62 protein-coding genes and 3 pseudogenes (2 of these 65 cut by a window edge) are annotated in these 54959 nt (G+C 65.6%); 19 read left to right on the top strand and 46 right to left on the bottom strand.

Going from position 1 to position 54959, the window contains the following annotated elements; translation table 11 throughout:
* Positions 1-223, top strand: partial view of a hypothetical protein gene (locus BLW84_RS20575; RefSeq protein ID WP_093267582.1) — the 3' portion only. Its footprint begins 191 nt before the window's first position; the window shows 223 of its 414 coding nt (coding positions 192-414); the start codon falls outside the window, past its left edge; its stop codon occupies positions 221-223.
* Positions 224-295: 72 nt separating this feature from the next.
* On the opposite strand, the gene BLW84_RS48415 is transcribed toward BLW84_RS20575, so the two are convergent.
* From BLW84_RS48415 to BLW84_RS46345, 13 genes and pseudogenes are all read right to left on the bottom strand, one after another.
* Complete coding sequence (locus tag BLW84_RS48415) at positions 296-1225, bottom strand: coiled-coil domain-containing protein (RefSeq protein ID WP_218157389.1); 930 nt, start codon at positions 1223-1225, stop codon at positions 296-298.
* 54 nt (positions 1226-1279) lie between these two features.
* Positions 1280-1876, bottom strand: coding sequence for a hypothetical protein (locus BLW84_RS20565; protein WP_093267580.1), 597 nt, complete (start codon positions 1874-1876; stop codon positions 1280-1282).
* A gap of 91 nt (positions 1877-1967) precedes the next feature.
* A complete protein-coding gene (locus BLW84_RS20560; RefSeq protein ID WP_143061027.1) occupies positions 1968-2609 on the bottom strand; it encodes a hypothetical protein in 642 nt (213 codons plus the stop codon).
* Positions 2610-3355: 746 nt separating this feature from the next.
* Positions 3356-4258: an IS5 family transposase gene (locus BLW84_RS20555; protein ID WP_093267576.1), complete on the bottom strand. Its 903-nt coding sequence runs from the start codon at positions 4256-4258 to the stop codon at positions 3356-3358.
* Positions 4259-4458: 200 nt separating this feature from the next.
* The gene (locus BLW84_RS20550) at positions 4459-4866 is read right to left on the bottom strand and encodes an SCO4402 family protein (RefSeq protein ID WP_143061026.1); all 408 of its coding nucleotides are present in this window, start codon (positions 4864-4866) and stop codon (positions 4459-4461) included.
* Positions 4833-6053: a putative T7SS-secreted protein gene (locus BLW84_RS48410; protein ID WP_218157388.1), complete on the bottom strand. Its 1221-nt coding sequence runs from the start codon at positions 6051-6053 to the stop codon at positions 4833-4835. Before BLW84_RS48410 ends, BLW84_RS20550 begins: the two co-directional genes overlap by 34 nt.
* Positions 6053-6616, bottom strand: a complete 564-nt coding sequence (locus BLW84_RS49165) for a hypothetical protein (RefSeq protein ID WP_245761263.1) — start codon at positions 6614-6616, stop codon at positions 6053-6055. The genes BLW84_RS48410 and BLW84_RS49165 overlap by 1 nt, the downstream gene beginning before the upstream one ends.
* Positions 6613-7152, bottom strand: a complete 540-nt coding sequence (locus BLW84_RS20530; RefSeq protein ID WP_177226589.1) for a CYTH domain-containing protein — start codon at positions 7150-7152, stop codon at positions 6613-6615. The genes BLW84_RS49165 and BLW84_RS20530 overlap by 4 nt, the downstream gene beginning before the upstream one ends.
* 204 nt (positions 7153-7356) lie before the next feature.
* Complete coding sequence (locus tag BLW84_RS49925) at positions 7357-7488, bottom strand: hypothetical protein (protein WP_281247424.1); 132 nt, start codon at positions 7486-7488, stop codon at positions 7357-7359.
* 81 nt (positions 7489-7569) lie between these two features.
* The gene (locus BLW84_RS20525; RefSeq protein WP_218157387.1) at positions 7570-7983 is read right to left on the bottom strand and encodes a RapZ C-terminal domain-containing protein; all 414 of its coding nucleotides are present in this window, start codon (positions 7981-7983) and stop codon (positions 7570-7572) included.
* 191 nt (positions 7984-8174) lie between these two features.
* Positions 8175-8291: pseudogene (locus tag BLW84_RS48405) on the bottom strand (Crp/Fnr family transcriptional regulator); the annotation flags it as partial.
* 55 nt (positions 8292-8346) lie between these two features.
* Positions 8347-8919, bottom strand: coding sequence for a hypothetical protein (locus tag BLW84_RS20515; RefSeq protein WP_143061025.1), 573 nt, complete (start codon positions 8917-8919; stop codon positions 8347-8349).
* A gap of 165 nt (positions 8920-9084) precedes the next feature.
* On the bottom strand, positions 9085-9504 hold the full coding sequence (locus tag BLW84_RS46345; RefSeq protein WP_143061024.1) for a hypothetical protein: 420 nt from the start codon (positions 9502-9504) through the stop codon (positions 9085-9087).
* 60 nt (positions 9505-9564) lie between these two features.
* Between BLW84_RS46345 and BLW84_RS47570 the strand changes: the two genes are divergently transcribed.
* Positions 9565-9729 carry a hypothetical protein gene (locus BLW84_RS47570; RefSeq protein WP_177226588.1) on the top strand — a complete coding sequence of 55 codons (165 nt, stop codon included), beginning with the start codon at positions 9565-9567 and terminating at the stop codon, positions 9727-9729.
* 149 nt (positions 9730-9878) lie between these two features.
* Here the strand turns inward: BLW84_RS47570 and BLW84_RS20510 are convergent, their stop codons facing one another.
* From BLW84_RS20510 to BLW84_RS20500, 3 genes are all read right to left on the bottom strand, one after another.
* Complete coding sequence (locus BLW84_RS20510; RefSeq protein ID WP_143061023.1) at positions 9879-10367, bottom strand: hypothetical protein; 489 nt, start codon at positions 10365-10367, stop codon at positions 9879-9881.
* A gap of 20 nt (positions 10368-10387) precedes the next feature.
* Positions 10388-11053 (bottom strand): hypothetical protein, encoded by a 666-nt coding sequence (locus BLW84_RS46340; protein ID WP_143061022.1) that lies wholly within the window; start codon positions 11051-11053, stop codon positions 10388-10390.
* Positions 11054-12117: 1064 nt separating this feature from the next.
* On the bottom strand, positions 12118-12738 hold the full coding sequence (locus tag BLW84_RS20500) for a bifunctional DNA primase/polymerase (RefSeq protein ID WP_093267561.1): 621 nt from the start codon (positions 12736-12738) through the stop codon (positions 12118-12120).
* A 282-nt stretch (positions 12739-13020) separates the two neighbouring features.
* On the opposite strand from BLW84_RS20500, the gene BLW84_RS20495 reads away from it, so the two are divergent.
* The 3 genes from BLW84_RS20495 to BLW84_RS20485 all read left to right on the top strand — a co-directional run bounded on the left by BLW84_RS20495 (position 13021) and on the right by BLW84_RS20485 (position 16264).
* Positions 13021-14304 (top strand): NsdA family TPR-like regulatory protein, encoded by a 1284-nt coding sequence (locus tag BLW84_RS20495; RefSeq protein WP_483880104.1) that lies wholly within the window; start codon positions 13021-13023, stop codon positions 14302-14304.
* 4 nt (positions 14305-14308) lie between these two features.
* Positions 14309-15199 carry an aminoglycoside phosphotransferase family protein gene (locus BLW84_RS20490; protein WP_093267556.1) on the top strand — a complete coding sequence of 297 codons (891 nt, stop codon included), beginning with the start codon at positions 14309-14311 and terminating at the stop codon, positions 15197-15199.
* Between the two features lie 801 nt (positions 15200-16000).
* Positions 16001-16264 carry a hypothetical protein gene (locus BLW84_RS20485; protein ID WP_177226587.1) on the top strand — a complete coding sequence of 88 codons (264 nt, stop codon included), beginning with the start codon at positions 16001-16003 and terminating at the stop codon, positions 16262-16264.
* A gap of 10 nt (positions 16265-16274) precedes the next feature.
* Here BLW84_RS20485 and BLW84_RS46335 read toward each other — a convergent pair whose 3' ends face one another.
* From BLW84_RS46335 to BLW84_RS20465, 4 genes are all read right to left on the bottom strand, one after another.
* Complete coding sequence (locus BLW84_RS46335; protein ID WP_143061020.1) at positions 16275-17234, bottom strand: hypothetical protein; 960 nt, start codon at positions 17232-17234, stop codon at positions 16275-16277.
* Positions 17235-17602: 368 nt separating this feature from the next.
* The gene (locus BLW84_RS20475; protein WP_093267551.1) at positions 17603-18235 is read right to left on the bottom strand and encodes a 2'-5' RNA ligase family protein; all 633 of its coding nucleotides are present in this window, start codon (positions 18233-18235) and stop codon (positions 17603-17605) included.
* Positions 18236-19483: 1248 nt separating this feature from the next.
* The gene (locus BLW84_RS50350; RefSeq protein ID WP_093267549.1) at positions 19484-20065 is read right to left on the bottom strand and encodes a creatininase family protein; all 582 of its coding nucleotides are present in this window, start codon (positions 20063-20065) and stop codon (positions 19484-19486) included.
* A 105-nt stretch (positions 20066-20170) separates the two neighbouring features.
* Positions 20171-20632 (bottom strand): histone-like nucleoid-structuring protein Lsr2, encoded by a 462-nt coding sequence (locus BLW84_RS20465; RefSeq protein WP_093267547.1) that lies wholly within the window; start codon positions 20630-20632, stop codon positions 20171-20173.
* A 178-nt stretch (positions 20633-20810) separates the two neighbouring features.
* On the opposite strand from BLW84_RS20465, the gene BLW84_RS20460 reads away from it, so the two are divergent.
* Positions 20811-21155: a histone-like nucleoid-structuring protein Lsr2 gene (locus BLW84_RS20460; RefSeq protein ID WP_093267545.1), complete on the top strand. Its 345-nt coding sequence runs from the start codon at positions 20811-20813 to the stop codon at positions 21153-21155.
* A 104-nt stretch (positions 21156-21259) separates the two neighbouring features.
* Positions 21260-22240, top strand: coding sequence for a hypothetical protein (locus tag BLW84_RS46330; RefSeq protein ID WP_143061019.1), 981 nt, complete (start codon positions 21260-21262; stop codon positions 22238-22240).
* Positions 22241-22327: 87 nt separating this feature from the next.
* On the opposite strand, the gene BLW84_RS20455 is transcribed toward BLW84_RS46330, so the two are convergent.
* Complete coding sequence (locus BLW84_RS20455; protein WP_218157386.1) at positions 22328-23734, bottom strand: NsdA family TPR-like regulatory protein; 1407 nt, start codon at positions 23732-23734, stop codon at positions 22328-22330.
* 237 nt (positions 23735-23971) lie between these two features.
* On the opposite strand from BLW84_RS20455, the gene BLW84_RS49920 reads away from it, so the two are divergent.
* The 3 genes from BLW84_RS49920 to BLW84_RS20445 all read left to right on the top strand — a co-directional run bounded on the left by BLW84_RS49920 (position 23972) and on the right by BLW84_RS20445 (position 26276).
* Positions 23972-24097 (top strand): hypothetical protein, encoded by a 126-nt coding sequence (locus BLW84_RS49920; RefSeq protein ID WP_281247423.1) that lies wholly within the window; start codon positions 23972-23974, stop codon positions 24095-24097.
* A gap of 113 nt (positions 24098-24210) precedes the next feature.
* Positions 24211-25389, top strand: coding sequence for a JmjC domain-containing protein (locus tag BLW84_RS20450; RefSeq protein ID WP_093267663.1), 1179 nt, complete (start codon positions 24211-24213; stop codon positions 25387-25389).
* Positions 25338-26276: an aldo/keto reductase gene (locus BLW84_RS20445; protein ID WP_093267543.1), complete on the top strand. Its 939-nt coding sequence runs from the start codon at positions 25338-25340 to the stop codon at positions 26274-26276. Before BLW84_RS20450 ends, BLW84_RS20445 begins: the two co-directional genes overlap by 52 nt.
* On the opposite strand, the gene BLW84_RS46325 is transcribed toward BLW84_RS20445, so the two are convergent.
* Entirely contained in the window at positions 26162-26740 is a 579-nt protein-coding gene (locus BLW84_RS46325; protein ID WP_143061018.1) for a hypothetical protein, read from the bottom strand. The genes BLW84_RS20445 and BLW84_RS46325 overlap by 115 nt on opposite strands.
* Before the next feature lie 396 nt (positions 26741-27136).
* On the opposite strand from BLW84_RS46325, the gene BLW84_RS47565 reads away from it, so the two are divergent.
* A complete protein-coding gene (locus BLW84_RS47565; protein ID WP_177226571.1) occupies positions 27137-27280 on the top strand; it encodes a hypothetical protein in 144 nt (47 codons plus the stop codon).
* 56 nt (positions 27281-27336) lie between these two features.
* Here the strand turns inward: BLW84_RS47565 and BLW84_RS20440 are convergent, their stop codons facing one another.
* Positions 27337-28527: an ISL3 family transposase gene (locus BLW84_RS20440; protein ID WP_218157385.1), complete on the bottom strand. Its 1191-nt coding sequence runs from the start codon at positions 28525-28527 to the stop codon at positions 27337-27339.
* A 243-nt stretch (positions 28528-28770) separates the two neighbouring features.
* The gene (locus BLW84_RS20435; protein ID WP_093267539.1) at positions 28771-29178 is read right to left on the bottom strand and encodes a hypothetical protein; all 408 of its coding nucleotides are present in this window, start codon (positions 29176-29178) and stop codon (positions 28771-28773) included.
* Between the two features lie 413 nt (positions 29179-29591).
* On the opposite strand from BLW84_RS20435, the gene BLW84_RS20430 reads away from it, so the two are divergent.
* The 3 genes from BLW84_RS20430 (at position 29592) to BLW84_RS20425 (ending at position 32362) form a co-directional block, all read left to right on the top strand.
* Positions 29592-30398 (top strand): protein kinase family protein, encoded by an 807-nt coding sequence (locus BLW84_RS20430; protein WP_093267538.1) that lies wholly within the window; start codon positions 29592-29594, stop codon positions 30396-30398.
* A gap of 413 nt (positions 30399-30811) precedes the next feature.
* A complete protein-coding gene (locus BLW84_RS47560) occupies positions 30812-30967 on the top strand; it encodes a hypothetical protein (protein WP_177226586.1) in 156 nt (51 codons plus the stop codon).
* Positions 30968-31072: 105 nt separating this feature from the next.
* Positions 31073-32362, top strand: a complete 1290-nt coding sequence (locus BLW84_RS20425) for a helix-turn-helix domain-containing protein (RefSeq protein ID WP_093267537.1) — start codon at positions 31073-31075, stop codon at positions 32360-32362.
* 257 nt (positions 32363-32619) lie between these two features.
* Here BLW84_RS20425 and BLW84_RS20420 read toward each other — a convergent pair.
* The 9 genes and pseudogenes from BLW84_RS20420 to BLW84_RS47550 form a co-directional block, all read right to left on the bottom strand.
* Positions 32620-33462 (bottom strand): annotated as a pseudogene (locus BLW84_RS20420) (fructosamine kinase family protein); the annotation flags it as partial.
* 431 nt (positions 33463-33893) lie between these two features.
* Positions 33894-35228: a tetratricopeptide repeat protein gene (locus BLW84_RS20415; protein ID WP_093267534.1), complete on the bottom strand. Its 1335-nt coding sequence runs from the start codon at positions 35226-35228 to the stop codon at positions 33894-33896.
* 123 nt (positions 35229-35351) lie between these two features.
* Entirely contained in the window at positions 35352-35561 is a 210-nt protein-coding gene (locus tag BLW84_RS20410; protein WP_093267532.1) for a hypothetical protein, read from the bottom strand.
* 210 nt (positions 35562-35771) lie between these two features.
* A complete protein-coding gene (locus BLW84_RS20405) occupies positions 35772-36077 on the bottom strand; it encodes a hypothetical protein (RefSeq protein WP_093267531.1) in 306 nt (101 codons plus the stop codon).
* Positions 36071-36328: a hypothetical protein gene (locus tag BLW84_RS20400; protein WP_093267529.1), complete on the bottom strand. Its 258-nt coding sequence runs from the start codon at positions 36326-36328 to the stop codon at positions 36071-36073. Before BLW84_RS20400 ends, BLW84_RS20405 begins: the two co-directional genes overlap by 7 nt.
* Positions 36325-36843 carry a hypothetical protein gene (locus tag BLW84_RS20395; RefSeq protein ID WP_143061017.1) on the bottom strand — a complete coding sequence of 173 codons (519 nt, stop codon included), beginning with the start codon at positions 36841-36843 and terminating at the stop codon, positions 36325-36327. Before BLW84_RS20395 ends, BLW84_RS20400 begins: the two co-directional genes overlap by 4 nt.
* Positions 36810-37679 (bottom strand): hypothetical protein, encoded by an 870-nt coding sequence (locus BLW84_RS20390; RefSeq protein ID WP_093267526.1) that lies wholly within the window; start codon positions 37677-37679, stop codon positions 36810-36812. Before BLW84_RS20390 ends, BLW84_RS20395 begins: the two co-directional genes overlap by 34 nt.
* A gap of 227 nt (positions 37680-37906) precedes the next feature.
* Positions 37907-38011: pseudogene (locus BLW84_RS50345) on the bottom strand (Crp/Fnr family transcriptional regulator); the annotation flags it as partial.
* Between the two features lie 30 nt (positions 38012-38041).
* Positions 38042-38365 carry a hypothetical protein gene (locus BLW84_RS47550; protein ID WP_177226569.1) on the bottom strand — a complete coding sequence of 108 codons (324 nt, stop codon included), beginning with the start codon at positions 38363-38365 and terminating at the stop codon, positions 38042-38044.
* Between the two features lie 495 nt (positions 38366-38860).
* Between BLW84_RS47550 and BLW84_RS20385 the strand changes: the two genes are divergently transcribed.
* Complete coding sequence (locus BLW84_RS20385) at positions 38861-40195, top strand: helix-turn-helix domain-containing protein (RefSeq protein WP_177226585.1); 1335 nt, start codon at positions 38861-38863, stop codon at positions 40193-40195.
* Positions 40196-40793: 598 nt separating this feature from the next.
* Here BLW84_RS20385 and BLW84_RS20380 read toward each other — a convergent pair.
* The 13 genes from BLW84_RS20380 to BLW84_RS20325 all read right to left on the bottom strand — a co-directional run bounded on the left by BLW84_RS20380 (position 40794) and on the right by BLW84_RS20325 (position 51363).
* Positions 40794-41078 (bottom strand): hypothetical protein, encoded by a 285-nt coding sequence (locus tag BLW84_RS20380; RefSeq protein WP_143061015.1) that lies wholly within the window; start codon positions 41076-41078, stop codon positions 40794-40796.
* A gap of 125 nt (positions 41079-41203) precedes the next feature.
* A complete protein-coding gene (locus BLW84_RS20375; RefSeq protein ID WP_093267661.1) occupies positions 41204-41731 on the bottom strand; it encodes a DUF3558 family protein in 528 nt (175 codons plus the stop codon).
* Between the two features lie 251 nt (positions 41732-41982).
* Complete coding sequence (locus BLW84_RS20370; RefSeq protein WP_218157384.1) at positions 41983-42441, bottom strand: hypothetical protein; 459 nt, start codon at positions 42439-42441, stop codon at positions 41983-41985.
* A 407-nt stretch (positions 42442-42848) separates the two neighbouring features.
* Entirely contained in the window at positions 42849-43169 is a 321-nt protein-coding gene (locus BLW84_RS46315) for a hypothetical protein (RefSeq protein ID WP_143061014.1), read from the bottom strand.
* A 56-nt stretch (positions 43170-43225) separates the two neighbouring features.
* Entirely contained in the window at positions 43226-43780 is a 555-nt protein-coding gene (locus tag BLW84_RS20365; RefSeq protein WP_093267522.1) for a hypothetical protein, read from the bottom strand.
* A gap of 95 nt (positions 43781-43875) precedes the next feature.
* Entirely contained in the window at positions 43876-45099 is a 1224-nt protein-coding gene (locus BLW84_RS20360) for a tetratricopeptide repeat protein (RefSeq protein WP_143061013.1), read from the bottom strand.
* A gap of 611 nt (positions 45100-45710) precedes the next feature.
* Entirely contained in the window at positions 45711-46943 is a 1233-nt protein-coding gene (locus BLW84_RS20355; protein WP_245761262.1) for an acyl-CoA dehydrogenase family protein, read from the bottom strand.
* Between the two features lie 115 nt (positions 46944-47058).
* Positions 47059-47628, bottom strand: coding sequence for a GAF domain-containing protein (locus tag BLW84_RS20350; protein WP_093267519.1), 570 nt, complete (start codon positions 47626-47628; stop codon positions 47059-47061).
* A gap of 23 nt (positions 47629-47651) precedes the next feature.
* On the bottom strand, positions 47652-48233 hold the full coding sequence (locus tag BLW84_RS20345; protein ID WP_093267517.1) for a GTP-binding protein: 582 nt from the start codon (positions 48231-48233) through the stop codon (positions 47652-47654).
* Positions 48211-48591, bottom strand: coding sequence for a DUF742 domain-containing protein (locus BLW84_RS20340; protein WP_093267516.1), 381 nt, complete (start codon positions 48589-48591; stop codon positions 48211-48213). Before BLW84_RS20340 ends, BLW84_RS20345 begins: the two co-directional genes overlap by 23 nt.
* On the bottom strand, positions 48588-49013 hold the full coding sequence (locus tag BLW84_RS20335) for a roadblock/LC7 domain-containing protein (protein WP_093267514.1): 426 nt from the start codon (positions 49011-49013) through the stop codon (positions 48588-48590). The genes BLW84_RS20340 and BLW84_RS20335 overlap by 4 nt, the downstream gene beginning before the upstream one ends.
* A gap of 44 nt (positions 49014-49057) precedes the next feature.
* Positions 49058-50461, bottom strand: coding sequence for an ATP-binding protein (locus BLW84_RS20330; RefSeq protein WP_177226584.1), 1404 nt, complete (start codon positions 50459-50461; stop codon positions 49058-49060).
* 59 nt (positions 50462-50520) lie between these two features.
* The gene (locus BLW84_RS20325; RefSeq protein WP_177226583.1) at positions 50521-51363 is read right to left on the bottom strand and encodes an SAM-dependent methyltransferase; all 843 of its coding nucleotides are present in this window, start codon (positions 51361-51363) and stop codon (positions 50521-50523) included.
* A 505-nt stretch (positions 51364-51868) separates the two neighbouring features.
* On the opposite strand from BLW84_RS20325, the gene BLW84_RS20320 reads away from it, so the two are divergent.
* The 4 genes from BLW84_RS20320 to BLW84_RS20305 form a co-directional block, all read left to right on the top strand.
* The gene (locus BLW84_RS20320; RefSeq protein WP_177226582.1) at positions 51869-53089 is read left to right on the top strand and encodes a helix-turn-helix domain-containing protein; all 1221 of its coding nucleotides are present in this window, start codon (positions 51869-51871) and stop codon (positions 53087-53089) included.
* Positions 53090-53395: 306 nt separating this feature from the next.
* The gene (locus BLW84_RS20315) at positions 53396-53683 is read left to right on the top strand and encodes a transposase (protein WP_177226581.1); all 288 of its coding nucleotides are present in this window, start codon (positions 53396-53398) and stop codon (positions 53681-53683) included.
* A 187-nt stretch (positions 53684-53870) separates the two neighbouring features.
* Complete coding sequence (locus BLW84_RS20310; RefSeq protein ID WP_093267506.1) at positions 53871-54926, top strand: IS110 family RNA-guided transposase; 1056 nt, start codon at positions 53871-53873, stop codon at positions 54924-54926.
* A gap of 26 nt (positions 54927-54952) precedes the next feature.
* Positions 54953-54959, top strand: partial view of an IS3 family transposase gene (locus BLW84_RS20305; protein WP_093267505.1) — the beginning only. 878 nt of this gene lie beyond the right edge of the window; the window shows 7 of its 885 coding nt (coding positions 1-7); it begins with the start codon at positions 54953-54955; the stop codon falls past the right edge of the window.

The following is a 54959-nucleotide window of genomic DNA, read 5'->3' as shown; positions in this document are numbered from 1 at the left end:
TGAGCGGGTGCGGCGCCAGCGGGACGAGGTCGATCGCCAGCTGCGGCAGCTGATCGCCTACGGCCGCGAGTTCGTCGGTCCGCGGCCTTATCCGCTGGCGACCCTGGCCAAGGCGGCGGGCCTGGGCTCGCACTCCTCGGCGCGCACCTTCTACGGCGAGGACGAGGTTGCGGCGGTCGCTGCGGTCACCGGGGCCAAGCGCACCAGTCACAGCCGCAGCTGACCGGCAACATCCCGAAGCCCCCGCCGTGTTCCACGTGGCGGGGGCTTCGGGATGTTGCGGCAGGCGGTCTGCCTACCGCCGGCGGTATGTGCGCAGCTCGTCCTCGAGTTCCTCGTAGAGCGTGTGGCGCAGGCTGGCGCCGTTGCGGGATGGTTTGGGGCCCAGCGCGACGACCAGGTCGGTGACCTCGTACATGGCCCGGTAAGCCAGCAGCAGCGTGGCGGTGTTGACCCATTTTTCGGTCCGGGCCGCAGGTGGGGTGGGGCCGAGGACCGTGGTGAACCACGGTGGCAGCGCGGCTCCACTGTCGATGGCCTTGCTTATCCGGTTGCGCAGTGCCCTGCACAGCCGGAACCAGTCCTGCTTGCCCGCGTCGATCTCCGCGCCGTGCTTGGCGCGTTTCTTCGCATCCGCGGCCAGCGTGGCCCGGTCGTCCTCGATCGCCTGGCGGCGATGTGGTGTGACGAAGCGGCGGCTGGTCTCGACCTGGGTCTTGGCCTGCGTGTAGCTGGCCCGGGCGGCCTGGTGCTCGGCGGTGCGTGGGTCTCGCTTGGCCAGGCCGGCCAGTTCCGCGATCACTTCGACCAGGGTGCTTTCGTTGTCGGCGAGTTCCTGGACCTGGTTTTCGAAGGTCGAGATCGAGTTCTTCTTGTACTTGCGGGTGTGCTCGGGCAGCAGCTCTCGCTCGAGTTCCTTGGCGCGGCGGGCGCTGCGGGCCAGCCGCCGTTCGGTGGGGGTTCGGGTATCGAGGTCGGCGCGGTTGGTGCTGGTGGTCAGCGCGCGCCGTTCCAGGACCGCGATCTGGTCACCCAGCTGTTGCAGCTGGTCGTCGAGCTTGTCCAGCCGCTGTTCCAGCTGGTTGTTCTCGGTCTCGGCGCTCTCAACCCGGTCGTTGATCTCCGTGTGGTGCTGTCGGACGGTGGAGCTGACCTCGTCGATTTCGTTCTGGATCGTCTGCAGGCTGGTGGAGACGTCGTCGAAGTCCTCAACGTTGTGGAACACCCAGCGGCCTTTCTGTTTGATGCGGGAATCGGACGGCGGCAGTACCCGGGTTGCTCACGCGGCCGTGGAGCTGGCCGCTTCCGTTGAGGGCGGCGGGTTCAGTGGCTGGAGAGCCACCAGGAACGCCGGGACTCCGGTGGCCAGCAGCGCCAGCCATCCGAACCAGCCGCCGGTCCAGCCCCAGGCCAGCGCCACGAAGGCCACGGCCGAGAGCGCACCGCAGATCGCGGCGGCCCATCGCGATGTCGGTGAGGGCACCTTCGGCCCGTTCGCTGTGTGCACCTCGGTCTCCTCGGCTCCGAAGAACAGCAGGAAGCCCAGCAACAGCGATACCAGGCTGCCCAGGATCGCGATCCCGGGCGTCGATCCCCAGAACACGGTCGCGGTCACCAGCAACCCGGCGGCCGCGCAGATTCCCGCCGCGGTCAGCATCGCTGGCTTGACGCGCAACACCTTGGCCTGTGCGGCCGCTTTGGCCTGCTGCCGTGCGTATTCCGGCAGCGAGTCGTCGAAGGCCAGCAGCTGCTCGGTCAGCCCGATCAAAGCCTCCACGGACGCGGTTCGCGCCTCCTGATCATCGGCCTGGTCGAAATCGGCCAGTTCACGCCGCATCTGGGTCCGGATCTGGTTCAAACGTTCGACGAGCTGCACACACCCTCATTTCTGTCGACCAGCAACTCCACCTGCACGCCCAGGGCGCGGCGCGACGATGCGGGCCGCACCCCCAGAAGGGCGGTCATGATCAGGCCGCAGCGGCCTGCCAGTGAGTGACGTACTTGGCGGCTTCGCCGGCCAGCACGGCGTCGAGGTCGTCTCGGTTGGTGTTGCTGCGCAATCGCAGCGGCGCGGCCCGGCGCAGGTCGAGCACGACCGGAATCGCGCCCGGCAGCAGCTCGTTCATGTGCAGCTCCAGGATCCGCAGCGTGAGGTTCGCCGCGTCCCGGCCCAGTTCGGGTTCCTTGAGATAAGGCAGCACGACCTCGGTCTTGCCGTCGCGGTACCGAAGCCCCAGCACCCCACTGCCGGGCTCACGGCTGCCGAGGACGCGCACCGCGAGCTCCGCGCGCACCCACTCGGTCGAGGCCACCGGCACACCGCTGGCCTTGGTCTTCGACCACCACCGGCCGAACCCACTCTGCAGCTCCTCGTAGTGCCGGCGCTGCTCAGGTCGGGAGCGCTTCACGACCTCGGCGATGACCTGCTCCGGGTCGGTCGAGTTCACCGCCCGCCGCAGCCCGGCCGACAACGGCCCGTAGAACGACGATCCCTGGCCGTCAGGATCGAGGTACATCCGCCGCTGGGACTTCACGATCGCCACGCAGCCCCGCGGGGTGCTGCGTACGTAGTCCAGGAACGGCCCCAGGCCGATACGAACGCTGTCCATGCACGTCCTCTCGGTTCGGTTGTCGAGAGGCAGCACCTCAACCAAGGGAGTGAACTCCGTTACTTCGGTCTTGACAGGTTTCCGGCGTTCACCCTAATGTCTGAGTTGTTCAAGTTCAGTACTGTGGTGAGGTGTACCTATCGGGACACAACGTGTCCGGCGATCAGATTAGCACCGATCACCAAAAACTCGATCACGTCATTCAGTGATCTAAGTCACATATGCGAAACCCCTGGTCAGACGGCCAGGGGTTTTTTGTTCGCCCAGGCCAGACGGGTGAGTCGGCCAAGACCTTCTCGGCCATCGACCGGCTTCCGGCTCTGCGGTGCGCAGCGGACCGGCGTTCTCCGGCGCCCACAGCTTGGCCCACCTTCGGCGCTGCGCGTAGATCTCATCTGCCAGCGCACGGAACTCGTCCTCAGTCCGCGGAGTCCCGTGCTGCTTGCGTCGGTAGGACAGGGGTGTGCGCGGTCATGCACGCCTGGCACTGCCGGCGCCCGCACTGCTAATAGTGGTGGGCAGCAGTTACCGGTGCGTTGGTCTCCTCGTCATCCGTGTGGGTTCTTCAGGCGCGTCACGCCGCCAGGGGAGGTCGGCGACTGCAGCCACGGCCTTGCGCGGGTTGAGGTGGGGCGAGCTCCTCGTCGACCAGTACCAGTCAAACGTCCTTTTTCTCGACACGTTCGGGAGCTATCCGAGCCAGCACCCTGATCGATCGTCTGAGAGGCTGTTGGGTATGTGAGTGATTACGCTGCGAGATGGGTCTCCACGGTCAGTCGGCGTGCGGCTTCGCGTTCGGTGGCGTTGGACCACCGGACGGCTTGGCCGGCCAGCCGGGTGGCCATGAGGCGGATCATCGCAAGTTTGATCATGGTTTCGGAGTTGGCAGTCAGACGTTCGTAGTCTCGTGCGAGGCGCCGATTACGGACGAGCCACCCAAAAGTTCGTTCGACCACCCAGCGACGCGGTAGAACCCGGAACCCCTTGGCCTCGTCGCTGCGTTTGACGATTTCCAGTACCAGTCCGAGGTTTTCCTTCGCCCAGGCCAGCAGGCCGTTGACGATGGAGTTGGCGTATCCACCATCGGCCCAGACCAGCGCGATCGAGGGGAAGCGGGCGGCCAGGCGTTGCAGGATCTCCCGCCCGCCGACGCGGTCCTGCACCGACGCGGAGGTGACCATGACGACCAGCAGCAGGCCGAGGGTGTCCACGATGAGGTGCCGTTTGCGGCCTGTCGTTTTCTTGCCCATATCGAACCCACGCGCTTCGCCACCCTCGCTGCTTTTGATGGACTGGGCGTCGAGCACCGCCGCCGTCGGGTCCGCCTGGCGGCCGGCCTGGAAACGGACCTGATCGCGCAGCGCGTCGTGAACACGGTCGATGGTGCCGTCTGTGGTCCAGGTCCGAAACCAGCGGTAGGCGGCGTCCCAGGGCAGCAGATCGCGGGGAATCATCCGCCACTGACAGCCCGAGCGCAGCACGAAGAAGATCGCGTCCAGCACCGGACGATCGCCGTATTTCCTTGCGGCACCGCCCTTTCGGCGGTCTCGTACCGGCATCAACGGTTCCAGGACAGCCCACACCTCATTGCTCAGGCTGGACGGATAACATGAACGGCGATCATCCCCGCCGGTATCGCAGTTGCACACACAACAAGATCACGACGGGGATGATCCTTTTGTCATCCCGACACACCAAACATGATCAACACCACGTCGCACTACGTGCCCGCCCAGTTACCCAACAGCCTCTGAGGCCTTGGCGATCAAGACCAGTTCAGACGGGGAGCCGCGGACTTTGGTCCCAGCGCCCGTTCGGCGACATCGCTCCCTACGCGGACTCCGATCCACTATCTGTTCTCGTGTCGGCTGAGAATCTGGTATGCCCGCTGCGCCCTGGTGACAACTTCAGGCCACTGTGGATGTTCGAGGTACTGACCATCACTGGCGTCGCCTAGCTCACCGATGAGTGGGTCGAGCACCTCGCCGAGTGCCTTGATTGCTTCCACCTCGCTGAAGTGGAGAACAACACCGACTCGTTGCTCCGGTTCGGGAAGCACGCACGTGTCGTCGAAGAGGATGTTCACGTTTGTGGTGAGGTCGTCGTAGAACCCGTCTTGGGGGTACTCATGGCGGATCCAGACACGGCGCTGGTAGTCCAGGTCGGACAGCGACCGGACTGCGTCGATGACTTCTGCCCGCATCTCGGGGTAGCGGATCGACTCTACGGGTGGTTCCACGATTTCCACTGCTTCCACTCACTCAACGGGATGTGCGCTTCTTCGGGGTTCTGCTTGACGGAACCCGAGATTGGCTCGCCGTCGCGGCCGATTACCTTTCCGTGCTCTCTGACGATCACGTGGTCGACCTGCTGCGTGGGTTGGGAGTTGTTCGGATTGCCTTGGTCGATCCTAACTCCGCTGCCGGGATCGCTGGGATCCTGCCACCGCTGCCCGACGCCCTTCTTCGTAGCGCTGCCATCACCCCACTCCGCGGGAAGCTTCTCCTGCACCGCAGGGTCCTCCCACGGAAGAGCGGGCGCAGGCGCGGGTTCGGCGTCATGGGTATCGATGACTTCGACGGAGTCGTCACCCGCGGCTTCGGAGGCGAGCCCTGCCATCGAGACCCCCATCGCCCCAATGCCGGTAACCAGGCCAGCTGTCGACGCAGCGCCAAGCGGAATGCCGCCGACCGCGCCGACGCCAGTGGCATCCAAGGCGACGCCGACGGTCTCACCCGCCGCACTGACCACGGTGAGCGCCGCACCTCCCGCCAGGGCAGCGACCCATTCGGGGTGGCGAATGGCGGCGTTGCCGAAAGAGGCAAGCCCGTTGACCACGCTCGCGGCAGTGTCGCCGATCGCTTCCCCAGCCTGCGCGAGCCAACTTCGCTCTTCGGGTGCTTTGTCCCGCGCACGGCCGACGACGTCGGCCGTGCGCTCTCCGGCCGCTGCGAGCTGGCCGCGGGCGCGCTGCAAAGTCTCCCGGGCGGCTTGGCGCTTCGCTTCGCCAGGATCGTGGAAGGCAACCTCAATAGCTGCTGCTCCGGGCGGTACGTGCTGCCCGACTTGCTCTGTTGCTCGGGCGTGGTCGGCTTTGGCCTGTTGGGTCGCGGCTTCGCCGTCGTTCCACAATCGGATCGCTACGGCAGCTTGTCCTTGCGCCCAGGTCAGTGCCTCGCTGTACTGCTCTAGTGCCCCCGCCGAGTGCTGGAAGCAGTCGCCAGCTTCCAGCCACTTGATGGGTTCGCCCTCGAACGCGGACCGGAACTGCTCTGCGGCTTCACCCTCCCAGCCCTCCGAGCTGTCGATGCGTTTGAGCCCGTCGCCCGCCTCCTGCAGAGCGTCGCCGTAGCGGCGCATCGACGCCGCAGTAACGCGAACAGCCTCAGCGTTGCCAGGTATCAGGGCATTCGGATCGTTCGTGGTTCCGAGTTCAGCAGCCATCACTGCGCTGCCGGGTCGTCGCCACCGGTCCGTTGCACAATGCCCTCGAAATGGGCCCGCGCGGCTTCGTCGGTCTGCAGGTACGCCTTCGCGCAGTAGTCGAGCCGGGCAGAGACTTCTTTGGCGTCGTCGGTTAGATTCGTCACGCCTTCGTTCCAACGATTGCAGAATTCGTCGACCGTGGTGGCCAATCGATCGTGGCCGAATGCGTCAGCGGGGCAGTCGACGTCGCTGACCTTGCGGTCGTTCATCGACTCGATGGTGTCGCGCACACCTTTCGATGCACCCGTCAAGGCAGTCAAGTCGACGCGAAAGCCGTCCACCAAGCAGCTCCGTTCTCGGATCGTCTGCAGACCGTCGCGAACACTAATTACGCGCCCGAGTGATATGGGGTTGATCGAGGATCGTTCCCGCGAATGGCGCAGTCCGTGATGTCGTTTGTGCTTCAGCGTGAGGAAAACCTGTGGGCTGCGGATCCAGCGGACGTTGATGGCCAGGTCGGCCGGCGGCGGGGTGGTGCGGTTGTAGCCCCAGGTGAGGACCTCCAGTACTGCCGGGCTCACGAGGCCACAGTCACGGCCCGCGTTACCAGTTCCCGGTATGGGAGTTCGATCACCGGCAGCTCATCGAGCTGCAGGTGGCGTTCCACATTGGCCACGGCGCCGCGGGCGTCTGCATCATCGAGCGCGACCTCGACTGCCACGAAGGTGCCGACCCCGGAAATCTGGTCGATGACGACCCTGGCGTGCTCCAGCGCCAGGTGTTTGAAGATCGCGCGGGTCTTGACCACGCGCACCTGCTCGACCGCGCCGATTGCCTTTAGCAGCGCAGCGGCTTCTCCTGCCTGGGTGATGTCGGCGCGCATGACCTGGATCTCGCGCGTGGAGCCAGGGATGGCGGTGTAGGCGATCTCGGCGACGTTGTCGCGCTCGCGGATGCGCACCCACACATTCGGCTGTGAGTAGTAGATGTCGGTCTCGACTGCCGGCTCGGCGGAGCAGTAGTAGCCCGCCATTGCCAGCCTGCTGCGCAACTCGGATTCGGCTTCACTGGTCAACTTCCACTTGCGGTTGATCTCAGGCAGAGTTGCCATGTCCATCCTTTCGATGTGAGGAGCAGGGTGCGACCGCACGTCATACGGGCTCCGTAATGACGTCATCGACGGCGCAGGAACAACCTGAGACGGGAACATGAGAGGAGCACCACCTGGTGTGTGCTGTGACGTGGTGCCCGCGGCACACAGATTCACTCCGGTCCCGGTGAGGAACCCGCAGCAGGGCGGCACCTTGCTGGAATCACGTTCTCATCTCATGTACTGCGCGAGGATCACGAAGCCCGCGAAGACGCCCAGCATCACCATGCAGCCGAGAAGGCAGCCGCGAGGGCCAACAGGTTTGTCATCGTGGACGAGAAGAATCCAGTTAACGTCGCCCAACGCCGGACTCCTCCAATGTTCGTCGCCACCGCGCGGGCGGACCTTTGTGCGACTCAGGTAGCCGCGTAGTCACTCCCACTGTCACGGTGCGATCACCACCCGGTCTGCGTCGTGTTGCATCGTTTCCGTCGCGAGGTCCAGGTGTTTGATGCAGACCGTCGTTCCGGTACGTCGGATGGCTGCGCCGACCAACTCGGCGAGTACGACAGACTGATCGTGTCCGGTGGTGCATCCGAATGCCCACGTGAGTGCGCGCGAGTCGCGCGACTCTGCATCGGCGAGCTGAGGGCCGAGAGTATCGAGAAGGCCGTCGAACCACGAGTCCAGCTCGGCGAGCATCCATTTCTGGACGGACTCGTCCAGTACGGAGAGACCCCGGAATTCGGGGATACGAAGCGGGTTTGGCGCGCTACGCACGTCAAGAGAGAAGTTCGCCGGCGGCGGGACTCGTTGGCTGTAGCCGAAGCTCAACAGAAGCACGATCGGCGGGATCACTGCGTGAGCTCTCGCACCGCCACGGAACGGGCGGGATTGCACTGGCCAATCGGGCATGTGGACTCCTTCAGGGTTTTTGGATCAGGTTTCGGTCAAGCGTTGCTGAGGGCTCAGGGCTCGGGGCGTGGCCGCTCTTCAGAGCCTCGGTTGTCGCGGTGCCGTGGAGAACAGAAGTGTGGGTGCCTACTGCCCCGCAGCAGCTGCTCGGCGATCTCTGGCCGAGTGGTCATCCACTGTCGAAGCGCCGCGCGGTTCATACTCCAGGCACGCACTTCAGTGAGAGCGGTCGCCGTCGAGGCGCGTGGCCCTCAGTGAACTACGACCAGTAAGGGCGCGTTGGTTGCTGGATGCTTGTCTCGTCCGTCACCGCTGCTGAGGTGGAGTTGTGACGGCTTCGCGGCCGGCGGAGCGCCGTGAGGATCGCTCCTCAGCGATTGCAGCAAGAGTCTTATGCAGTCGGATGGCGAAGAGATAGTTGCCTCCGAGATCAGCGGCCACGTAGCTGACCCCGACAATGACGGCGACTGCTGTGGGAGCCCAGGTTGAGATCACCGCGATCATCATGATGCCGTAGGCAGCAGCACACGCGCGCTGGATGATCCAGTGTGGACTGGTGATTTCGGCGCGGGCGCTTCGGGGATCGCGGGGCAAGCTTTCGGTCATCCCCTCGAAGTAAGCCTGATCGCCATCCTTGCCGTCGCTTTCCGCGGCTGCGCGCGCGGCGCGACCGCTGACGACGCGAGTGACCAAGCTTCCGGCTCGGAGAATGATGTCGAATGAGAGGAAAAGCCCTCCGATCCACGCGTGGTGGGCGGCGGTGGAGAGTCCGAGGATCATCGCGGTCGCTCCGGTGATCCACAAGATGGTCAGACTCAGGGCATGCAATCCCACGGTTACCAGTCCTGGCTGGGGATCGTGCTGTTCGGTTTCTTTCACTGTGCCTTTGCTTTTCGTGTTGATGGTGTGGAGTGCTGGCTGCCGCCACGCCGTTGTGACAGCCAGCCGGCCGCGACCCGATACTCGATAGCCTTTATGAGGCGCTGCCATCCATGATCGACTGCCGCCCGCTGCTACTAGATCGCCTGGGCATGCCGTGCCGGCTTACCGGTGGCAGCAGTCCGGCCAGGGAAGTTCGCTGTCCGGTTTGCGACACCAAACTTCGTGTGGGTTTGGGCCGCGGAACTGGACCTTGGAACGCCGACCGATCGGGATACCGATCCGGTTCACGCCGGAGATATGCAGCCTTGCTCGGGCTTCGTATGCAGACATCCCGAGCTGCGCGGCTATTCCTGCTACTGGTACACCCTTCCGCCACTTTCGGAACACCCTTTCGTTTAAGAGCCACTCTTGATCGGTGTCGAGCCTTTTGCCGTGGGAGCGGATCTCAATTCCCGCGGCTTCGAGACGCAGGCGTACGGCGCTGGCGCTGATACCGACACGGTTACCCACTTTTTGCTGTGAAATTTTCCTGGTCACATAGAGTTCGATGATGGTGCGGGTCGGGACGTCATTTCGGATCATGACTGGTGATTGCGTGAATGATGTACAGGTCGCTCCACCTTCGTCCGGCCGGAGTCGAAGATGACGGATGAACACCCCGGTTCCCGGGGGACGCGGCGCAGCGGCGAGGTGCTCGGCGACGGCACGGCCGCGTCTGTCGGAGCAGCCGATGGCGACCCGCAGCATCTGCCCGCGCCGAATCCGAAGCTGGTCACCACAAAGGGTGACGGAGAGGGCGCGCTTTGATCACTCAGCCGGATGGTCATGTTGGCCTTTCTCGATGATGATTTCTGGGGCAGGAGCGGGATTAGAGGGCGTCCAGGGCGGCGGAAGCCGGGCTCGGCAGCCTGCGCTCAGTCGAGCGCAATCGCCGTCGGCGTTTCGTTGGCAGGTTCTCACCTCAGTAGCTGTTCGAGGCGCCGCGTGATCTCGCGGGCCGTCACGTTCACAACGTCGGCGGCCTGGGTAGCTGCCACTTCCACGACCTCACCATTGGTGTCCCTGTCCAGCCCTAAGAGCTTTAGCCGAACCAGGACGTTGTCAACGGTCAGCAAGACAATGGCCTTTCCCGGAGCTGTCGCGAGCACCGCGCCCTCACCAACGCAAGGAGCGTCCTGAAACCGCAACCTCAGATCGGTAATTGCCTGATCACGTGACATCTGCGCCATGTCGTCGCCCGACGTTGTTGCGCTGTCTCGGTACAACGACGCCGATACGTGCAGAACCCGTTCCATCAATCGCGGGCCATCCGGGGTGAGGTCGCGATGGCACCAAGAGCAGATGCTCGTCAGGCCGTCGCTGTCGGCAGGGCCTTGCCATCCGTGTGCCGGGCTACCAAGGAGTCCTTCTATCTCCGGCGAAAGCAGGGTGTAGATGTCAGGCACTCTTCGGAAACTCATGGCACTCAACCCAGCTCGAGGTTGTGCACGATCTCACGGGCTACCTCGAAGCTGGACGAGACCGCCTGCTTGCCCGGGATTGCCACGAGCTTGCCCTCAGCGTCCATATCCCGGCCGGAGAACGTCATCTTCAGGTTCAGGTTGTCGACGACGATGATGTAGTTGATACTCCCGCCCGACGTGCTCCGTACCGCATGCTCCCCGACGCCCGGCGCCGGTGCGAACTGGCCCGACGCGTCCTTGCTCAGCCGGCCCAGTTCTTCCAATGCTCCGTCGGCGCCGGATCTCCTGGTCATGCTTCGATGCAGGCTGACGTGCAGGGACAGCGCCCGTTCAAACGGACGAGCACCTTCGGATCCCAGATCGCGATACGTCCACAAGCAATAACCCGTGGTCTCGACAGCGATCGCGTCCCTCTTGTATCCCACTCCGATCACGCGGCTTGCAGTGGCCGGCGAGACGAGGTCACAGATCCGCGGGAGTTCCCGGAACCGGTCGGTTGCCGGGGCGAAGCCGTTTCCGGTGCATCCCGCGGTAAGCGAGCCCAGCAGCGCTGCCACTGCTACCAGCCGCATGGCAACCGCCCGATGCCAAGGCACGGCGTGCGTGAGCCAGGACTGCACGGGGTACGTCGTGACGTGCGTCGATTGATCTCGGAGCAAGCCACTCATGCAGCAGGTCTCCATCCACGATCCGTAGAAGTCGGTACCTGGGGGATCACGGTGGTCGCAGAGGTGCGATCCATCAGCGTGTCGGCTGTAAGAGCGTCGCAGGCGGTGAGGATGCGCTCGATGCGCAACGCGTTGACAGAGAGCTCAGGACTGGCCAAACAGAGCGGACACAACGACAACCAGGTCGGCAGCGGAACTATGCGCCGTATGGGAACCCTGCCAACCCCAAGCCACCGCTCACACAATGTCAGGTCGACGCCAAGTCGAGGTGCAAGGACGTCCGCAGTGCGTATCAGATGCGCGTGAGCCACCCGACTTTCACTATCCCCCGTGATCCATATGCCATCCGGCGTCATCAGCAGCGTGCGGTTTGGCGGCTGGGAAGGTCGGCAGCTGCCGTGCGTTGCTAGGAGACCCATGCGAGACCAAGCAGGTATAGGCCCCAGAGAACGATGGCCGACCATGATGGGAGGCGGCAGCCGAGAGCCATGATCGCGAAGATCCCGAGGATGTAGTACTGCCGATACGGCCACGGTTCCCAACCCTTCGGCCGTAGAAAAGGGACCGTAGGAGCTGCGACGACTCCGAGGGAGAAGATTGACCATGCAAACAGGTCGCGTAGGCGCGTTGACGCTATCCTGAGCGCTTTTTCATGATGACGATGTGGTTTTGAGCGATCTGTGTTTCGATCTTTCCGCTCTGACATCCGTTCAGTCCTTGCCCATGTTGTCGACGCCGTTGAGCGAAACCACGACCACACAGGGCTTCATGCCACGCTCCTGCGACGTCTCACCATCGAGAGTCGCGGAGTATGGCAGCGGTTCACGTATCAGCTCGGACCACGAATTCCGTTGCAGCATGGGCAGCTTCTCACTCGCGCGAAGGGGCCCGTTGGCCGGGCGTCTTTCAAACATTGCGGTGTCCCGTTCCGCGGTCGTCGTGGATCAAGAAAACCGGAAAAATCCCGGCAGTGGGCAACCGCAACTACCTCGGCCGCCCACTGCCGGGACCGACCGGTCGCTGTTCGGGGTGGCAGTCCGGACTACCCAGTGACCGCTCGGCGACTACACGGGTATCGGCGTGTCTGTCTCTCGGGTGTCCCAACACTGCTGCAGGCAGTCCAGCGTGGGTGTCGCTTCGGGAAGACGCCAGTCGACGTCTTCAGGGGTGATGCGCCAGTAGTAGGGCATGTCGCCATCGATCGTCGGCGGCAGGGGGACGAAGGAACCCCCGCTGTGCCACGTGACCGGCGCCGGCACGTCGACTAGCGGCATCGTTTGTCCGGCCGATTCGACGAAGACCAGCCATGTGCGCCGTGTCACGGCGACAGGGCCACGGAGCTTCAGCGCTGCGAGCATGTCCTCGGCCGTCCGGCCCAGACTGGTGGGCACCTCAAGCGCGTCGATTGCCCTGCCACAGGCGAGCAGCACCGAGTAGGGGCGACGCGTCCACCATTCCCAGACCTGTGCGAGGTCGGTGGTGGCCTCCGCACTCAGCTCGGTGATCGGAACCAGCCCCGTCGAGCAGGATTTGCCCAGCCACGGAGAGTCCGTACTGACCTGATAGGTCCCTGGAACCAGCGGCCACTGGTGGTCGGCGAGTTCGGTTGCGGCGTCGCGAAGCTCGGTCCATCGCATCCCTGGAATGGGATGGATCATCCGAACTTTGGGATCAACTGGCGACATGGAGGATCACCACCGGGAATCTCGTTTCCCCGCTCAGTCGCCCGGCATTCCGAACTTCGGTCGCAGCAGCGTGCATCGCAGACACCCCTCGTTGGGTCTCGCGGAAGGTGCCGTTACAGCACCAACAGGACCCTTCTCACCATGCCCATGGCGAGTGGCTGACGGAACGTCCTCGAACTGGCCGACGAACTGGCAGGGTTACTGACAGACTGAGAGCTGTCACGTTTGGTGATTAGGTGATGTCACCCGTACTGTGGTGATGCGCTTTGCGGAAGGTCAGCGATGAGCACACACGGACACCGTCGCAATACTGAGCTGGAGTCGGCACGACGTCGACACAAGCTCACCCAAGCCCAGGTCGCCGACTCTGTGTCGCGGCACCTGGCCTTAGACCCGCCGATGTCGACTTACTATGTGTCCAAGCTGGAGCGTGGCATCCATCGGTGGCCGAATCCTGTGTATCGTTCTGCCTTCCGCGCTGTGCTTGGTGCGGAGTCTGATGCCGAGCTGGGCTTTTATTGCCCCAGGGCGATCGGAGAGGAGGACGATGTGCACCGGCGCTCTTTTCTTGGTCTGGGCACCGCCGTCGCCAGTGGGGTGATGCTGAGCGGATCAGTATCGGAATTCTTGGCGCGGGCAGAGTCGCCCACTCCCGTGCCGCAGTGGGTCGGCCGCTCCGAGGTAGCCCACGTGACCCAAAGCGCCGCGACGTTCTCGGAATGGGAGCATCTGTATGGAGGCGGGCTCTCCCGCGAGGCGGTAGGCGGGCAGCTGCGGTGGGCAGCTGGTCTTCTCGAGGCCCGGTGCCGCACCAGTGTGGTACGTCGGGAGCTCCACGCGGCTGTTGGCAACCTTGCCGAGGTCGCCGGCTGGATGTCGTATGACGCTGGAGCGCACGACTCAGCGGACCGCTACTTCCGATTCGGCCTGTACTGTGCCGAACGGGCGGAAGATCAGAGCCTGCGCGCGACGATCCTTTCTGACATGGCGCGGCAAGCTGTCAGCCTTCGGCGCGAGGATGCCATTGAGCTCGCCGAACTCGCTCAAGTCCGGGACGACCGGCTCACCGCTCGTGAACGGTCGATGCTCCACGTCGTGCGCGGCCGCGCTCTGGCCAGAGAAGGCAGGATCGGAGAGTGCCTTGCGGCCATCGAGTGCGCAGACGAACACTTCGCGCAGAGCGTCACCGAAACGCCGCCCTGGATGGAGTATTACGACGCAGCGGAGATGCGTGGAGACTCCGGGCACGCCCTGTTCGATCTCGTCGACCACGGCTACGATCCGCACCCAGCCATCGACCGCCTGGATTTCGCCGTGCACCACCACACACCGAAATACGCCAGGTCAAAGACCCTGTCGCTGATCAAATCCATCACTCTGCAGATCAACGACGACCCGGGCGCCGCCGCCCACCGAGGGCTGGAAGCCCTCACGCGGGCCCAAGATCTCCGTTCCCAGCGTGTCCGCAACTACCTCCGCGACCTGTACGTCGCGACCAAACCACATGCTCGCTATGGCGACGTGACCGACCTCCGTCACCAGATCGCCAAGACACTGCAGCGCTAACACAATGACCACTCCATCCGACCGCGCTCCAGCCGAAACCCGAGCCTTGCATGCGGCCTGTGCCCAGCGAGGAATCGACAGCGCACACGCCGAACTTCTCAGCTTGGGAGACAGCGCGACCTACCGGCTGCCACACCAGCTCGTCGCTCGCGTCACCCGGACGGTAACTCAGCGCGAAACCGCGTTGAAAGAAACCACTTTGGCAGCATGGCTGCTACACACGGCCCACATCTCGGTCGTGGAGCCCGCCGAAGAGCCGGTCGAACTCAACGACACCGTGGTGACATTCTGGCACGAGCTGCCCTCGTACAGACCCGCGACCCCAGCCGAGATCGGACACTTCCTGCGTGATCTGCACACTATTTCTTCACCCAAGGGGGAGTTGCTTACAGCGCTGCGGCCTTTCGTGCGGATCGCCGAACGAATCAACGCCGCTCCGATTCCGGCAGGGGACAAGAGCTTCCTGTGTGATCGCCTCCGCAATCTCGAGAACCACTGGAGGACTGCCACGTTCACACTGGGGCCGGCCTTGATCCACGGCGATCCGCATGACAACAACATCGTTGCCGTCGACGACGGCAGAATCCTGGCGCTTGACCTCGAGCGCGTCGCGATCGGCCCGCCGGAATGGGATCTGACGCTCGTAGCAAGCGAGCATGACAGCTTCGGTTGGGTCAGCGCTGCCGAATACCAGCAGTTCGCTGACGCTTACGGCTTCGATGTCCTTTCCAGTCCATCCTATGAGCTCCTGCGAGACATTCGCGAACTGCGCATGACAAGCTGGCTCGCCAACCGCGCCGACCAAAATGACCAGATCGCGAACGAAACGCAATACCGCATCAACTGCCTGCGCGGACACAACGGGGCACGCCCCTGGAACTGGACCGCGTCCTAACCGATGCGCACGGCAATCAGCTTCGCCGAGACCTTTAAGCCTGTCCACGGCAAGAAGCTCGTGTCGCACCGCACAGTCGGACTTCGCGCCGGAAACCTGATGGGCGCGAGCGGTGACGCGATGCCGACAGCGGGTTGAAGGCGAAGTGCTCACAGAGGGGCCTCGCTGCCCGACGCCTGGATCGGCCGGGCCGATCCGGCGGCCAACAGCTCCCAGGACCCGATCGCCTACTGCGACTGCGACCTGCCCGAGGAAAGACCGTTCCTCTACCGGCCCTGCGGCTGCGGAGAGGCTACGGACCGGGACTTCCTGCCCGGCCACGACGTGCGCGCCATCCAGGCCCGCGTCCGCGAACAGACGAACAAAGCACCCTGCGACAAACATACGTACTCGCCGAAGCCGGGCTGATCGCTGGCACTGACGGGGTGCGGTTCTTCAGCGACCCGGCCACCTGCTCGAAGGCCCCGCCCTGCAACGCGACGGTTTCCGGGGACTGGCGGACTTCGCCCGCCCCGGCGACACGGTCACGGTCTCCGAGCCGTACCGTTCTGCCGCGACCTGGCCGACATTCTCGCGGTCCGCTCCTGGGGCCATGACCACAGCGTGAACCTGCGAGCGCGCTGGTGGGTATCACCGATCTGGCTGCCACCGACGCGATCAATTCAGTCAGAGCCTGTTTCCGCCATCAGCGACACCGGGGATGCCGGAGCGGACCCGATCAGCGCCCGCCCGGCCCAGACAGCGTTGCCAAGGTGATTCCGCTGCTCATCTTCGTCCTTTCGCCGAAGCGGACAAGCGGCGGTGACCCGCCCCGCCAGCTCCGGACCGGTCGAGGATCCCGGAGCCGAATACGGGCAGCTGCAACTGATCACGCTGGAAGGCTGGCGTGGCTTCGTCACCGAAATACACACGGCGCCGGACCTTCTGCCCAGGCACATCTGGACGGGCCTGGCAGAGGACGAACGCTCCTGCTACGACGACGATCGCATCGACCACCACTCCCGGCTGTTGATGGTCCAGACCCCCACGATCCGCCAGGTCATCACCGCCGGTCCCTGCTTCTAGTGTCCTCGGGTTACTCGAAAGCCCTTGGTGGGCCGTAGGAGTGTTCGCCCGGGGCGACAAGCTGGCTTGAAAGCTGGAACCGAACCTGGCTCCAGGCGTCTCCGTATCGCCGGACATTCAGGAACTCGGGCGGGTTCAGGTGATCAGCGACCCGGGTGCTCAGTGCGCTGTAGAGGGCGGAAGGGAGCACATCCCAGGGCGCGGACACCCACGGACTTCCGTCGGCGACGGTGGCTACGATTCGCAGCCCTGCGTCGACCCGGATGATGCATCGCTCGTCGAGCAGCACGGCGCTGATCATGGGACGTCGTTGGTGCGGACCGTCCCCCGCGAGCCATTCGTCGGCTTCCGCGTCGCTCCAGCCTGTGGTGGCATAGCGCAGCCGAATGTGGGCGTTCGCCGTTCGCTGCCGCCAGAGGCGCTTCGTCTCTGCGGATGCATGGTCCGGGACTTCGTAGTCGGCATCGATGACACGGAATCCGCTCTCGGACCAGGACGAATGAGCGGCAGTGGCAGCTGACGGGGAAACACGCACCACCACCGCGACTTCATCACCGCCGGAATCCACGTTGCCCGCGGTCCACAGCACGGTGTCGTAAGAAGCTCCACTGTCATGCAGTCTCCATGGCCACGGCCAGGGGCGGCTGTTCGGGTGCTGTCCGACGCGAGGCGCCCAGGGCTGATCTGGCGTGGGGTCACGGGGATGCAAACACACCGTCAGATCTCCGACGGAGAGGTGGAGGAACTCAGCCGATGCCCGTGCCGGACGCAGCGTTACCGGCAGGTCCGGGTCTGCCGCCTGGACCAGCTCGGCTGCGACCATGTCGGCGGTAGGCCCTCCGCGCCAGGACACGAAGAGAACGCCGGCGTTGGTCGTGTATTCCAGAGGGACCCCTGCCAGCATGCCGCGGTGCAGCTGCAGCGTTGACGCCAGCCAACCAACAACATCGCGAAGTTTTGGGTCCAACATAGGGCCACGTTACAACGCCGCCATGGCCAGAACTCGTAATCCCCGGCGATGCACCGCTGAGTTGGTTGACGCGCGTTGGCGGTGCTGGTGTCGCCGTCATTGAGCCTTGGCTCAGCGCCCGTTCCGGGCTGCCGGCTCTTTACGTGGTTGGCCGAGCATTTCCGCTCCCGCATGCACGCGGCTCGCGCCGCAGCGAGCTGCATGTGGACGGCGCGGTTGAACCAGCCGTTCTCGCTACGTCGCGGTCGTGGGTCTAAGCCGGCTCCGCTGCGAGTGTTTGACTGGGTCAGCCGTCGTTGCCTGTCTAGGTCGGTGAACGACGGCTGATCCCCAACTTCATCACCTTCGTGCTGGTGTACGGGGTAGAGCTAGCGCCCGAGTGGGATCGCCGCGATCGGTTCCCAAGTGAAGCAGCCGCGAGCGGGGTGTTGCGTGACGGCCAGGAGGTGTACCTGGTCGACGGTGACTTCGACCAGTGGCCGGCGGATTTGCTTGATGACGTTGGTGATTGCGCCGGAGTCGCCGGGACGGACCCCGTAGCCCAGGGACGTGTGGGGGACTGCGTTAGGGCCTAGCGGTGGCAGGGCGTCGGGTCCGAATACGTTGCTCACGGCCGTGCGGGTGTGGCTGACAAGCTCGCCCCAGACCTCGTCGGCGTCAGGGGCGACCCAGAGCTCGACGGCGTGCACGCCTGCCTGGGGAGGTCCAACCTGCAAAGTGATCGGATCGACGTGCCGCAGCTGCTTGGCGAGGTGGGTGACGAGTTCGTCCAGGTCGAGTTGGGTAACCTCGCTGCGATGCTTGCGCAGCATCTGGACGGTGAAATGAAGGAAGGCGGCCGGTTGGAGGCCGAGCCCGTACTGGCCGATGGGGTCATCGCCGAGGAGGGTGTGGTAGTCCGTGACGACGTCACGGACTTTCTGGTTGGGCAGCGCGTAGACGTGCAGGCGCTCTTGGATTTCCCAGGTTGCGCCAGGAAAGCGTTCGAAGAAGCAGTCCATGTAGCCCTTCCTTCGTTCTCTTTGGTGCACTCGAGGAGTTCACGTAGGCGGTCTGATGGTGGCCTGCTGCGCACCAGTTTTCGCTGAGGTTCATGCCGGCTAGCAACAACTGCATTCTCTGGTGTCGTCACGTCCCAGAGCCGCGGAACCGGACCGCGAGCCATGCCTTCCGCGCGGAGCTGGTGAGCTAACCACGCCCAGACGACCCGACCTCATGCCTCCAGAACGAGTGCCGCTGGCAGTGGCAGGGGCACGGTACCGCCGCAGTAGGGGAGAGAATCCACTGGTGTTCGAGGCGTTTTCCATGCCGATCCCGAGTAGCGGCGGGAAGGTGACAGCGTCCCGGTTCCCGTAGTGGCAAAGAGAAGCCACGAGAATCCGAATGTCTCCTTTGGTCGGGGGCGCGCCACCGCCGGGCAGGAGGCTGTCGACTTAACAAAGCAGCGTCACTGTGCCAGCTGGCTGATCCGCGTCGACCGCGTACGCCGACAACGGCGGGTGGATTGCGTCCACGACCCGGTGCGACAGATGTGGTTTATGGCGGTTGATCAGGGGGAGGTCCTGCTTTCTTGTTTGATCGGTTGTTGGCGTAGCGGCACATGCCGAGCATAGTGCCGATCCCGGCCAGCCATGGCGCAATGGTTGCCAGGCTTCCGTGCACGAGGACCAGGGTGATCAGTACGGGGAGGAGCGTGCCGAGGATGAGGGCGATCGAGCGGCAGGTCGTCCCCCAGTCGCCTAAGGCCTGGTCGAGTAGGTGCCAGACGGGGCTGTGTTTGGTATTGTGTGGGATGCTCCTTTTTCCTGGTTGCTCGTGCTGGTCGTCATTGTGTTGAGCAGCCACTCGTCCTGGTCCGTGGTTTCGACGCCGGGGTGTCCCGGCTTGTTCCGCATGCGCGGCCATTCGAGGACGGCCTGTCCTGGCCCGTCACCGATGCGGACGGTCGTGTGCCCGTGTCCACGCAACGACGGCAGCGCACGTTTGCGCTACCTGCCGTCGGTCTTACCGAGATCGTCTCGGTAAGACCGACGATCGCGTCGACTCTTCGTCCAGCGGTGATCAACGATCGGCAAGTGGTTGCAGCGCTTCAGAGCTACCGGCCACGACAATGACGATCACCGTATTCGCTCGAACGGGCGAGCAACCACAGCGCCGCACGGGCCGTCGAAGCCCTCAGGTAGGGCTTGGCAGCTCATCTGGACAGAGGTTCCGTCCGGTGCGACAAGGTGGCGACGGAGTTCGTAAGCTCAGAGCCGACGTTGTTCAGCTGGCAGAACTGCGCTGGGACATCGGCCGTGTGGTTGCCGCGGTGGGGACCGTTCGATGGGCGGGGCGCAGGAGCAGGTCGGGGCGTTCGTCGGCGCGGTGGTCGGCCGTCTCGCATCCATCGCGGACGAGCGAGGGCGCAGCGTGCACCAGGATGCTCGTCTTCCCCTCGCCTGCGTGCATATCTTGGGACGCGGTGAGCTCGCAGCCTTCGGCCTGGCGGGCCCTTTGCCAAGCACCGCTGCCGGGGTGGCTTTGCTCGCGAATTTGGCGTCGGTTGTTCGCTGATTGCGGCATCGGTTGGGATCGGCAATGTCGGTGACGATGACGTGCAGCATCGTGGCGCGGACCGAGACGGTGCCGGCCAGTAGGCCTTCGTGCTCGTGGCTGCAGGAGATGGTGGTTGGCGGCAGGAGCAGTAGATCGGAGGCGTCGCACAACCGGGTGGCGATGATATGGGCCATCACCGAGTCTGTCGCCAGCGGTAGGTGCGCGCCATGCTGCTCGCGGCACGGTCGCGCTCCGGCGGTGAGCGCGACGCGGAGCCTTTCCAGTTCGGACAAGGCTCAGGCCGGCAAGGTCCGTCCCCAGAATGGCAGCTCGTTGCAGCGCTTTTCGCGGGTATGCGTCGGACCGCCGCCATGGAAATCGGACCAGCAGGCCGGTTATCAGTCGACTGCGGAGGAGAACTGCGGCATCGAAACCGCCGGGACGCGGGCCGCTTCCGGCTTTGGCTCTTCGTCCTGGGGCGTGTCGAAGATCGTTTCCTTGACGGGCTCGGGCTGCTCGACCGGTTCTGGGGCGACCTGCGCGGCGGCCTTCTTGCTGAGGTGATCGCGGGTGCGCTGCGCGGCGCCGCGGATCTGTTCGGTCAGCTGCTTGTTGGCCTGCCGGGCCTGCTTCTCTTCGCGCTCCTGCTGGCGCGTGCTGCGTGCCGGCTCGGGCTCTAGGGTGCGCGCGGACTTGATGTAGCGCTCGAGGACGTCCCGGAGTTGTTGGGTGTGCTTGTCGTTCAGGTCGATTTCGTACGTCACACCATCCAGCGCGAGGGTGACGGTGTGGTTGGCTGGGGACCCGTCGATGTCATCGACGCGTTCGACCTGAATCCGCTGCAACGCTACGCCACCCATCTGAGCTCGTGAACAGGATTACCCATCAACCGGATACGCCTCCTGTACCGTCTACCTTAGAACACCAGAGATCAGGTGCTAGCGCCAACCAGCAGCAGCCTTGGTTCCGTGGGGTTCCACATTGAACTCTTTGAAATAGTCATGCCGCGTTGTACGCTGTGGATTAAAGGAGACCGTTTTGGCTCAGAAAGTCACTATTCAGCTCGTCGATGACGTCGATGGCACAGCAGCCGACAGTACCGTGGAGTTCGCCTTGGACGGGGTGAACTACTCAATTGACCTGTCCACCAAAAACGCCGCTAAACTCCGCGACTCGCTGGCGTCTTTCGTGGCCAACGCGCAGAAGACCGGTGGCCGCAAGCGCGCCGCTGTCAAGGGCGGCAAGCCTCCTGCGGCGCCGACCGCGGCCGACCGCGAACGCAACCAGGCCATCCGGGATTGGGCCCGGAATCGGGGGATGCAGGTTTCCGACCGGGGTCGCATTCCGGCTGAGATTGTCGAAGCCTACGACAACCAAAACTAAGATTCGCACGTTGTTGGTGCCTGGCGCGCGATGCTTGCCAGGCACCAGCGTGTGTTCTCGCTGACAAAAGCCCGAGGTCGGTTCGCCTGCTTGGACGGGCCTTCATGAACGACTTGATGGCCAGCCGATCGCAGTTACTGAAACGCAGCAATGGTGAGCGCGACGACGACACCGCGTGTGATGGAGCAGCGGATTCCGTCGCGACACCGGCTGGTGGTTCCCGGCGATCCGATCCACTGGCCGATCTCACCTTCGAGGTGCCGCATGGCCGTCGTGCTGTGGCTGGGCTGTCGGGGTCTGGCACCATCTGGCGGGTGGAGCCGTTTGTATCAGGTGAGGTCGCTGAGTGGCTTAGCGATCATGATCGGGCGCTGTTGCGCTCCGGCGAGTTGTTCGAGCACCCGACGTATCAATGTCTGCGGTGCGGGCAGCCCGGTGACATGGGCCGTGATGAGACCTCGGTCGTGGTTCTCTTGGCCAACGATGAGAGGACGCTGGGTGCTTTGGGGCGGGTACACGCAGCGTGCGGCCCCAGCGCGATACACAGTCGGCGCGAGGTCGAGGAATGGGCTCGGGCGGGCAAGGCTCGTGGTTCGGGTCTGCCTGATGGGGTGATCACGGCCTGTCTTGAACTCGACGGGGTGCTGTATCCGGCCGTGATTGTGGTGCCGAGCGCGAACTTCAGGGTGTGGGCAGAGGGGGCGGCAACGCCGGCTGATTCGTGTGTGGCGGAGATGCGGGAAAGCGGGTTTTCACTGGTCGAATTGCCTGGGCCGGCGCCGGTGCAGCGTCTGCGGTGGACGGTGCGGGTCAAGCAGAGTCAACTGGTGACTATCGCACGTCCTGGTCGCACTTGGTGGTCCTGGCAGGAGGCAACCAAACCTGTTGCGCTGGGGGAGGAGTGGTTGTCGGCCGCGCGGGACAGGCGCAGGGTCGTGCTGCTTGTTACGGGAGCTAGGTTGGCTAGCTACGGTGATGATGAAGCTAGGTTTCGTGCCGCGCTGGTCTCGGCAGGCTCCCAGGGGCGCCTTGCGGGGGCTTTGGTGTCGGTGAACGGCGTGAAAGCTGCCCGCATGACCAGGTGATCAGGCGACCAAGGTGGGGTAGTGCGGTGTGCGCCAACGGTGGCCGGTAAGGCATTGCCATCACTGGCGTGCCGCCAGGTGGATGGGCTAGTGCCCGTTGGGTTCGGGGCTGGTGCGTGGTGCCGGGGTATGCGCGGGCAGTGCTCGTAGTCGTTCGCGGAGCTCGCGGGATGTAGCCGCAGGCGAGTGTTCGGTGTGGAGGTCGGCGTCGAGCGCGGCCAGGCGGCGCCGGGTGGTTTCCCGGAGGTGAGCCGGTGACACCGTGTCGAGCACGGTGGTGGCCAGGGCAGTGGCGTCGGCAGGGTTGTGCTCGGCGGCGTGAGCGCGGGCGAGGATCACCGTGGCGGCGGCCCAGCCTCCGGAACTGGTGGACTTGAGACTGATGGCGGTCGCGGCATGGTGTCGAGCGCTGGGGGTGTCGTCGAGGCGCAGGGCGGATTCGGCGAGGTGTTGGTGCAGTTCAGCGCGGTCGAAGCCCATGCGTCCGGGCTCGTCGTCGGCGGCGTCCATGTGGTGCTGGGCCCGGGTGGCGGCGTGTTCTGCGTCGCTGCGGCGGCCAAGCGCGGCCAGGGCCCGTAGTTCGCACCAGGCGGTGATCTGCGCTCGTCGCAGCGGGGTGTCGGCGTACTCGCGGGCCTGGTGGGCGAGATCCAGGGCGTCGGCGGGCCGGTCACCGAAGAACGCCACCATCGATTGCGCGCCCAGGCTCCATCCGGCCAGGCGGTGCTCGCCGATGCTGGTGCCCAGCCGGGCACCAGTACCGAGGTGGATGTGCGCCCCGGCGTAGTCGGAGCAAGTGAACGCCAGGTCGCCGAGCAGCGCGGACAGCCATCCGGCCAGGCGCCGCAGTTCGGTGCGGGCTCTGTCGTGTTGGGGGTGGGTGAGCATGTCGACGACCATCTGGCGACACCGGTGGATCTCGCCGGCCAGGACGGTCGGCGCATAGCGCGGGTAGTGGCTGGCGTAGTAGTCGATCGCCCGTTGCGCCTGCTCGTGAGTGGCCGGGCCGCCGCCGGGTCCTTCGATCTCACGCTGGAGCTGCACGGAATCCGCGACGGCGGTCAGGGCGTTGTTGACCATCACCACTCCCGGCTCAGACGGTTGCGTGGGCCGACCATACCGACCAGCGACCAGCATGCCCGGCAGGTTGAGGCCGAGTCGCCACGGCGATACCTGGTAGACACGGGCCAGGGCGGCGGCGTAGTCGGCCTCGGGCTGCACGCCGTTGTGTTCCCACCGGCAAAGCCGGGCCGGTGTCAGCCCCGGTGGAGCCAATCCGTCCTGCTCGAACACCTCGCAGATCGCGGCCACCACCTGGGGACGGCTCCACCCGTAGGCCAGACGCCAGACCTCCAGAGCTTTGAGCTCGGGAAGCTGCCGGGCGATCTCGTCGGCGATCGTGGCCACGTCCCAGTCGGCGCGCTGGCCCCGTCTGCGGATGTGCGCGGCACGGTGAGCGAGTTCGGCGCGACGCGCGCGGCTGATCCTCAGCATGATCACTCCCTGCGCAGATCACCGACAGTATTCCGCCGTCGGGTTCGCCGCATTGCCGCGCGCGGCAATGTTCGCCCGCATGGCCGTCATTGATCCGCACATTCCCGCCCGGCGATCGTGGATGCAGCGCCCGAGGGGTTCGCCGAGACCTCGACGCGGTGGGTTCGTCGGGCGCGTCTTCACGACACGGCCACGTACGTGGCCCCGGCCGCCGCACTGAGGGGAGGTGACCCAGGGATGGAGAACGACGAGCTGCTGTTGAGCGTGGAGCGGCTGCACCAGGCGCAGAGCCGCGATCGCATGGCGATGACCTCGGACGGCAGCGATTCCGGCGAGACCAAGGATCCGCCTCCAGGGGCCTAGGACGCCAGGCACAACGAGGGTGCGGGCCCTGGGTTCGCCGCTTCTTTTCCGGCTGCCAGGGTTCGCACTTTCTCGTCGATCACCCGCTCCTTGTCTCCGGTGTGGAGGTCTTCATGACGCTTCGTTTCGTCCGCGATCTTGAGCAGGCATTGGCGTGGGACAACGCCGGGGACCTGGGGCGGGATTTCGCCCGGGGCGCCCTGCCGGATCCCGAGCTGTCCACCCGGCTGCTCACCCCGCACCGGCTGCTGGACCTGCTGTCCTGGCGGTCGGTGGACTTCCCGCAGATCCGCGCGTTGCAGCACGGCGCCGACGTGCACACCCGCGGCTACCTGACCGCCCGCACGACCCGCCGGGGCCAGTCGGTGCCCATTGTGGACACCGAGAAACTGGGGGTGCTGCTGGGAGAGGGGGCTCAGGTCGTCGTCGATGCCCTCAACCACCTCGATGCGGCCATGGAGGTGGCCTGCCGGGCGTTGCAATGGTGGTGCGGCATGACCGTGCAGGTCAACAGCTACCTGACCACCGGGGACGCCGCCGGGTTCGATCTGCACTGGGACTCCCACCCCACGATCATCGTGCAACTGGCCGGGTCGAAGCGGTGGGAGGTGCGAGGCCCGTCTCGGGTGGCGCCGTTGTACCGGGACACCGACCCCAACACCGAACCACCAGAGGAGATCGTGTGGTCTGGCGTGCTGCGCGCCGGTGAGGTCATCAGCATCCCGCGGGGCTGGTGGCATGCCGCCACCCGCGCGGACCACGACGACGACAGGCTCTCGCTGCACCTCACCTTCGGCATGGCCCCGCACACCGGCATCGACTGGATCTCCTGGCTGGCCGACCTGGCTCGCGACGACGAGCGATTCCGCCACGACCTCGGCCCCAACACTGACCACACCGCACTCGCCGCGGCTCTCGCCGAGCTGGCCAGTGAGAACAGTCCGGCGGACTACCTCATCCACCAGCGTCAGACCGATGCCCGGCCCCGGCGAAGTGTGACCGGCGGCGCGTTCGGCCCACCCGAGAAGCTGGTGTGCACCACCCCGTTCGCCCCGGACATCGTCGAAACCGGCGAGGCGGTGACGGTGATCGCGGCCGGGCGGCGCCTGCGCTTCGCCCCCGCTGCAACCCAGTGCGTGCGGCTGCTGTTGTCCGGCAGCCCCGTCGATCTCGCCGACGCCGCTGCCACCACTGGCGTGGACGTCCACAAGCTCGGCGCCGTGTTGCTGGAGGAGGGACTGTGCACGGAAGCCACGCCCGCGTTGTGCTCGGCCTACACCGCACTCGACTAACCCCGCAGCTGCTGCGAGCGGCGCTCACCTTCGGCGTGACCACAGTGGATACCGCGCCGCACTACCAGCACGGCACCGCCCATCAGCAACTCATCGACGCCGCCGGAAACCTCCTCGACCGCTTCACGGTATGCACGAAGATCGGCTACCACCACAACACCGCAACCGGCAGGAACACTCACAGCCTGGACCCGCAGCGGCTGTGGTCCTCCGCCGAGGCTGCGGTGCGGAGCCTGGGCCAGCCTCCTGCGGTGTTGTGGCTGCACAATCCCGAACGCAGCCTGGCCGGCCTGCCGGTCCACCACGCCGCCGAGCAGCTGGCGCAGGCCGCCGTGGTCCTCGCCCGCGCCGCCCGGCGCGGATGGTGCCGCAGCTGGGGCATCGCCACCTGGAATCCCGACCAGGTGCTCCCGGCAGTCGCCGCGATACGCGACGACTGGCCCAGGCCGGGGCTGGTCATGACCCGCTCTGGGCTGCTGACACCCTCGCAGGCCCTCACCGCGGCAGAGGGCCTCGCTGCACGCTGCGGGGCCAGGTTGTGGGGGATGAGCCCGTTCGGCGGTGATACCCAGGATCCGGTCTGGCGCGAGGTCGACCCATGCCAGTTCCTGGCCCCAGGCCAGGAATCCACGCGGTGGCAAGCCGCGCTGCGCTTGGCGCGCGCGGTGCCTGACGGGGTGGAGCGGGTCGCCGTCGGCGCCAGCACCCCGGCGCACCTTGCTGAACTGATCACAGCACCCCGGCTCAGCGTGAACACGCGGCTGGTGGCGTCCTACCGGCGGCTGCTGGAGCGCCGCAGCGCGGCGGAGACCTCGACGGCGGCGAGTTCCGCCGGTGCCCGCAGCGGCTCAGTGTCCGGAAGCGTCAACAGCGGGGCCAGGCTGTAGGCCCGGCACAGCAGGCCCTGCTTGCTGTCCAGGTACGGGGCGAATTCGGCTGCGCACCGCTGCGCCAAACCGGGTGCGGCCAGCGCGTCGGCCCACAGCCGGGCGTGATCCAGCCCGACCGGGCCGCGCCCGAACTCTTCCCAATCAAGCAGGACCAACTCCGGGGCCGTGAGGTTGGCGAAGCCCATGTCCCCGTGGAGCCCGCCCCACTCGGTCACCGTGGTGTCCACCTCGGCTCCGAACACCGTGGTGATCCGCTCGGTGAACCGCTGCTGAGTCACCGTCTGCTGCGGCAGCGGCACGGCGGCGATTGCCACCGCGTCCAGCGCACGTTCCAGGTCACGCCACCAGTCGTCGGAGAAGCCGGGATCGCTGGTCAGTGTTCCGGCTGGGATCACCGGGGGCTGTGTGATGAGGTCCAGTTCGTCGGCCCGCCACATCAGCCCGTCGGCATCCCAGCGCACACCGCGATACCACGCCGGTCGGGGAACCCCCACCAATTCGGAGGCAGCCACCACACCAGGCACCCGCTCCACCGCCGGATGCTCGACCGGCCAGACCTGAAGCCGAACCCACGTGCCCGCATTCGACGGCGCCCCCCACGTCCGGCGTTTCACCACCGCCCGGGACGTATCCAGCCGCACCCCTAGTTCGGTCTCCGCCCGCGTCACGGCGCAGGCGCATCCTGTCCGCCGTAGATCCGGCATCGCGACCCCAGTCCCGTTCACGGAACTGAGCCTATCCGCGGATCAACGGATCAGCTGGTGAGGACCGGCCCGTCAAGCATCGCGGTGGGGCAATGCGGCGATCCCGCGCGGACTCGGCCAGCCACTACCCCAGCGTGTGCGAAGGAGACGAGCATGGCCAGCCTGGTCGCGGCCCGTGGCGCGACACTGGCGCGGGCTATGGGGATCACGTTGCTGCACATTGAGCGTGCCCGTACCGGATGCGGGCCGTGGCAGCGCGCCCAGGACTGGCTTGCCGAAGCGGTCCGCCAGGGCTGATGGCGCTTTCTGAATAGGGTCCTGTCGCTGATTGCGTGATCAACATGTGGGTCGGCTCAGACTCGGCAGAGGACCTTCTTGCGGAGCAAGTCGAACTTCGCCCGCCCGTACATGCTTCTCTTGACCGATTTCAAACGCGACACGGCGCCTTCGACCGCACCGGAGTTGTGTTCCATCGTGAGCCCGTTGACCACCGCAGTGCGGTCGCGAGCGAGCCCAGCGGTGAACGAGTGCAACTGCGGGAAGTCATCCGCTTCCACCGCAGTGATCCATTCATCCAGGCGTTCACCATGCAGGCCCGTCATCATCTCCGCGAAAGACGCGACGTGATAGGCCAACCTTTCCAGGGCTGAGCTGCGGGCCAGGATCTCGTTCAGCCGACCGCGTTCCCGGTCATCGAGGTCGTCGGGATGTTGGAGCATCCATCGAGTCACGTCTCGGACCTTTGCCGGGGCTGGGGTGGCAGGGGGCGCGGTGCCAACTGTCCGAAAGAGACGGAGATAGCGGGTCAGAGCCGGATAGCTGCCGGTGTAGGCCTGCTCGCGGATCTCGGCCAGCAGGACCGTCGCCGTCGTGCACCCCTGGTTCCATCGCTCACGCAGGTATGGTTTGAACCGCTCCAGCGGCCCAGGACGGCCGTCCCGCTGCTTGATCAGCAACTCCTCAACGGTCGCTGCCCGAGCGAACCGCCGCACGGTCTTGCGATCCAGCCGCAGTGACCGGGAGATCCCGCTGATCGATTCGCCGTGGGCCAGGAGTCGTTGCACGTCCTGGTAGTGCTCACGGATCCGGACGACCACGGCTTGCGCCTCGACGCGGTCAATGTCTGCGGCGATCGCGATCTGTTCAACGTTCACCGGGCCAGCGGGATCTGGTTCAGACTCGGGGATATCGTGTTCGGGATCGCGCAGGTCATGGCGATGCTGCCGGATCGTTTTCTCGACATAGCCGGCCAGGCCATGCCAGAGGTGCCAGCGGTCGGCTACTTGCCGAGCACCGGGCGCGCCCAGGCGCGCACCTTCGGCATACGCGCCAGCACGATCACGACAGACGATGGTTACGCCAGGGTGCGCGCGCAGCCACTCGGCGAGGCTATCCGCGGCGCGGTCGGCGAGCAGGTCAATCGGCCGGTGTGTAGCCATGTCGAGCAGGATGGTCCCGTAGCTGCGGCGGCGTTTGACCGCGAAGTCGCCGACACAGCACCACCGGTAGTCCCGCCACCGGCGCGTCAGCCACCCGACGGTCATAGCGGCTATGAACCCGCGGAGACCCCACCCCACATGACGAACAGGCACTCGCACTCGCCTTGGCACATGCCCAGATCCGCACCCCGCCCGGAGCCTGCTCGACCTTCTCGACCGTCACTCCGGCCAAGTGCGGCAACAGGTCCGCTAACCAACCATGATCACACCGCGATCATGATCACAGACCCGTGGGACCACACCCGAAACGGGGTTCAAGATGTTGATCACGCAATCAGCGACAGGACCCTATTCAGAAAGCGCCATCAGCGCCACGCCGACAACATCTTCAACCCGCCACCCGCGCGCCGGCCGGCCTGCTGGCCCGGGATGACGCCAGAAGCCCTGAGTCTCGAAGGGGTAGAAGGTGATGAGCTCGACGGCACATCCGCCGACACCACCGTCGAGTTCGCTGGGTTCCCAACCGAGCCAGTCTTTCCCGCGTTCACCCCCGGGACCGCTGAGCAGGTGCGCGGCGGCAGCGGTGACCGTGACCGTTTCGGTCTCGTCGAGCAGGGCCAGGGCGAGCTGGGCGGTGGCCCGGTCGGCGGCATCGGTGTGGCGGCGGTAGGCCGTGAGGCCCCCGGCCAGGAACAGGTGCGGCCCGGACAGCGCCGAGAGGAACAGCCGGAGCCGAAAAGGAGCGGCGTTGAGCACGGCTGGATCGTCGGTGACCGGAGTGATTCGCAGGCGCGGGGCGCCGAACCCGGCCAGCGCGGTGGCGTGTCGATGTCGGCGCTGGTCGCGCAGAGTTTGACGTCGTGGCGGACTTCGGTGTCGAGCTCCAGGCCCTCGCGGTGGTGCAGGTCGATCACGGCGTCGACCAGGCTGGGGAGGGTGTGGCGGGCTGGTCATGGACGAACAGCAGATCCAGGTCCGAGTAGGGGCGGGCGTGGGTGTGGGCGTGGGAGCCGTAGGCGATCGCGTAGCCGCCGACACCGATGGTCTCATGGTGATGTGCGCGTGTAGCTCCTCCAGCGACGTCCCGTACCAGTGACCGAGTGACCGACCGCTGTGGGCGGCCCGGTGATCATGCCGGGTCGCCCGCTCTGTCTCGTAAGGACTTACTGTTGGCGAAACGTCTCCGATGGGCCGATCTGCCCGGCTCTCTCATCGAGTCGATCACGGCCCGGACGGGGCCGATCATCTCGGGCCACGCCGTGACCGACGGGAAGAACTCGCCGCTGGCCGCCGCACTGGAGACCCGCGACGGGAGGCTCTTCGTCAAAGGGCTGCCGTCCGATCACCGGATGGTCATCACCCAGGCTCGCGAGGCCGCCGCGGCGCCGTTGGTCAAGGGAATTTCACCCGCGTTGCTGTGGCAGTTCGATGAAGGCGGATGGAACGTCCTGGGTTTCGAGCATATTGACGGCCGGTCAGCGCACTACGGGCCAGGCTCACCGGACATTGATCTGGTCGTGGAACTCATGCACGCTCTGAGCGACATCGAGATCCCGGCAGGTCCCGGCCCGTGGAAGCCTATCGAGACGCGCCTACGAACCTACGTCGACGATCCCGCGGACGCCCTGATCTTCGCTGGGCAATCACTCACGCACACGGACTGGATGCCGGACAACGTCTTGATCTCGCACGGTCAGGCGTGGCTGATCGACTGGGCGTGGGCGACGCCGGCGCAGTCCTGGACCGACCCGGCGTTCTGGCTGCTGCGACTCATTGCTCACGGCCACACCATCACCCAAGCCGAAACCATCGCCGCACGGCTTCCCGCCTACGCCGCCGCCGATCCCGAGCATGTCGCCGTGTTCGCCCGCGTGAACAGGGGCATGTGGAACGAGATCGAGCGGGATCACCCGATCCCCTGGGCACAAACAATGGCGGCGACCGCCCGCGCCTGGGCCGAGCACCATCGGGCGTAGCTCACCTTCTAAGCAGCCAGGTCGAGGTCTAGGCGGCAGTCCATATCCAGAAAGAACCGACCGTAGGGGTGTGCTTGAGTCTGGTGAGCTCTTGACATGTTGACCGGACTACGAGCCGACACGCCGCGGTGATCGGCGTGGGGCTCGCCTGCGGCAGAGCTCGCCTGCAGCGCTAGTAACCGCCTCAAGGCGACTGCGCCGCACCAGCTACGCCGCGGCGCTGCGTGCCGAAGCCGACAGCATCAGCCAAGGGACACCGACCGTGCCGGGGGCACCTACGCTCGTGTCGTGGTTCGGAACATCCACTGTGGAGTGGAGGAGTCCGTGGGCTCGAGCCACGGCCGCGGCGCAGCTCCGTGCCCACGCTGAAGGCCACGACCACCCCGTGACGCCGTTGGACGGCGCCCCGATCGGTGACGAGGCAGCATGGGTTCCGGGGGTTCGTGCAGCTCAGCGACGGGCGTCAGGTGAGCAGCGAGTGGACATCGATGCTGGAGCTGCCGATCTGGCGCGACGGGATCACCGAGGACGACCTGCGGCGCCTGATGCGGCGCTCCTCGGCCTCGTGAGCACCAGCGGCCGGGCCCTTCAGGCCGGAACAGCGGTTCCGACTCGTAGTATTTGACTGGTAACCGTGAGTTAATTCGGGCAACGGTGACCGAAGGGGACGGCTGATGCGATCGGTTCCGTCAGACCTGTGGGACAAGCCGCAGATGCGGGCGGCGCTGGCAACCCGCGATATCTCCACGGTGTTCTGGCTGCTGCGGGAGGTCATCTCCCAGCGGCATATCGCCATGTGCACCGGCTGCTCGCAGTCGGAGGTCAGCGAGATCTGCAACGGGAGGCAGGTGATCTCCTACGACGTGCTGGCCCGGATCGCTGACGGACTGGGGATTCCGCGCGGCTACATGGGACTGGCTGGCATGCCCATTCCAGTGAGCCGTACCGAGCCGCAGGCGATCGATGAGGTCACCCGCCGTCGGGAGCTGATGGCCACGGCGATCGCGGCCGTGACCCGGGCGCCGAGTGAGGTGCCGGAGCCGATGGCGCTGGAAACCCTGACCGAGCCGCTGGGGGCGGTGACGATCACCGACCTCGATGCGGCGGAACACGCGTTGGGTGCATTGCGCGATCTGGACCAGAGTCTGGGTGGTGTGGCGGCGCGCCCGGCGGCGGTGGCGGTGACATCCCGGCTGTCCCTGATCGCAGCCTCTTCGGATCTGGGGGAGGGGATGCGGCGCAGGGTCTTGGAGCTCCTTGCCCGGGCCGACCTGCTGGTGGCCTGGATCCAGCTGGACTGCGGCGATACTGAGGAGTGCCGGACCCACATGGCGAGGGCATTGACGACGGCGCGGGACGCCGAGAACACGAAGCTACTCACGCACGTTCTGTACGGATCGGGCCGGGCGCTGCTGCATCAGCGGAAGCCCGCTGATGCGCTCCGTCTGCTGCAGCTGGCCGAGGTGCACGCCACCGGCGTGCAGCACGCGGTGTTGTCCGCGTCCCAGGCATGGGCGCTGGCCGAGTTGGACGCTGGCGAGTTGGTGCCCCGGCGGCTGCGTCAGGCCGATGAGGCCTTTGCGCTCGGCGCGGCGGGCGGTCCGGCTTGGCTGAGCTGGTTCGGTACGGCGGACCATGCGGCGGTCACCGGAGCCACCTGCGCGGTCGTGGGTGATTTTGACCGGGCCATTGCCGACACCCAAGTAGCGCTCGCTCACCGCGGGGCGGCCGAAGCGCGTCCGATGGCATTCGAGCTCGGCACCCTGACCCTGTGCCAGCTGCGGGCCGGGGAACTCGACGAGGCGATGGCCACCGGAGGTGAGCTGCTGGATCAAGTCGGGCAGCTTCGGTCTGTCCGCGTGCAGGAGCGGCTGGCGCCGTTGGTGAAAGAAGCCAACGACAGCGGGGACAGCACGGTGCGCGACTTCGGGCGCGAGCTGCGGGATCGTGTGCCGGCGTCCTAATCGGAGCCGCGCTCGCGGAGTTCGGTGACGCTGCGCTCGCCGCGCAGCAGTGCACGAGCCTCGTGGAAGTTCACCGGACGCCCGAGCTCGTGCTCCAGGACCAGGACGAGCGCGTCGAGTCCGCCGCGCACATGTCCTTTCGTTCGGGCCGGCGCATCGCCACCGGGCGGCATGTGCGCCACCGCCGCGAGGTCCGCGCGGATCATGCCGGTCAGCCGCTCCACGATGCTGGAGGCCGACGTGGACCGGTCGCCCAGCACCGCCTCGGCCGTCGCGACGAGCTGAGCGGTGTAGCTCCGCCCGAACAGGGCGGTGTGTACCAGCAGCGGGAACAGCTGATGCAGCCCGATGCGCTGCCGCCAGCCGTCGGCGAGCGGGGCCACCTCGTGATAGGCGGCCACGATGCGGTCGAGGTGCGGGCAGCCGAAGAGATGCAGCATCGCGAGGTCGGTTTCGCGGTGTCCGCCGTGTGCGGCCGGGTCGATCAGCCACGCCCGCCCGTCGGCTCCCCAGTGCACGTTGCCGTGCCACAGGTCGCCATGAAGCCGCGCCGGCGGCTCAGCCGGTCCAGCGAACTCGTCGAGCCGCTCGATCACCGCCTCGACGACACGCGCTTCATCGGGGGTCAGGGCGTGTGCGTCGACGGCGAGCGCGAGGAAGGGGAGAAGCCGGTGTTCTGCGTAGAACTCCGGCCAGGACGGTGCTGCGATGTTGCGCATCGGTGCGGCACCGATGCGCGCGTGGGTGGGCCCGCCTGGTGGTGCGGCGCCGAACGCGGGCGCTCCGGCGGCGTGCAGGGCGGCAAGGCCGCGGCCGAAGGCCTCCGCGGCGGTCGCGGTGGGCTCACCGCCGGGAATGTGCTCGGTGACAAGCCACTGGTCGTTGGTGGCGAGGACGGCGGGGACGGGCACGGTCGTGGTGTCGGCGAGCCACCGCAAGCCGGCAGCTTCGGCGGCGGTCGCGTCGGCCGGGGCGGTCTTGGCCAGCACCCGCTCTCCATCGCCGAGCTCCACGACGAACGTCGCGGCGGAGTCGCCGCCTCCCAGACGAACGGAATCGCGCACGGCACGGCCGGTTACGGCAGTGATCAGCTCAGCCACATCAGATTCGATCACAGGCGCTACGGTACGGCGCGGGAGCACCGCGTGGGGTGGTCAAGTGGCGTCTGGTGCCGCCACCGGTTGCTCGGGGTACGCACGGCGGTCGGCATTGCGAGCTGATTCGACCTCGCCCGGACGAACCGACTGCCAGCCGGCGCGGACACTATCCATCTGACACCACCTCCCGCAGCGCGAGCTGTTCTTCTCCTGGTCGTTAGGGGCGCCGCGGACACCGCGCGCCCGCGGCGCAGCTCACCGGCCTTCCAGATTTCCGCGGCTGGCGGCCGTCAGCCGCAAGTTCCACTGCATCAATCCGTTCCTCTGCATGTCATGCCGCCCGCCGGATATCAGGCCGGCGAGGCTGATTCGGGGCTGTGGTCATACTTGGCAGGGATAGCGGTGGCGCCAGCATCACCACCGAGTTCTGCGGATCACAACTGCATCGTGTCCCAGTACAACCACGGCCAGTCCCAGGCTCGTTCGATCGTCAGAGTCACAGGGTGTTTGGCGCCCAGCGCCGCCGCTGCTCGCACCGCAGCCTCGTGGCGCATCCGCAGTGCCTGCTCAGTTTCGCCAGTTTTCCCCAGGGTCCCGGCTAGGTTCGCTGCGTAGACAGCGACCTGGGGGTGAGCCACGCCCAATCGCGCGACCGAGCGATCCACGACCTGGTTCGCCAACGCGCAAGCACGGTGATGTGCACCGGCCATCGCCCACCGCACAGCCAGGGTTCCCTCGCACACCAATGTGAACGGGTGGTCCGGGCCCATCGCGGTGCGCATCATGTCGACGGCGGCCATGCCGTGATTCGCACCCTCCCTGGGATCGGCCGCGGTTGAGGCCATCACCGCCAATGTGGCAGCGGTGTCCTGTCCGCGCTCATCCTGCTTGAGCAATCGCTGGTACGCGTCGCCGGCCAGGTTGTACGCCTCGTGTGGTTTGCCTGCGCGCTGTAGCGTCACCGCCAGCATTCGCTGACTGCCCAGGACGAACGGGTGGTCCGGGCTCAACGCCTCTCGATGCGCGGAAAGAACTCGCCGACCCATGTTGACGGCTGCGTCGTATTGCCCGAGCTCCCGTAGGTCCATGGCCAGTCCGGCCTGGACACGCAGTGTGGACGGATCGTTCGGGCCGTGCTGCTCGGTGTACGCATTGGCGGTGGTGGCGTCGAGCTGGTGTGCCTCCGTGAATCGCCCCAGCAGCCGAAGTGCGCTGGCCCGGTTGAGTTCTAGCCGTAGTCCTTGTTTGCTCGCGTTGCCGTATGCCGAGCACGCTTGCTCGACAACGCTGTTGCGGATGATGAGTTCGTCGGCGAATTCACCCATGATGCGGGCGTGGACTGCTTTCAGATCCGCATACTCGATCTGCCACTCGCCGATGTCTTCAGTGGCCTCGCCTAGGATTCGTCCGAGCTCTGCCACGATGTGTCCGAGTTCGGCGTAGTGGCCGGTCCGGTAGCACGCCCACGCGTTGGCGCAGCCGATCTGCCATGAGGGCAGCGCGGCGTGTCCCATTTTGAAGCGCCACGCTTGCCACAACCGCCCAGCGATCTCCCGCGCCTGGGCGTACCGGCCCGTGCGCATCAGCGTGGACACGCGGTCGAGCCAATCATCGTGGTGTTCGAGGGCGTCTCGGTCAGCCGAATCGGCGGCCGACATGTTCATTTCATTTCCTTCGTGGAGCGTGGTGGTGATCGGTGTCGGCGGCGCGAGCTGCCTCGTCGCCAGGACCGCCTGGAGCGGCAGCCCGCCGGAGGCACGAGCGAGCACCTCCGTAGCGGCATCGTTGGAGCTCAGCGTTGTGCCCGCAGATTCCGCCGGGTCAGGCCGCGACCGACCGGCTCAGGCGAACATCGCCCCTCATGCTCTCCGAGGGGCGACGTTGGGTTCAGGTCACGGGAGGACCCTGGCGTACACCGAGCCCATCCAGCTCAGTACCGCCTCGTTTGCGTTCTGCAGGTCGGAGTAGTACGGCACCGGCAGCCCGACGGCGGCCAGCTGCCCCCACCCATATACGGCGACGCTCACCACCCCCACAACCACGAACGATATGGCCATGGGCGCCACGAGCATCACGGCCCCCTTGAAGATCAAGGATTGCATGTCTTCCTTCGTCAGTCTCAATATCAACGGGTGCCGGGCATCGCACCGATGTGCATCGTTGAACACCGGCGATGCCCGGCACCCACGCCTGGTGGAGAGATCGCACTTTCTCCACCAGGACGAGATCGGCGGTGACCTCCCTTCTCGCGGATGAACACCCAACCCCGGCACAGGCGCGGGAATAATCAGCCGGGGCGCCGGGCGCGGGTCTCAGACGAGCCCGATCAACAGTTCCCTGTTGATCGGGCTTCCGATCAGGAACAGCAGGGCCGCCAGGCTCCACGCGATGTCGAGGTGTTGCGTCAGGAGTGCCCAGGCCCCCAGCGCGCCGACGAGCACTGTGCCGAGGGCGGCGAGCAGGAACGAGGGGTCACCCCCGCCCGGGCCAATCCACGCCATCTCCAACAGGGCGTAGGTGCCCCACAGCGAAACAGCGAACGTGGGCAGCGCCGAGCACACCGCCAGCGTCTTCGGTAGTCCGGTGCCACTCGCCCACGCCCGCACGTGGCTCACCATGTCGTCGCCGCGGTGTCGATCACCTGGCAGATCTGGACCAGGCCCGCGTCGATGACCTCGGAGCCGTCCTGTTTGACACGCACCAGCGCCCCGAGCACAGTGGACTCGGCCTCGCTGGTGCGCAGCGCGTCGGCGACCTCAGCTATCACCGGCTCCATGCTGTCGCGGAGCTCGCCTCCCGCGCCGTAGGGAAGCCCAGCCTTGATCCCCTCCAGATCGGCCACCACATCCCCGACGCCGACGCCCGTCATGCCTGGTCCGCGCCCACGCCGAAACCAGCGAAGCCCCTGATCTTGCTCAGTGGAGCGACCTCGGCGCCGAAGCCATTGAACGTGTCTACGCCATGGAGATCGACGCGGGTGAGCGCCTGCTCCATCCCGTCGCGCGCATTCCTGATCGCCTCGACCGGGTCGTCGGTGATCAAGCTTTTGACGAACGTCACCGTCTGATTGACCCGGTTGCACACCGCCAGTACCGGAAACAGTCCGGAGTGATCGAACCATGCGGTCGCGATCTCTTCGAGCAGGTCACGGTCGGCGCCGGCGAAGAGTTTGGTCAGCTCCGCTACCTGGATCGAATCCTCGTCAACCAGAACTTCCACGGGTTCCGCGTCTGCGGCCTGGACAGCTTTGAGGCGGTCTATGACCGTTTTGAACATGCGCGCGTCAACGGGGTCCCGGCGGGTGTTCTCGCTGAACAAGACCCAGCTCTGGGGCTCGTCGTCGAGATGGTCTACCTGGCGCGTTTCTGGTGTTTCTGTTGCCATTCCTCTGCTTTCGCGATCAGCTTGTCCAGATCTGTATTGCTGGCTGCCGTGTTTTTCGGGGTCGCGGAAATGAACCGGCACTCTCCGGTGGGCGCATAAGCCGCCAGGTGACCGCCGCCCCGGTGCTCGACAGCACCGCCTGCCTGGTAGAGCGCCTTGATTCGTTCGTTGGTGTCCTTGCGGGCCGATCTCGGGCGGGGGCGGCACCGCAGCGCCTCGACCTTCGCCACCGCGGACGAGGGCTGATGCGGCGGTGCTCCCGTTTCGTTGGCGACGGTCTCGGCCGCCAATTGCTCCGCCTTATCCAAAATGGACTTTCTCGCGGCGCCGATCAGCTCGTGCAAGTCCTCAACGATGCGGGTCATGATCGCACCGACCTGGCCGAGCACATCGTCATGCGCCGCGCTGGTGTACAGCGTTTCCGACAGCAGCGCCGCCGTCGCTTCCAGCTCCTCGGCGAACCGGTCGACCACCCACGTCGGCAGCGATGACGTGGCAGCCCGTAGCCGAGCGGCCGTGTCCCGAACGCTGGTCACCGCTGAATCACCATCCTGCGCATCGTCTGCCTGGGGATCGTCTTCCTCCTCATAGCCCCAGATCCGTACCCCTGCGCGGAGTATCTGAGCGATCGTGAGTTGATTGACCTGCCACAGCGCCATCAGCGACCTATGCGCGGGCACGGTGTGCAGCGCCAGCATGCGGTCGGTGCAGTCACCGAGGAAGATCGCTCGCGGCCGGTCACGCTGGCTCAGCGTGACGTCGAGCCGGGCCGCGCGCCGTATGCTGTGCGCTTTGGCTACCGCCCGCGTCTCGTGGATGTCGTCATCCATCGCCACCGCCGGGATGCTTCATCGACTGCTCCCACCGGGCATCGGACTCTTGTTTGTGGCGGCGCAGACACGCGATCAGACGTCGAATCAGTCGCATCGGCGCGACCCCCGCACAAACGACAGGTGCTTGATGTGGACCCGGGCTTCGGTGCGCTCGAAGTCCTCAGCCGACCGGACCGCGATCGTCCCCGACTGCTCACGCGCGCCCTGGCAGCCAATGGCCTCGGTCGCTAGCTGTTGGTCTGGCGCTGTCGGCGCGCGACCACGCGCAGCAGCTGCTCGGCGATCTCCGGGCGCGCCGCGATCCACTGCCGCAGCGCCGAGCTGGATGCTGTAACGCCGGTCGCCCAGCTCGCCCTCTGCGAAGATCACGTGTCCTCGCGGGGACTCGAACTCGACCGGTAGCGCTCCCACAGGCGACGCAGCAGCGTTCGCAAGCGCCGGATCATGCCGGGCGCACCGCAGCTTTCTTCGAGATCAGCAAGTAGGGAGGCGGGGTCGACCACGCCGTCGGCGGCCATGTCGAGAACGGCATGGACAGCGCGCTCTGCTGCCTGATCGGCGAGGCCGAGCGACGCAAGCACGTCAGTGAGGCAGCCCCGGCACACTGAGGTGACTTCCTCGGTCTCGCCGTATCGAGGCGGGCGTGCCCGGCGCTTGCACCTCGCGATGACCACGACCTTCGGGGACACTGCACCGTCCTTACCTGGCATGGTGACCGGTTCACCACCAGGAGACAGCTTCGGCAGGTGGAAGATCTTCGTGACCTCGTCGGGGCACCATGTCTCTGCCGTGACACAGCTCGGTGCGCGGTCGCGCGTTGATCTGTCCACTGCGCAGCGTCTGTGGGCGCCACCTTGGGCTGGGGCATGTTTGACGGGCTCGGAGAGCGTCGGGCTCGGCGACGGCATGGCGTGAACAGTGCCGATCGGTAGTGAGCGGACCAATCCCTAGCCGGATATCCCTCTGGGGATTGCAATGCGGACGGGCCTGATGTAGAAGATGCCGCCTTCGATACGCTGCGCATCTACTTGTGCGCCGCGAGTAAAGAGGATCCGATGGGCCGAATGCAGCAACGGTGCTCGATGTGCCCCTCCTGGCTTCGCGCGGGGAACACGGACGTGTGCGATTCGTGTGCCAGGCGCAAACCGATTGTCCCGCTAGGTTTTTTCCGTGCCCCCGAGCTTGTGGAGGCGCTGGGTCGGTATGACTTCGGCCCGGTGTTCCGCGCGGTGCGCCGTTACTCCGGGCTCTCCCAGCAGCAACTGGGCGAGCGCATCGGCCTGGCACAGAAACGGATCTCCGAGGTCGAATCGGGCGCTGGGCGGCTCGGGCTTGTTGAGACCGTTGCTCACGTGGCCACTGCGCTGCGGATACCGGGCGCCCTGTTGGGATTCGCCGCAGAACCTGGCAGCCTGGAGTCAGATGGGGAGGTGTGCGGGATGGAACGCAGGAATTTCCTTTCACTAGTCTTCGGGATCACGATGAGCTCCACGCTCCAGCCCGATATCGCCCGGCTGAGCGAGACGCTGCCTGCGCATGCCGGCTCCGTCCGGCGGCGCGAGATCGGTGAGGCCGACGCGGTGGCGATCGAGCGCTTGACCGAAGGCTTCCGGGGCACGATCTACTCGCAAGGCGGCGGGTTGATGCACGCGGCCGCACTCGCACAGCTGCGAGCAGTCCGTTCCTTCGATGACGCGGTCTGCACCGAGGAGATCCGCGCGCGCATCGACCTGGCAACCGCGGATCTGGCGTGGATCGCGGGCTGGGCGTCCTGGGATCTAGAAGAACACGACCAAGCCCGGCAGCTGTTCGCATTCGGATTGAACCGCGCGAAGCGCGCGGAACAACACCCCCGTAGTACCGATCTTACGATCGGGATCTTGCTGGACGCGGCGTATCAGGCTCTGAAACTCCGCGACGGCAACGACCGCCGTGACCCAGGCCGTGAGGCGCTGCGCCTCGTGGAGCTCGGCTTCAACGTCGCGAACACGAGCATCCACGACGCCAGCGCCAGCGCGCGTGCCGACCTCTACGCCAGCCGGGCATGGTGCCACGGTTCCCTCGGCCACGCCGATCAGTGCCACGAGGCGTTGAACAGGGAAATTGATGCTTTCACAGCGATTCAACCGGATAACGTGCCGCACTGGGCGCGCCACGTCACCGAAGCCGAGATCGCCTCGCACCGAGCGCATGCGCTCGCGCTGCTGGGCCTGGCCCAGCCGAGCTTCGTGCCGGCAGCGATCGAGCACCTGGAGGCTGTCGCAAACAGCGCCGACCTCACCTACGCGCGAACCCGCGCGTTCCATCTGCCCTACCTTTCCCGGCTCTGCCTCCTCGGCGGCGATCTCGACTCCGGCGTCCGGATCGGCCAGGAAGCGATCACTGCGATCAACGGACTGTCGTCGCGCCACACCCGCAGCCAGCTGCAGGCCATCGCCGAAACCGCCGCCCCGTTCGCTGCGACCTCATCCGACGTTGCGCAGTTGCGCGAGGATGTGCGTGTCGCCGTAGCTGCGTAACGTCGGCGGCCGTCTGCGGCGTGTCAGCGGCGCGTGGCTTCTTCGGCGCGCTCGGTGAGCAGGTCACGGTCAAGTCGCGGTCCAGGTAAGCGTCGAGGCGCCGGCGAAGAGGTGGAACGAATTCCCCACGTGTCTCGTAACATTCATGGTGACGACCTGATCGACGATGGGCGCCGGGCGTTCGACGCGCCCGGTGGCGGATGGCAACGGGTGACGGGAGGCTGATCGCCATCGAGGAGGTCGGGGTGGCTGTGTCAGCGTCCGATCAGGCGGTCGTGGATGTGGTCGTCGAGTTCAGTGGTGTTGGCGACCTGGCGTAGCGCTGTGCGGACGTGGCGGATGCGTTGAGCTGGTACGCGGCCGCCGGTGGTGGCGGCAAGGTCGATGGTGACGCCACCTACGCACGGGCTGCAGGCTGCCGCGCTGCTCCGAGACTGCACACCGGCAGCTGCTCACGCACTCGCTCCGCATGCGCGCTGAAGGCTCTCCATGGGACGCGGTGGCCGCGGGGATACGCGCGAAAGGGACGATGACCTCTCGAACCCGCTGGTCAGGACGACTGCCCGTCGTGGTCCGTTGGCGGGCTCGTCCGATTTGCTCAGCACGCCTTGCCCAGCGCAGCGTTCATCGCAGCCCGGACCATTCTCCGATGGGCACGACCCATCTCTGTGAGCCGAAAGCGGTCCTCCCCAAGCGAGGTAGCCAGGTCGAGCACCGCGAGGTCGGTGGTCGAAGCGCGGGGGTCGGCATTCAGGAAGGCGCGGGCCTTGCTCCACTCGACCAACGTCGCATTGCCGTCCTCGACGTCGCCTACTTCGGGCCGGTCGAACTCCTCGACCGACTCGTCGGTGAGCACCGCGCCTTCCTTCGCGCTGTCGTGCATGGTGGTTTCGCAGAAGACCGGCCCGGCTAAGCGAAGATCCTGGTGATCTGCTCGCCGAGCGTCACCCATGCGAGACCGCTGCCGTCGATCTGATCGGGCAGCAGCGAGGGCTTGAGATCGGCGTCCTACTTCGGCAACTTCGGCTCAACAACCCACGCGATCTCCGTCGCCTTTCCACAGGTGGCCTCGTCACTCTGGATCTTGTCGGCATGGACAGTGATGTCTACCGAGACCGAGCCGCCCCCGGACTCGATGATCTGGCGACAACCACCCAGTCCGACTGAACCCTCCTCAATTGCCTTGATTCCCTGGTGGGAACCAATCTGATTCGACTCGAAGACACCGAAGTTGCCCCGCCTCTGTTCCCAGTACGCACGGTCAGACTTCTCGGCCTTGTAGATCGTGAGAAGGTAATCACCACCGTCGGCTTTGAACGTGCAGCCAGGCTCTCCAATTCCCTGGTCTTCGAACTCTCCCGGTTCGCTCACGCCATAGTGCTGCAACTCCTGCTGCGAGAGGACAGCGCAGGGATCGAATCCTGTAAGTGACGACTGTCCAGCGTCCTGCGTGTTCGGCGCCTGAACACCGGTGTTGCCGCTGGGAGAACACCCTGCGAGGAGCAAGCCCGCCGCAGCACCGACAGCCGCAACCATGAATCGTGTCGTACGCATAACCACCATCAGCTCAGTCGTTCCGTTTCAGGTTGCGGGTGGGCTCACCTGCGGAAGAGCTCGCCTGCAGTTCCCTACAAAAGGTTGTTTCGGGCTCCGCCACGTTTGCGGCGGGGGAGACCAACGAGACGGTTCGCGGCCAGTTGATCGACCCGCCACAGCGTCATCAGCGACCTATGCATGGGCACGGTGTGCAGCGCCAACGAGAAAGAGTGGAGAAGGTCGCACATTGGCTACCGCAGCCGCAGCTTGTCCAGCGCGCGCGGGTTGGTCTTGGCGCCTCGTTGGACGGAGTAGCGGATGCCGTTGTAGACGAGATCCCAGAGTGCCTGGTTGGCCTCGATGTCGGCTGCGTCGATTGACAGCTCCACGCCCTTTTTGTCCGTGAGTTCCAGGGTCCAGGCGAGTCCTCCGCTGGCGCCTTCGACTCTGACTTCGGTGAGCTCGTAGGTGTCGATGTAGCCCTTTTCGGTCGCGAGCCAGTCGGCGCCGGCCGAGATCCCGGACGAGTGGAAAGCCAGAATCCACAGTGGCCAGAGAATCACCGGTGCGACGACGAAAATCCAAAGCCACCAAGTGCTCATCCAGTCGAAGCCCCAGGCCCGGAGGCACATCAGGACGAACATGATTGCCGATACGGCCAGGCCGGACAGGATCGCCGAGTCGATCGTCGCCTGGTACCACTCCAGCACCGGGCCCCGTCCTTCCGGCGCCTTCAAGTACCGAGCCAGTTTCGACGATCTCCGCGGCAGCTTGGTCCACACAGTGATCCGGGGCGCCTTCGGCGGCCTAGGATCGCCAGTTTGAGAGTGAGGGCGCGGGGGAAATGATGTGGCCACGTTCCCTACCTGGTCATCTTCGGGTTGATGTCGCGGTTCGGTTGCTGGCCCGGAGTTGGTGGCGAATTCCTAGCGCTAGAAGTACTGGGTCATCGTGTGTAGAGATACACGAGGATGGCCGTGAGCACGTACGCAGCCAGCGCAACTGTGCACCCGATCGCGCAGCCACGGCAGCCGGGCTTAACGCTGCCGCCTCCATAGGTGACCACGAAAGTCACACCACTGGCCACAAAGGATTCCTCTTCGGGAGCATCCATGAATTAGAAATGTCCATTTTTTCGGTATCCAAGAGAAAGCACGAATCCGACCCCGAGAACGACCACGTATCCGGCGGCGATCCACGCGGTGGCCGTTTTGCGTGCACGCAGTGTGACGAGAACCAGCGTGGCCAGGATTGCGATGGCCATCATTGGGATGATGATCCCGCCAAGGCGAGCCCGCGCCGGATCTAAATCACCGAGGTTGATTGCGAGCCGCACCAGAATCGCCTGCGACGGAAGACTCGTGCAGAGCGCGACGAGCTTTGCGGGACCGGGGCTGGTGCCCCAAGCGCGAAGGCGACTGGCCACCTTGGTGATCAACGAATGCTCCTCTCATCGGAAACGCAGGCGGTGGCGTTTCGCGCGGGCGGCGCCTTTCAGGCGCCGTCGGCTCTCGACACGACCTCACCGGCGAGACGCGATGCTGCCGAGCCGGTTTGGCGCATCGGGATGGGCACGACGGTCCCGGACGTGTCGATCACGTCTCGGCCTACCACCCATAGCTTGATGTTCAAGTTGTGCACGACAATCACGTAGTCGGCTCCGTCGGGCATAGTCCTTCGCATCGCGTCGTCCCCGACGTCTTCGACGTGCTCGTAGGGCTGTGCCGATGCCTGGGTTAATCGCTGGAGTTCCTCCGACGCCGCGGCGGTACCGAAACGCCTGGCGGTGCTGCGGTGCAGGGTCGCGTGCAGCGAGGCGACCCGCTCAAGCGGGTGCGGTCCTTCCGTGGCCAGGTCCCGAAACGTCCACAGGCAGTAGCCGGTGGTCTCGACCTGCACTGTCTTGATCTCCACCGGCTCACCGAGGACCTGGCGTACCGTCTCCGGCGAGATCAGGTCGCAGAGGCGAGGCAAGGCCTTGAAGCGGTCGTCTGCGGGGTCAGGAGCCTCTGCACACCCCGCCGCGAGCAGGGCCGTCAGCGCCAGCACCGCGACGTGTTGTAGAAGGATCGCCAGTGGCGCCCGAATACCAGGGCTGCCGGAAGGTGACGTACTCGGCCCGAAACCGCTCATCGCACTGGTGATCACTGCTCGCCCTCGATCAGGCTGTCACGGTCGTTGATGGCGGCGAAGCGGCTGTCGGCCTCGGCCGAGTAGCGCCGCGCGTCGGCAGTGCGACCCAGCTTCTCGGAAACGGCGGCGAGGCGCGCGAAGACTTCAGCGACATAGGCATCCGAGCCTGATTCGTCCATGATGGCCAGGGCGTCGTGCAGTTCGTCGATCGCCTCGTCCGCTTGGCCGACGGCGATGCGCGCATCGGCGAGAAGGACTATGACCATCGCGAGGCCATCGCGGAAACCGATGCTCTTCATTCGCGTGGCCGCGCCTTCGAAGAACTGGCATGCCTCTGCGTATTTGTTCATCGCGAAGTAGCACTCGGCCATGTGCCGGATTCGGAGTGCGACACTGCGGGCGTCGTTGATCCGCTCGGCGATCAGCAGCGATTGCAGGTACCGCTCCAGAGCGAGGTGGTACTCCTCTGCGGCGAAGTAGCCCCGGCCCTCAGCGGACCACGCGGCTGATTCCGCCCATTCATCGCCGGCGTTGACGGCGAGCCTGCGGGCGGTGACAGCGATGGCTATGGCCTCGTCGACACGGCCGGTGTTGCGGTAACCCGACGACAAGCGGGAGTGGCCGATCGAGGCCCAGGGGCTGCGGCATTTCAAGGCGGCTTCGACGGCGACCTCGTGCGTCTCGACCAGCCAGTTATTGCAGCGGCCCTTGAGATGCCCGCCCCTGCTGGCCTCGGCCAATTGCCAGACCGCGGTGAAGTTCTTGTCGTCATGTGCCTGGCGTATGAGTCCCCGGAGGGTGCCCATGTTGGCGATGAACCACGTCATCGCCTCCTTGGGACTGCTGAAGCGCGACTGGCGAGCGCCGGATTCGAGATCCACATAGGCGGGGTTGTAGTGGTGCGGCCCTGGGTTGAGGATGTAGTCGGCTTCGATGAGCTGCGGAAGATAGGCGCGCTCGATAACGCGCGAGCGCGTGTCCTTTCGGACTCTCGGCTCGTCTTCGCGATCCGCGAGGGTGCGGGCGTGTTCCTGGTCCGCGGTGGGGAGCGTGTAGCCGGCGTCGTGTTCGTCGACCATGCCGGCGTCCCGAAGGACCTCCAGCAACTTCCTGGCTCGGTTGGTGCCGGTATCGAGCATGGCGGCCGCAGCATCCACCGTGGCGCGGGGGCTGGGGTGATCACCGAACCGGCGATACAGAAACTGAGCTTGGGCAGGCAGGGCATAGTAGGACATGTCGGGAAACCTCGCATGGTGTTCTCTGAATCTGGCGTGGAGCGTGGCGGTGGTGGTCGGCGGCGACGCGAGCTGCCCGTCGCAAGGACCGCCTGGAGTGGCAGCCCGCCGGAGGCACGAGCGAGCACCTCCGTAGCGGCATCGCTAGAGCTCAGCGTTGTGCCCGCAGATTCCGCCGTGTCAGGCCGCGACCAACCGCAACAACATCAAGGGTGCCGGGCATCGCGCCGATGTGCGTCGTTGAACACCGGCAATGCCCGGCACCACGGCTGGTGGAGAGATCGCACTCCCTCCACCAGGACAAAATCAGCGGCGCCCTCTCTTCTCCTCGCCGATGAACACCCGACCCCGGCACAGGCGCGGGAATAATCAGCCGGGCGCCGAGCGCGGTCTCAGACGAGTCGTGCCTCGGCGGGAATGGGAGGGAGTGGCATCGCCGCATCACCTCGTCGTGAGGTAGCAGCGGGCTGGTTTGCCGCCGTCATCGGTGATCATCGGGATAATCAATGGGCTACCGCCCCGAACCGTGGACCAGCTGTGTCGCGATCTGTGGGGGTGCAGGGAATCATGTACGTCAGCAAGGGCAGCGCGCCACCTGTGCATGCGCGTGGTCAGGAAGTAGCTGAAGGTGTAGTGGCGATACGGTCGGCCAGTTGTTCTGACCACTGTCCTGTCATTGTGCCGAGTTCGGCCTCAGCAAGGCGTAGTAGTTGAATCTCCGGGGTCCCAGCGGGGGTGAGCATGTGATAGGCATCGCGGAGGTACCGTTCGATGTGATTTCGGCGTAGCAGTGCGGCTGCTCCGTGTGCGTCGACCGCGATGCGGACGGACTCCAGCAGCAATTCCACGCCTTGATATTTGGCATTGATCAGCTCGGTGTCGCAGGGCAGGTTTCGGTCCAGCATGGACACGGCGAGGTACGCGTTTGCGGCCGACGTCATGAGGTGGGACCGCATTTTGCCGATTTTGTCCTTGATGATCGACAGATCGGCCAGCCGTCGCCCGTACCGGCGCTGCTGCTTCACGTAGGCGACGGTGTCCTTCAGGAGCGCTCGGTGGATCCCCAGCGAGACCGCCGTCAGGTTGGGGCGCCCGTAGGTGATGCTGGAGGAGTAGGCGACCTTCCAGCCGTCGCCTTCTCTGCCAATCCGGTTCGCTGTGGGAACGCGGCAGTCGTCGAAGATCAGTTCGCCGAAGGAGAACCCGTGCAGTCCGAGCGTGGGTTCGAGGCCTGCGACGGTCAGTCCAGGGCGGTCGGCTTCCACGAGGAACGCGGTGAGGTTCTTGCCGGCGCCGGTACGCGCGACCACGCCGTGCAGGGTGCCGACATGGGAGTTGCCCACGTAAACCTTGCGGCCGTTGAGGATGTAGTCGTCACCGTCCCGTCGGGCTGAGGTAGTCATGCCCAGCACATGGCCACCGCTTGTGGGCTCGGTAACAGCGATCGTGGGCAGAACGTCTCCTCGGGCGATCGCGGGCAGCCAACGCCGCCGCTGTTCCAGGGTGCCGTAGTGGATGATTTTGGCGGTGCCGAGCTGGGAGGCTTGCACCATCGCGCCCATCGGGGCGCTGACGGTGGACACTTCCTCGTCAATGATGGTCTTGGCGACGTGTCCTTCGCCCATCCCTCCATACTCTCCGCTGATGGTGGGACCAAGCCATCCCTGCGCTGCGATCCGGTGCGCCAGCTCGTACTGGATCTGCTGGTCCGTTTCCATCGCGGGGACATGGGGTGCGATTTCGGTCTGAGCGAACCGCCGGACATCGTCGCGGAGCTGGCGGTGTCGGGGAGTGCAGAAATACGCGTCAATCTGAGCAATCACGTCAACGTCCACCATCAGCATCCTCACTTCTCGCGACGGCCACCCGGTGGGCGGCGCCGTGTTGATCACCTCGACGACACGGTTCTGCGAAACGGTTCATGGGCGGTCGACCAGGGGTGTCAGGCCGCTCCGCCTGTCAGCGCTGCCGCCGTTGGTACATCAGATCCAGGACGTCGCGAGCCGTTGATTTGATGAGCTCGACGTGGCTTTGCTGCCAGTCGCGCGGTTCGTTGCCGACGACGCAGGTCGTGCCCAAGGCGGTTCCGGTGTGATCGATCAACGGGGCGCCGAGATACGTCTGGACCTGGAATCGGTCCACCACGTCGTTGCTGGCGAACAGCGGGACCCCGAAGACATTCTTGATGGCCAGCGGCACGCGGCGCCGCACTGTGAGCGGGCAAAACCCCTTGTCCCGGGACATGATCCGCGACATGCGCGCGGTGTCGTGTAGGACCAAGCTGTGCTGCATCGACGGCGTATGCAGCCCAATGAAGACCTGCGTCTGGTCCAGAAACACGTTGACCATCGCGTGGGGCGTGCCCAGCGCGCGCGCCAGCCCATGCGCAATCTCGTCGAATTCGCGATCGGGCTGCGCAGTGATCCCCAACGCGCGCAGCCGGTGCTGCCGTGCTGCCTCCTCCCCTGCTGCCTTCTCGGGGTCATCCGGCGGGGCGCCCAGACCGCGTATGGACATGGTCTTCACCATGGACTCCTTTAATCTTTCACCGACTACGTCAGCAGTTTCAGGACATGCGCGACCACGCCGCCGAGGACACCTGTGACGGAGTGGCGCTCGCGTGCATCGCAGAACAGGATCGGGACGCCAGGATCGAGCCGGAGCGCATCCCGCAGTTCGCCCGGCTCGTAGCGGTAGGCATCGTCGAAGACGTTCACGGCGAGGATGAACGGCAGGCCGCGTCGCAGGAAGAACTCCACGGGCCCGAAACAATCCTCAAGCCTGCGGGTGTCAGCGAGCACGACCGCGCCGGCCGCGCCGCGGATCAGCTCGTCCCACATGAACCAGAACCGGTGCTGGCCCGGCGTGCCGAACAGGTACAGCTCCATGTTGTGCTCTGGCCAGGCCAGAAGGCCGAAGTCCATCGCGACGGTCGTCGTGACCTTGCGTTCCAAGCCGGCGAGGTCGTCAGTGCCTTCGCTGGCGGTCGTGAACCGCTCTTCGGTGATCAGGGGCGGGATGTCGCTGATCGTTGAGACGAAGGTGGTTTTGCCGGCACCGAGCCCGCCCGAGATGATGATCTTGCACTGGACGGTCGCCTGCGGGCTCGGATCAGAGTTGCTGCAGGGCCGCATGAAGGCGCTCCAGGGTCTCTCGGTCACGGGCGAAGCGCGAGGTGGTCGACGCGCGCACCGCCACCGCTCCCACGTCGATGAGCCCCCGCAGCAGTACTTTCGCCAGCGCCACGGGAAGGCGTAGCCGCGCCGCGACTTCCGCGACCGTGCGCGGACGGTCACAGATCTGCAACGCCTCACGGTGGTCTGGCGCCACGCGCTGCGGAGGGATTCGTTGGGTGGAGAACACCTTCGCTTCGAGATCAAGGCTTACGATGGCGTCCTCCGAGGGCCGGGTCCGGCCACCGGTGCGGATGTAGGGGCGCACCCGCGCACCGGCGCTCGCACTCAGGTTGTCCTCGGGCACCGCAATCGTCACCCGGCACTCAACGTGGTCGGTGGCGTGGTCATCCGGGGCGGGGTCGACATCTGCTCCGGCAGGGCCTTCACGAGCTTCCTCATCTCGAAGCCCAGCACCTTCCGGTTCACCTCCAGGTCAGAGAGCACGGCCAGCACACTGCCCTCGGCCCCGACGATGGACAGGATGCTGTTACTGACCTCGGCGTGAAGCTGGTGGACGTCGCCGCCGCCACCATCACCGGCCTCCACGGCGGCCTGGCCGACCAGCGAGAAGATCGCGGACACGGTCGCCGACAACCGAGCCGCGGAAGTGGAGTCCAGATTCACGGCCGTGATGGCCAGTCCGTCTCGGGACGCCACCAGCCCACAGCGGGCTTTGGGCACCTTCCGGAGAAGCTCGTGCACGTAGTTGGCGGGTGATGTCGTGTCGTGGTCCATCATCGGGTTCCTTCGCGTGTGACCGGTGAGGTGTTGGCCCCGTCGACTCAGTCCGTGCCGTCGGTGAGATCGGCAAGCAGATCCGGATCCAGCTCTTTGACATGCCTGCGGTCTGCAGCGGCCGGTTCGTGCAGGGCGGCAGGCAAATAGGTGCCCGCGCGCACGGGGAGAGCAGGCCGACCTCCGTTGTGGAGATCCCCCTCGAAGTAGTGATGTCGGCCTTCCTCGCCTGCCCTGTTCGCCCGATCCGGGATCCGCTTGGGCAACGGTGGCCCTTGCTGTTGCCTGCCGGGCCCCGGCGCACGGTGACCCTCGGTCACCGCCGCGTGCTTCACCGGCTGCGGCGTGTCAACGGGGGGAGGCGCACTGGGGCGAATGCTTCCGGCCGCGGGAGCAGGCGGCTGCTGTGGACGCTGCGGAGTGCCGAGCAAACGCTGCGGCACCACGACGACGGCGGTGGTGCCGCCGAAGTTGTTGCGGCGCAGCTCTACCCGTGTCTCCAAGCGGTGAGCGTAGACCGCCACGATCGCCAGACCTGTGCGTCCGTCCTCGCCGAGTTGCTGTCCCAAGTCAATCTGACCGGGATCAGCGAGCGATGCGTTCAGCCGCGCGTAGTCGTCGTCGTGCATGCCGTCTCCCCGGTCTTCCACCTCGATCGCAACACCGGCCCGACAGGCGCGGGCCGACAGACCGACCGGCTCGTCGTCCTTGGAGAACGCGGTGGCGTTCTCCAGTAGCGCCGACAGCAGGTGCACCAGCTCGACAAAGGCATGACCGTGCACGGTGAGCCGATCATCCGGGGGAGCCACCTTGATCCGGGCATAGTGCTCGATTTCGCACACCGCGGAGCGCAGCACCGTATACATGACCTCCGGCGAATCCGTCTGCCGCTGAGGCGGCTCGCCGAAAAGCGCCCCGAGATTTTCGGCGTTACGGCTGTACAGATTGATGAAGTGGTCGAGCCGGAAGAGCATGTCTAGATCGTTGGGTTCTTCGGTCTTCTCGACCAACTCGTTCAACAGCTCACGAATCCGATCGATCCACGCTTGCTGTCGAACCGACAGATTGATCAGCACCGATCGCTGCTGATCAGACGTGCCTAAAAGCGACGGTGCGATCGCCTCGGCGTCCTGACGAGACTGAACGGCGGTGACGGCCGCAGTCACCTTGATCGGGACAACCACCAACGCCGCGACAGCCACAGCGGTGCCGATCCCAACGCCGATACCAGGCCCGACCAAACCATGTGCAAGGTGAAGGTAGAGAGCACAGCCCGAACCCAGCCCTGCCACGACCACCGCAGATACCGCCGCCGCCCACCGCGCCCGGCGCTGTACATCGGCAGCGACATCAGCACGCTCACCCGACGCCGGCCCGGATAACTTCGAATGCGCGCCACTTCGGTCACGTTCGCGCTCGCTGCGCACACCCGCGCCCACAACGTCGTCCACCCTGGTCTGGTCCTCGGAGTAAGAGCGTGACCGGCGCCGCCGGTCGGAACGGCTCGTCATCATCGTTTGATGCCCGCGCCGCCGAACTCGATGACCGGGCTGGCAGTGGACGGGCGCACGTAATCCGAGGCCAGAGGCAGCTCGACGGCCGGGATGTCCAGCCACCACTCGGCGATGTCCCCTAGACCCGGCTCCACGACGTCGAAACCATCGAAAAACCGGCGGATCTCGCTGCGGTCCCGCACCCGTCCCCAGTAGGGAGTGCTCTTACGCATGCTCTCCGTCAGAGCCTCCGCGGCAGCCTGATCCTCACTTTCCAGGTGCGACAGACCCAGGCAGCTGCCCGAGGGGAGAGCATCGCGAACGCGCTTCACCACCTCGTAGGGGTGCGCCTCATCGGGCAAGCAGTGCAACACGGATGCGTAGATCGCGGCGACCGGCTCGCCGAAGTCGATGAGATCCAGAACCTCCGGAGCCCGTAGGACGGTGTCCGGCTGGGCCATGTCAGCGTCCAACATGATCGTCCGATCGTTGTCCTCCAGCAGCGCCCGGCCGTGCGCCAGCACAATAGGATCGTTGTCGGCGTAGACCACTCGGACATCCGGGTGGATTTCCTGAGCCACCTCATGCACAGTGCGCTGGGTCGGCAACCCGGTTCCAAAATCCAGGAACTGGCGAATCCCTAACTCCGCGGCTGCGAAGTACACCACGCGCTGCAACCACATCCGGTTCCGACGCGCGACATCGTCGATGTCGGGAGTGGCGAGCCTCAACTTGACCACAGCCTCGCGGTCGACCGCATAATTGTCCTTGCCGCCAAGGAGATAGTCGTACATCCGCGCCACACTGGCGATACTCAAGTCCACCCCAAGAGACTCGGGGCCGTCCTGGGGTGCTGACATCGTGATCTCCTTAACCAAAATTCCATTCCGAATCCAGATGGAGTAGCGCCGGCACCAAACAGGAACCGGCGCTCGTGCTCCTGACATAACCCCGCTCTGTGTCGATGAGGCCGTGTTGTCACTCCGGCATGGCCGGGAGGATATGGCCAGGTGAAACCGGTTTGTCCGCTAGTTGCGGACAACCGGTCATGATCACCCGATTGGCCCTAGCCGGTCGGCGCCAAGCCACGAAATTCACGGCCGCCGGCATCACGTCGCAAACGTTGCGGCAAGGACGAACACGTCACTGCGGGACGCGTTCGAGCTGCCGCAGTGGAAGACTCGTCTCGTCAGCGAGTACCGGGGCTGAAGTAGCTGCGAGTGCGGGTGGCCAGCGACGGGGTGATGAGGGCGGTGACGCACGCCCACGTGCGCAGCTCGATGGTTCAGGGACCCCGACGACCTCGGATATTTACCTCGGACCGGTACCGTCGGAGTGATCAGCAATGTTGGGGAGGTGGCACCGGTGGAGGAGCCGCAGGATGCTATTGGTGCACGGATTCGTGAGATCCGCAGCTGGCGTCAGATAACTCTTCGAGCCACGGCGGATCTTGCGGGCATATCTCGTTCGTATCTGTCCGAGATCGAGCGCGGGGAGAAGCCGGTCAGCAAGCGAGCCGTATTGGAACGGCTGGCGGCAGCGCTGCGAGTCAGCCCCACCGAACTTACTGGCCGGCCCTGGACGCGTAGTGATCCGCTGGACGCTGAGGCGCACGAGGCGCTGACAGCGATTGAGGCCGCGCTGGAGGAGTACGAGCTGGAACATGATCCGGGCGTGGCCGCTCGGCCGTGGCCCGAATTGGCGGCCGAGGTCCAGCGATTGCGGGAATTGATGCATGTCCACGCGGATTACGCCGCCCAAGGTCGGCTGGCGCCGCAACTGCTGGGCGAGCTCCACGCGGCGTACGTTCGCGAACCGCAGCACCGACGCGAGGCGCTGTTGGGGTTGTTGCACTGCTACAGCTCGTGCACGTGGACGACCAAACGGCTCGGCGGCAGAGGGTTGCCGCTGTTGGCGGCACGCGAGGCCCAAAAGTGCGCAGAGGAGTTGGAGGCCCCGGAGTGGCTGGGGTATGTGACGTGGCTGCGTGGTGACGCTGCGGGCGGCCTGAGCCGTTCAAAGCAGTACCAGCGCAGTGTGCTCGCCGCGGAGGAGATCTCCAGTGCGTTGGATGCCCCCGACGTCCTCCAGGCATCCGGAATGCTGCACCTGTCGGCCGCCCTGGCCGCGGCAGCTCAGGCCGATCGGGCCACGATGAACACCCATCTCGCCGAGGCTGAGGCGATGGCGAACCGCCTGGACGGCCCGGTGGGGAACTTCGCGTACATGTGGTTCGGGACGGTGAACGTCGGGATTTGGCGCGTCGCGTTGTCCACCGAGCTCGGCGACGGGCCCCGGGTCGCGGAGGTGGCCCGCGACGTCCACCCGGAACTGATCCCGTCACCATCCCGGCAAGCGGAGTACTGGGCCGATCTCGGGCGCGCGCAACTGGCTAGTGGCCCGGCTTCGCGCGAGGCCGGATTAGCCTCGATCCTGCGCGCCGAGGATTTGGCGCCTCAGCGGGTGCGCAATGACGTGTTTGTCCGCGAAGCCGTGGGGGACTTGCTGCGGCGTTCGCGGCGTGATGCCGGCGGCCGTGAATTGCGCGGCTTGGCGTTCCGGATGGGTTTGGCGCCGACCGGCTAGGGCCAATCGGGTGATCATGACCGGTTGTCCGCAACTAGCGGACAAACCGGTTTCACCTGGCCATATCCTCCCGGCCATGCCGGAGTGACAACACGGCCTCATCGACACAGAGCGGGTTAAGGAGTACCGAGCACGCGGTAGTACGGCGCCAAACGCGACCAACGCCACGTCAACAGCTACACGGCAACGCGCCGGGCATCATGACAGGTGTACCGCCTCGTCAGTGGAATCAACAACACATGAGGTTGCCCCTGTGAATCGGACACCCTGATCCCAGGCAGCAGTTGCCGGAGCAAGGATGTCCCTGTGTCAGGTTCATCGAAGTATCCCGAGCAGTTCCGCAAGGACGCGGTCGAGTTGGCCCGGTCCTCGGATCGCCCGTTACGGCAGGTCGCCCGCGAGCTCGGGGTGAACCACGAGACGCTGCGTAACTGGGTCCGCACCGCCGACCGCGCCGAGACCGCGTCGCCGGGCAGCGTCTCCACGAGCGAGCAGGAAGAGCTGCGGGCGCTGCGTAAGCGGGTGGCCGAGTTGGAGCTGGAGAAGGAGATCCTTCGCAAGGCAGCCGCCTATTTCGCCTTAGTGCGAGAGTGATCGGCATCCGGTAGGGCTCGCTCGCTATTTTGCTGCCCCAGCACGCTGGTGGCTTGTCCTGATGTGCGGCCCCGCCGGATCCCGCGCCGGGCGGTGGAGTGGCTTGATAGAAGCTCGCCGATCGCTCAACTAAGGCATGCCCCCCGCTGTCCGTCGTGGAAATCGTCTGGACAGCAAGGGAGATTCGATGGCAGTGCTGATCGGGGTGGACGCGCATAAGCGGACACACACGCTGGTCGCGGTCGACGAGGTCGGCCGCAAGCTGGCAGAACGGACGGTCCAGGCCACCAGTGAGGGTCATCTGAACGCGGTGCAGTGGGCCGGCCAGTGGAGCGATGTCTCGTTCGCGGTCGAGGACTGCCGGCACATGACCCGAAGGCTCGAGCAGGACCTGATCAAGATGGGCTTCCGCGTGATCCGGGTGCACACGCGGTTCATGGCCACTGCCCGCCGGTCAGGCCGCCAGCCCGGCAAGTCCGACCCGATCGACGCCCTCGCGGTAGCGCACGCCGCCTTGCGTGAGCCGGACCTGCCGGTCGCGGCACTGGATGGGCCATCGCGGCAGGTCAAGCTGCTGTTCGATCACCGCCATGATCTGATCCTTGAACGGACCAAGGTGATCAATCGGTTGCGCTGGCATGTGCACGAGCTCGATCCCCAGCTGACGATCCCGCCACGCGGCCTGCGCAGCTACTCCACAATGGACTCCGTCGCCGCCCACCTGGAGGGCTTCAGCGGCACAGTCGCCCGCATCGCCGACGACCTACTTGCCCGGTGCCGGGAACTGACCCGACAGGTCAACCAGCTCGAACGAGAACTACGCGACCTCGTTCGCATCCTGGCGCCCAGTCTGCTTGCAATACCCGGCTGCGGGGTGCTCAGTGCCGCCGCCATCATCGGTGAGACCGCCACCGCGTCACGGTTTCGCTCCAAAGATGCCTATGCCCGCTTCACCGGCACCGCCCCGATTCCCGTCTGGTCCGGCAACAACGTCAAGGTCCGCCTCAACCGCGGCGGCAACCGGACCCTCAACCACGCACTCCACACGATCGCGGTCACTCAGGCACGCGGCAGCGGGCGCGGCAAGACCTACTACGACGGGCTCACCGCCCGCGGCAAGACACGCAAGGAAGCACTACGGCTGCTGCGACGACGCCTCTCTGACGTGGTCCTGCGAGCGCTGCTCGCCGACGAACGAACACGCACTCAGCCCGCGACCAACACCGGTCAGGAGGCCGCTTGACATAGAAGCATCAAGGAGATGGGTCGTTGACCT

The sequence above is a fragment of the Saccharopolyspora shandongensis genome, from assembly GCF_900106995.1.
Taxonomy (GTDB): Bacteria; Actinomycetota; Actinomycetes; order Mycobacteriales; family Pseudonocardiaceae; genus Saccharopolyspora; species Saccharopolyspora shandongensis.
This window is presented reverse-complemented; position numbering and strand designations above follow the sequence as displayed.

Excerpts from the sequence above, each read along its gene's own strand:
- BLW84_RS20560 (WP_143061027.1), bottom strand. The coding sequence starts at position 2,609 with ATGGACAGCGTTCGTATCGGCCTGGGGCCGTTCCTGGACTACGTACGC.
- BLW84_RS48410 (WP_218157388.1), bottom strand. The coding sequence starts at position 6,053 with ATGGCTGCTGAACTCGGAACCACGAACGATCCGAATGCCCTGATACCT.
- BLW84_RS20530 (WP_177226589.1), bottom strand. The coding sequence starts at position 7,152 with ATGGACATGGCAACTCTGCCTGAGATCAACCGCAAGTGGAAGTTGACC.
- BLW84_RS46345 (WP_143061024.1), bottom strand. The coding sequence starts at position 9,504 with ATGATCCGAAATGACGTCCCGACCCGCACCATCATCGAACTCTATGTG.
- BLW84_RS47570 (WP_177226588.1), top strand. The coding sequence starts at position 9,565 with ATGACGGATGAACACCCCGGTTCCCGGGGGACGCGGCGCAGCGGCGAG.
- BLW84_RS46340 (WP_143061022.1), bottom strand. The coding sequence starts at position 11,053 with ATGAGTGGCTTGCTCCGAGATCAATCGACGCACGTCACGACGTACCCC.
- BLW84_RS20500 (WP_093267561.1), bottom strand. The coding sequence starts at position 12,738 with ATGTCGCCAGTTGATCCCAAAGTTCGGATGATCCATCCCATTCCAGGG.
- BLW84_RS20495 (WP_483880104.1), top strand. The coding sequence starts at position 13,021 with ATGAGCACACACGGACACCGTCGCAATACTGAGCTGGAGTCGGCACGA.
- BLW84_RS20490 (WP_093267556.1), top strand. The coding sequence starts at position 14,309 with ATGACCACTCCATCCGACCGCGCTCCAGCCGAAACCCGAGCCTTGCAT.
- BLW84_RS46335 (WP_143061020.1), bottom strand. The coding sequence starts at position 17,234 with ATGTTGGACCCAAAACTTCGCGATGTTGTTGGTTGGCTGGCGTCAACG.
- BLW84_RS20475 (WP_093267551.1), bottom strand. The coding sequence starts at position 18,235 with ATGGACTGCTTCTTCGAACGCTTTCCTGGCGCAACCTGGGAAATCCAA.
- BLW84_RS20465 (WP_093267547.1), bottom strand. The coding sequence starts at position 20,632 with ATGGGTGGCGTAGCGTTGCAGCGGATTCAGGTCGAACGCGTCGATGAC.
- BLW84_RS46330 (WP_143061019.1), top strand. The coding sequence starts at position 21,260 with ATGAACGACTTGATGGCCAGCCGATCGCAGTTACTGAAACGCAGCAAT.
- BLW84_RS20455 (WP_218157386.1), bottom strand. The coding sequence starts at position 23,734 with ATGCTGAGGATCAGCCGCGCGCGTCGCGCCGAACTCGCTCACCGTGCC.
- BLW84_RS49920 (WP_281247423.1), top strand. The coding sequence starts at position 23,972 with ATGGAGAACGACGAGCTGCTGTTGAGCGTGGAGCGGCTGCACCAGGCG.
- BLW84_RS20450 (WP_093267663.1), top strand. The coding sequence starts at position 24,211 with ATGACGCTTCGTTTCGTCCGCGATCTTGAGCAGGCATTGGCGTGGGAC.
- BLW84_RS47565 (WP_177226571.1), top strand. The coding sequence starts at position 27,137 with ATGGCCAGCCTGGTCGCGGCCCGTGGCGCGACACTGGCGCGGGCTATG.
- BLW84_RS20440 (WP_218157385.1), bottom strand. The coding sequence starts at position 28,527 with ATGACCGTCGGGTGGCTGACGCGCCGGTGGCGGGACTACCGGTGGTGC.
- BLW84_RS20425 (WP_093267537.1), top strand. The coding sequence starts at position 31,073 with ATGCGATCGGTTCCGTCAGACCTGTGGGACAAGCCGCAGATGCGGGCG.
- BLW84_RS20410 (WP_093267532.1), bottom strand. The coding sequence starts at position 35,561 with ATGCAATCCTTGATCTTCAAGGGGGCCGTGATGCTCGTGGCGCCCATG.
- BLW84_RS20405 (WP_093267531.1), bottom strand. The coding sequence starts at position 36,077 with ATGGTGAGCCACGTGCGGGCGTGGGCGAGTGGCACCGGACTACCGAAG.
- BLW84_RS20400 (WP_093267529.1), bottom strand. The coding sequence starts at position 36,328 with ATGACGGGCGTCGGCGTCGGGGATGTGGTGGCCGATCTGGAGGGGATC.
- BLW84_RS20395 (WP_143061017.1), bottom strand. The coding sequence starts at position 36,843 with ATGGCAACAGAAACACCAGAAACGCGCCAGGTAGACCATCTCGACGAC.
- BLW84_RS20380 (WP_143061015.1), bottom strand. The coding sequence starts at position 41,078 with ATGCACGACAGCGCGAAGGAAGGCGCGGTGCTCACCGACGAGTCGGTC.
- BLW84_RS20375 (WP_093267661.1), bottom strand. The coding sequence starts at position 41,731 with ATGGTTGCGGCTGTCGGTGCTGCGGCGGGCTTGCTCCTCGCAGGGTGT.
- BLW84_RS20360 (WP_143061013.1), bottom strand. The coding sequence starts at position 45,099 with ATGTCCTACTATGCCCTGCCTGCCCAAGCTCAGTTTCTGTATCGCCGG.
- BLW84_RS20355 (WP_245761262.1), bottom strand. The coding sequence starts at position 46,943 with ATGCTGATGGTGGACGTTGACGTGATTGCTCAGATTGACGCGTATTTC.
- BLW84_RS20350 (WP_093267519.1), bottom strand. The coding sequence starts at position 47,628 with ATGGTGAAGACCATGTCCATACGCGGTCTGGGCGCCCCGCCGGATGAC.
- BLW84_RS20345 (WP_093267517.1), bottom strand. The coding sequence starts at position 48,233 with ATGCGGCCCTGCAGCAACTCTGATCCGAGCCCGCAGGCGACCGTCCAG.
- BLW84_RS20335 (WP_093267514.1), bottom strand. The coding sequence starts at position 49,013 with ATGATGGACCACGACACGACATCACCCGCCAACTACGTGCACGAGCTT.
- BLW84_RS20325 (WP_177226583.1), bottom strand. The coding sequence starts at position 51,363 with ATGTCAGCACCCCAGGACGGCCCCGAGTCTCTTGGGGTGGACTTGAGT.
- BLW84_RS20310 (WP_093267506.1), top strand. The coding sequence starts at position 53,871 with ATGGCAGTGCTGATCGGGGTGGACGCGCATAAGCGGACACACACGCTG.